This is a genomic window from Bradyrhizobium sp. AC87j1, from assembly GCF_002936975.1.
Classification (GTDB): Bacteria; Pseudomonadota; Alphaproteobacteria; order Rhizobiales; family Xanthobacteraceae; genus Bradyrhizobium; species Bradyrhizobium shewense.
This window is the reverse complement of record NZ_PTFE01000037.1, coordinates 1-57,077: the sequence shown is the minus strand read 5'-3', so window position 1 is coordinate 57,077 and position 57,077 is coordinate 1. Positions and strand designations below refer to the sequence as shown.

Sequence of the window (57,077 nt, the reverse complement as noted above, 5' to 3'; positions counted from 1 at the left end):
AATCGGTTCTGGAAGATGAACGGCGCCTGACTGAGTGTCAGTATCTCGGCGTCAAGAGCTCGCGTTCAGCACGGTGACGGCACGACGGTTCTGCGACCAGCAGGAGATGTCGTTACAGACGGCGACCGGCCGCTCCTTGCCGTAGGAGATCGTGCGCATGCGGTTCGGATCGATGCCGCGCGAGGCCAGGAACGAACGCACCGACTGGGCTCTCCGGGCGCCGAGCGCGATGTTGTATTCGCGGGTGCCGCGCTCGTCGGCGTGGCCTTCGACGGTGAAGCTGTAGCGCGGATAGGTCTGCAGCCACTGCGCCTGCTTCTCCAGGGTCACGATCGCCTGCGGGGTCAGATCGGTCTGGTCGCTTTCGAAGAACACGCGGTCACCCACGTTGACGACGAAATCCTGCTGACTGCCAGGCGTTGCCGCATTGGCCATCGCATCCGTCGCAGCATTCTTGTTGGCGCAGGCGCCCATCGACAGCGCGACGGCGAGTACCGCGACCAGCTTCAATCCCTGGAGGATACGCATAGGATGTTTCATTCCGGAGCCTCCACGCTCACGTTAGTCCACTGCTGTCCGGTCTACAGGGGGTTGGTTAAGCGAACGTTCCGTCAACCTTGACGGAACCTTGCCTCAGCCGATCAAATGCCCCCAACCAGCGAAAAGCACCCGTCATGGTTAATGGGTTGTAAATGTGGCGCGAGGGTGAAGGCAAGTCGCGCCGGCCGGCAAATACGCCGGCTTTCGCCGGAATTTTGGGCCCAGGGCGTGATGCGTGGCGACGCGCGACGGGTAAAGGGTGGCGGGTAAAGGGCCGAGTCCAGACTCAAACCTGGAGCCGCATCCACGCCACCGCCGACTTTAGGCGTGTGCGGCGTCCGCCACGAGCACCGGCCGCTGCGGCACCTGGCGCTGGCCGCCGCGCCCGAACAGCATCCGCCGCTCGAAGGCAGTCGACCGCATGATCGGATAACGCTCGAACACCTTCTTGCGGAAGGTCGGGAAGTCCGCCGCCATCAGTCCGAACGGCTTGGTAAGGCCGGGAACCAGGCGGGGCTCGGCGATCGTCTCATGCAGGAACACCCGCCGGTAGAAGGCCTGATGCTCGGGACGCACGATGGCGAGGCCGAGATCGGCATTGAAATGCTCGCAGGCCATGTAAGCGAGACGCGTCGTCAGATAGGGCAATTCCGGAACCCGCTTGACCTGGTCGGGATCGGCGACGAAGCGGGTCGGGTCGATCATGACCTCGCCGCGATCGAGCCGCGGCAGCAGGATGTCGGGGAAGACATCGGCCGAGGTGGACTCGCGCCATTCCGACGTCAGCACGCTGATGCGCACCGAGCTGCAGAGCTCACCATGAAGATACACGCCGAAGGTCCACGCGTTCGGCAGCTCGTCGTAGCGGTCGGTCACCCGCGCATCGGCCGAGGGCTTGACCGCGCCTTCCCGCAGATAGGCGCGGTAGCGGAGATTGTAGATCTCCTCCTTCTCCGCGACGGTTTCCGCAAGATGATAATCGACGTCGGTCAGAAGCTCCGCTCCCCGTCCAACAGCCGAAATGACAGATCTGGCTGAGGACTGCATTCCAACTCCTTACCCACACCGACGTCGCGACATTCAAAGGCAATTCCCGCAAGACAACTTGCGCGCGCGCCACGATTTATTAACACCTTCTTAACAAGTATGCAAAGCAATCGAACGGTTAGGGTTAACCTCCGTAGCACTACGGTACCACTGCAACAGCCTGAAATGTTGGGACGTTTCGAGAAACGGACTTAAGCGAAGGAGCGCGAGCTGGCGACGTGGAGCTGGCCTTCACCGCGCCGTCCATGCGAGGCGTTGAGCAGCTGGCGCATCCGCACGGCGGGCACCGGACGGCTGAACAGATAGCCTTGCGCCTCGGAGACGGTGCCGTCGGCGCTGATCAGATCGAGCTGCTCATTGGTCTCAATGCCCTCGACCACGACGGCCATGCCGAGATCGGCGGACAGCCGCGCCACGCCGCGTAGCAGCGTCAGCGGGCGGTCGGTGTCGATGCCTTCGAGGAAGGAGCGGTCGATCTTCACCTTCTGCATCGGGAAATTGTGCAGGTAGCTGAGGCTGGAATAGCCGGTGCCGAAATCGTCGAGCGAGATGCGCACGCCGAGCGCATGCAATTGCGACAGGATGTCGTGGGTCAGCTGGGTGTTGCGCAGCAGCGAGGACTCGGTGATCTCGATCTCCAGCCGATGCGCCGGCAGGCCCGACACCTCCAGCGCGTAGCGGATTTCGCTCAGCACGTCGCGCTGGTGGAATTGCTGCGGCGAAAAGTTGACGGCGACGCTGACGCCCTCCGGCCACTTCATGCATTCCATGCAGGCGCGGCGCAGGATCCAGCGGCCGAGATCGACGATCAGGCCCATGTCCTCGGCGACCGGGATGATGTCGATCGGCGAGACCGTGCCGCGCACCGGGTGATTCCAGCGCAGCAGCGCCTCGCAGGTGGTGATCTTGCCGGACTTCAGATTGACCAGCGGCTGGTAGAACAGCTCGAATTCCTCGTTGGCGAGCGCCTTGCGCAGGTCGAGCTCGAGGATGCGGCGGGCCTCGACGGTCGCCGCCATCTCGTCGCGGAAGAAGCAGAAGGTGCCGCGGCCGTCGGCCTTGGCGCGGTACAGCGCCATGTCGGCGTTCTTGAGCAGCGTATCGGCACTGGCATCGCCCGGCGAGGTCAGCGCGATGCCGACGCTGGCGCCGATCTCGACCAAATGATTGTCGATGCGGTAGCGCTCGCTCAGCCGCTCGACGATGCGGCGGGCCAGCGCGGCGGCGTCCTCGGGCGAGGAGATGTTCTGCTGGAACACGACGAATTCGTCGCCGCCGAAACGGGCGACGAAATCTTCGGGGCGCAGCATTTCGCGCAGACGGTTGGCGACGGCGCACAGCAGCTGGTCGCCGCAGGGATGACCGAGCGTGTCGTTGACCTGCTTGAACTGGTCGAGGTCGACAAAGAGCAGCGCGGAAAGCCGCTCGGCATGATGCGAATTCTTCAGCAGCCGCTCGATCTCGTCGTGGAAGCTGACACGGTTGGGCAGCGCGGTGAGCTCGTCGTAACGGGCGAGATGGCTGATGCGTGCTTCCGCATTGGTGCGTTCGGTGATGTCTTCCAGCAGCAGCACCGTGCCGCCGCCGGTCATCGGCTGGAACGTCCAGGCCAAGGTACGGCCGCGCGAGGAATCCGGATCGGCGGTGACGATCTCGCAGATCCGCGCATGCTCGATCTCGGCCAGGATGAGGTTGCCGCTCTCCGCCGAGATCGACCCGGCGGACACGCAGGCCGCCGCGATATCGGCGGCAGTGGCGCCGCGCTTGACGAGGTCCTCGGGCAAGGCCATCAGCTCGCCGAAACGGTGGTTCATCACCGCAAGGCGGCCGTCGGCGCGGAACATGCACAGCCCGTGCGGCATGTTGTTGAGCGCGGTGTCGAACTGGCTCGCCAGCGCGGATTCGCGGAAGCTCGAGGTCAGCGCCTTGACGAAGATCGCATGCAGGCTGAGGTTGATGTTCTTGAGCCCGATGAAGAAGAACACCAGCAGGATGGCGAGACCGATGTGGTAGAAGCCGCCGTGCAGCAGCAAGGCGAGCGACATCGGACCGCAGGCCAGCGCGACGTGCCACTGGATCACCCGGGGCTGCCCGTAATTGCGGGCGGCGCCGCCCGCAGTGTAGCCGATGCCGATCGCGACACAGAGCATGTCGGCGACCGGATCGTTGTTGTTGTAGATGACGACGAAGGCCCACACACCGAGCACCGCCGCATAACTCAGCGCGCCGATCCAGTAACGCGGCTCCAGGTGCTTGGCCTCTTCGAATGACAGCACCTGGGTGCGGTTTTCATATCCGCGCATCTGGAACGCGCGCGCGGTGCCGATAGCGATCAGCAGAAAGGCGAGCGGCCACAGCCAGACATCGCCCGTCTTCAACGCAGTCATCACCGCGGCCACGGCCGCGGAGGCCGAGCCGAAGAAGATCGCCCAGAAATTCTGCACCATGGAGTTGATGAGAGCGGCGTAGAGTATCGGCTCCAGCTCGTCTCGATCACTCTGCTTCTGGTCGGCCAGTTGCATTGGCTTGTTACGCGTCCTGTTTGGCGCGTAGTCTTACCCAGCCCAGATGAAGTCTTTCTGAGGGAACATCGTTAAAGTCGAGTTGTTTTTCGGTATCAGCGAACCGATTTCCGCTTAAATATCAAGCAACTAGGCAAGCCTTGCCGGGCACAAGGTGAAGGAAGGCTTGCTTTGCGCAGAAAAGTCGAAAAAATCGGCGCGTTTTTCGACAACATCGCGCGTCTGAACGCGCGATGTTTTAGCGCTCTCTTGTCAACCCGCCGTCGAGGATAGCAGCGGCGACCATGCCGGGTCGGAGGCGAAGCCGGGCGTCGGCACCTTGAGCTCGTTGCGGCCGGAGATGTCGACGCTGTACAGCGACGGCCCGCCATTGCCGCCGGGATCGCGGAAGAACATCAGCACGCGGCCGTTCGGCGAGAAGGTCGGGCCTTCATTGTGGAAGCCGGAGGTCAATAGCCGCTCGCCGGAGCCGTCAGGCTTCATGACGCCGATCGAGAACTGCCCGCCGCCCTGCCTGGTGAAGGCGATGTAGTCGCCCTTCGGCGACCACACGGGCGTCGAATAGCTGGCGTTGGTATCGTCCTTGGAGAAGGAGATCCGCTGCGCCTGTCCGCCGCCCGCGGCCATCACATAGATCTGCGACCTGCCGCCACGATCGGACTCGAAGCAGATGCGGGTGCCGTCCGGCGAGTAAGACGGAGACGTGTCGATCGCCGGCGTGTCGGTAAGGCGCGTGGTCGAGCGCGAGCGCAGATCCATCACGAACAAGTTGGAATTGCCGCCCTGCTGCAGGCTCATGATGACGCGCTGGCCGTCCGGCGAGAAGCGCGGCGCAAAGGTCATGCCCGGGAAGTTGCCGACGATCTCGCGCTGGCCGGTCTCGATGTTGAACAGATAGACCTTCGGATCGCCCTGGCCGAACTCCATGTAGGTGATCTCTTGCGAGTTCGGCGAGAAGCGCGGCGTCAGCACGAGATCGGAGCCGCGGGTCAGGTAGCGCACATTGGCGCCGTCCTGATCCATCATCGCGAGCCGCTTGACGCGGCGCTCCTTCGGGCCGCTTTCGTCCACGAACACCACGCGGCTGTCGAAATAGCCCTTCTCGCCGGTCATCCGCTCGTAGATCTGGTCGGAGATGATGTGGGCAATGCGGCGCCAATATTCCGGCGAGGTGAAATATTGCTGGCCGGCGAGCTGCTGGCCGGAGACTACGTCCCACAAACGGAATTCGGCCTTCAGCCGTCCGTCTGACTGCCGCGTCATGCGGCCGGTGACCAGCGCCTGCGCGTTGATGGTCTTCCAGTTCTGGAATTGCGGCGCGACGTCGATGTTGCTGATGCGCTCGATGAAGGCAGCCTGGTCGATCGGGGCAAAGAGGCCCGAACGCTTCAGATTGTTGGTGATGACCTGGGTGACGCCGTTGCCGACGTCGCCGTCGGACGGCGAGCCCGGCACGAAGCCGGTGATCGCGATCGGGATCGGCTGAAACTCAGTCGGGTCGATACGAATTCGCGGCTGGGCCTGCGCGAAGGCTTGTCCGCCTCCGAGCATCGCAAGCGTCGATCCGGCCAGGGTCATGAAGCGGCGGCGGTTCATCGATCGGACGTTATTCATTGCAAAATTCTTTTGTTCGGATGTCACAACATATCTTTCAGGCCGAAAGTCATCGGAATGAGCTTCCAGCTCTCGTACTGCTGCTTCGGCATGAACGAGTAGACCTGACACTGCACGATGGCGCGCCTGGCGCTCTCCGCCACCGCCTGGGCGATCGACCGCGACGGCCCCCTCACCGCGACCACGATGGGTTCGGACGCCAGCGATCCGTCGATCTTCATGGGAATGTCGATGTCGGCTTCGTATTGGTCGGCGTCCTGCCCGTTATAGGTCGGCGTGAAGCAGCGCTTGACCGCGCCCTGGAACGCACCGCGCCAGGTCGCAATGTTGTTGGCGGCAGTGCCGGTCGCCGACCCCAGCGACGCCGAGGCGTTCAGCGCCGTTCCCGTGAGCTCGTGCCGGGTCGCGGCGCGCTTGTCGAGGTCGCGCTGGATCTGCGCAGGATCGAAGCTGCGCTCCTTGGGCTTCGGCTGCTGCTGCGGCTGCACCGCCGCAACCTTCTGCTCCACGGGCTTGGGCGGCGGCTTCTTGGTCTCCAGCTTCTTCTGCAGCTCGGCGATCGGATCTTCCTTGGCCGGATCAGGCTTCTTTTCCTGCGGCTTCGGCTCTTCCTTCGGCTTCGCCTCGGCCACGGGCTTCGGCGGCTCGGGCTTCTTCTCCACCGGCTTCTCGACCGGCTTCGGCGGCGGCTCCGGCTGCGAATTGGTCTTGATCAGCTCTTTCTTCTCGGTGACCTTGCCGACGGCGTCTTCCTCCGGCTTGGGCTCGGCGATCTTCTCGACCTTGGGCTTGGGCTCTTCCTTCTTGCCGGTCTTCTGCCCAGCCATCATCTTCGCGAGCTGATCGGTCGAGATGATGTCGATCGGGAGCGACTCTTCCGGCGCGACGTAGGCCTTGCTGCTAAAGGTGACCAGCCCCCATCCCAGCACGAGGACATGCAGGGCAATCGACGCAACGAGTGTCTTGTCGACCTTCACCTTCACGGCCTACCCCTGATCCGCTTCCGTGACGAGGGCGAGCTTCTTGAATCCGGCGCCGGACAACTGGCCCATCACCCTGGCCACCGTGCCGTAATCCGCCTTCTTGTCGGCGCGCAGATAGATGCGTTCCTCGAGCCCGCCGCGCGCGTCGGTGATCGCCTTCAGCTTGGGCACCAGCTCGTTGATCGCGATCTCTGCGTCGTTGATGAACACCTTGCCCTTGATGTCGATCGACATCTGGATCGGCTTCTGGTCGTTGTTTTCGAGGCTCTTGGCCTGGGTCTGGGGCAGGTCGAGCGGCACGCCGACCGTCAGCATCGGCGCCGACACCATGAAAATGATGAGCAGCACCAGCATCACGTCGACCATCGGCGTGACATTGATCTCGGCCACGACGGGCTTGCGCCGGCCGCGGCGGCCGCCGCCTCCGGACGAACTCGCAACGTTCATCGCCATGATCGCGTGCCCAAATTGCCCTTCACACTATACATGCCGTCCGTCAGCCCCGCTCGTCGATCTGACGCGACAGGATGGCGGAAAATTCATCAGCGAAGCCTTCCAGCCGCTGGGCCTGCCGGTTCACCTCGGAAGTGAACTTATTGTAGAAAATAGTGGCAGGAATGGCGGCGATAAGGCCGACCGCGGTCGCAAACAGCGCCTCCGCGATGCCCGGCGCGACCACCGCCAGAGAGGTATTTTTCGACGCCGCGATCGACTGGAAGCTCGACATGATGCCCCAGACGGTGCCGAACAGGCCGACGAAGGGGCCGGCGGAGCCGACGGTCGCAAGCACCAGCAGGCGGCGTTCCAGCCGCTCGACCTCGCGGGCGATCGAGACGTTCATGACCTTGTCGATGCGCATCTGCAGGCCGGCGACCGAGCGGGCCTGGTTCTCGAACGAGCGCTTCCACTCGCGCATCGCCGCCACGAAACAGGCCGCCATCGAATGCGTCGGCTTGGCCGAGAGGGTGCGATAGAGCTCCTCGATCGATTCGCCGGACCAGAACGCCTGCTCGAAACGGTCCATCGAGCGGCGGGTGCGGGCAAACAGGAAGATCTTGTCGATGGCGATCGCCCAGACCCAGACGGAGCAGGACAGAAGTCCCAGCATCACCGCTTTCACGATCCAGTGAGCCTGCCAGAACAGCGCGATCAGCGACACGTCCGCGGAAGCGGCAACCGGAAGGGCTGACTGAGCCACGTCGGCCGGATTCATAAGCAGTATCCTCTCAAGGCGATCGTTACCCGATGTGCCGGCCAGCAAATGGCTGCCGGTTCCCCAATGGCCGCGCTAGAACCGGCGCGGCCGGCAAGCCCGCTCAAAGCCTTGTCTTTCTGGGTGCAGGGGCTCGTCCAAAGCCGGCCGTCTGCATTCCCTGCCAAGATGTCAAAACTATGGGCCTTTGGCCCCGGGCCTTGACGGGCCCCGACTTCGGGCTTTGGGCGCGACTGTCCGCCCTTACCAGAGCCCGGCGTTGGTTAATGCGAGGTTACCGCAGGCGAATTTGGCTGCGGGAAAGGTAGGCGGCGCAGGCAGTTGGATCGGCTTGTGTCCCGGACACCTGGTCCGGAGGAACCAGCCCTCGCCCGAAAAATTGTCCCAAAAATTACTTTCCGCGAGGTGTTGCCATGTCCATCAACCCCAAGACGACCGCCGCGATCGGCGATCACCCGCTCCACCCCATGCTCATCCCGTTCCCGGTCGCATGCCTGGTCGGCGCGCCCATCGCCGATCTGGCCTTCATCGGAACCGGCGACAATTTCTGGGCCAGAGCCGCGATGTGGCTGATCGGGGCTGGCATCGTCATGGCGCTCGTCGCAGCCGTGGCCGGCTTTACGGACTTCTTCAGCGAGCCCCGCATCCGCCGCCTCAACGATGCCTGGTACCACATGGTCGGCAATCTGGCGGCGGTCGTGCTGGCCCTGATCAATTTCTACCTCCGTTACGCCCAAGGCGCAGAGGCTGCGATCAAGCCGTGGGGCGTGGTGCTCTCCCTGGTCGTGGTCGGCATCCTCCTGTTCACGGGATGGAAGGGCTGGGAGATGGTCTACCGTCATCACGTCGCGGTGCTGGATGCGCCGGGCCAGACCAGCTCGGAACCGGTCACGCCCCAGCATGGCGGCGAGAGCCATCGTCGCGCCGCCTGAGGCAACGGGATGTCGCCGGGGGGCAGACCTCGGCCGCCGTGCTTTCGCTGCTGATCAGGTCGCGCCTCAGCCGCATCTCATGACGTGACGGCGCCTCAGGCCGCCGAAGCGGGTTCGGGGCAGTTGGTCAGACGCGCGGGATTGCCGATTGCCGTGCAGCCGGCGGGCACGTCACTGATCACGACCGTCCCGGCGCCGATCTTGGCGAAATCGCCGATCTCGATGTCGCCGAGGATGGTTGCGCCGGCGCCGATGAAGACGCCGCGGCCGATACGCGGCGAGCGTGTCGGCAGCTCGCTGCTGCGCCCGATGCTGACGTTCTGAAGGATGGTGACCTCGTCGCCGATCACCACATTGGCGCCGATCACGATTCCGGTAGCGTGGTCGAGATACACGGACGAGCCGATGCTGGCTGCCGGATGAATGCTGACCTGCAAGAGGTTTGACGCCTCGTTCTGAAACACCAGCGCCGCATCGCGATGGTCATGACGCCAGAGCCAGTTCGAGACGCGCCAGGCTTGCAGCGCGACATAGCCCTTGAAATGCAGCAGCGGCGCCAACAGGCCGGTAATGGCAGGATCGCTATGCACGATCGCCTGCAGATCGCGGCCGGCCGCTTCGATCAATTCCGGGGCGCCACGAAAGGCGTCGATAGAAAAGGCCGTGAAGCGTGCCTGCCCGGCGGCGTTGCCGCCAAGCCTGCGGCCGATCAGATCGGCCAGAGCCGCGGCAAAATGATCATGCGCCAGCACTGCATCGGCAAGCGACTTGCCGAAGACGGGATCGGCTGCGCAGGCGCGCTGCGCCTCCGCGCGTATGTTCTGCCAGAGGCGATCATTCGTCGCGGTCGCAGCTGCCGTCAAGGCCGCCTCCGGTGCTTTGGTGCTTCCTTCACGTGTCGAATATAGGCCGCGGGCGGCCCGCGCGCCACGCGGCGTCGGCGGCACCGTGACTACCCGAGCACCATGCCGCAGCTCCCCGTGAGGCTACGAGCTTGCATGCCAGCCATCCGCGCCCATATAGTCAGTCGGATTTTCGGCTGATGCTGCTTTGGCCGGGATGACACGCAGAGCAGCTCGCTCAAGCCCCGCGGTGGTCCGCCATCCGCGGGTTTTTCGTACCCGGCAGCCCTCGGTGCTGCCGATGCAAATTCCGGATCCCCGTTACCTGAGGTCACGCTGAAACATGTTGCCCAACGCGCCCGCCGACGACCACCACGACGACGTCATGTACCCCTCCGCCATACCGTTCGTGCTGGTCCATCTCGGATGCTTTGCGGCGATCTGGTCAGGCGTCACGTGGCAGGCCGTCGCGATCTGTGGGACGCTGTATGTCGTGCGGATGTTTGCAATCGGCGCCGGCTACCACCGCTATTTCTCCCATCGGGCTTTCGCCACCGGCCGCGTGTTTCAGTTCATCCTGGCCTGCCTTGCGCAAAGCACCGCGCAAAAGAGCGTGTTGTGGTGGGCGGCCAAGCATCGACATCATCATCTGCATTCCGACACCGAGCTGGATGTGCATTCGCCGCGTCAGCGCGGTTTCCTGTACAGTCATCTAGGCTGGATCTTTTACCGGGAGCACGACGGCACTGATCTCGTGAAAGTCGGCGATCTCACTGTCTTTCCTGAGCTGATGTGGCTGCATCGGCTGGAGCTGCTGCCGGCCTTTGTGCTTGCGGCGCTCTGCTTCCTGGCGGCGGGGTGGTCGGGTCTGATCGTCGGCTTCCTGTGGAGCACGGTGCTGGTCTATCACGCGACCTTCTGCATCAACTCGCTCGCCCATGTGCACGGACGCAAGCGCTACGTGACGGGCGACGATTCCCGCAACAACTGGCTGCTGGCGCTGCTCACTATGGGCGAGGGCTGGCACAACAATCACCACGCCTATCAGAGCAGCGTGCGACAGGGCTTTTACTGGTGGGAGATCGACGTCACCTATTACGTGCTGAAGGTGTTGTCCTGGTTCGGAATCGTCTGGAACATGAAGGCGCCGCCTGAACAGGTGCTGCGCAACGAGCAGCCGCTGGGCGCCCGCGTCATCAATCGGGCCGCCCGCGAGCTTGCCGGGCGGTTCGACGCGCCGAAGCTTGCACATGCGATCTCTTCGGCGCTGCACCGCGCCGACCCGACCCAGCTGCAGCTGCCGACGCTGCACGACATCCTCAACCGCGCGCATGACGGCGTCGACGCGCTGACACACCTGCATCTGCCGAAGATACCGACCCGCGAGGAGTTTCTCGCCGAGGCCAAGGCGATGTTCGCACGAACGCGATCGCTCAACGAGATCGTGGATCACGCCTACGAACACTTCCTGGCTTCGGTTCACGCGCAGCTCGCCACCGCGCGTTGAAGCTGGCGGTCATGCGATGCAGCCCGGCGCGAGTCATGGCGCCGGGACGCCTCTGTCGCGCGCGCGGCAGGTGAAAGAATCGCGCCGATCCCTAGAGTTCGATCTTCAACCGTTTTGCCGTCTGCGGTCCGACCTGTCCGTCGACAATGAGTCCTTTGGTCGCCTGAAACGCTGCGACCGCCGCCACCGTCAGGTCATTATATTCACCGTCGATCGGCCCCGGATTGAATCCCAGCTCTTTCAAAGCGCGTTGAATGTCCCGAATGACGGACGCCTTCATGTTCGGCTGCCCAAGCGCATACAGCAGGCTCGGCTCAGCCAGGTCGAGTGCTCCACCCGCCGCCCCATACGTAAAGTTCGGCAGCAGGACGCCGGTATCCCAATTCCGGCCCGACACCTTGCCGCGACGAACGCCATAGGCGGTGCCCATCGCCTCCACGGTGCCGCCCTCGCCGTCACAAACGACGATGTGCCCCATCATGCCCGGTCCGGGCGGGTAGCGCAGAAGAATGCCTCCCACTGTTGAAGCTGCCTGCCGCCACGGCACGCGCTTTCCAAGTTTTTGTGAATCGCTCTTCCAGGCGCCGGTATAGGCCTCAACCGTCGCAGGATTGCCGTTGTTGTCGACGCATCCGTACAGGAATCCACCGACCTGCCACACCAACCAGGACATGAACTCCGCGCAGTCCCATGGACCGTGCCAGTTCTTGTTGTTCTTGGGAACGCAGACATTGACGTATTTCTCGCCGATGCGGGACTCGGCCAGCTTCAGCATCTTTTCGCCGTCGGTCATGCTCAATCCCTTCTGCGTAATGAAACTTGCTAAAATTCGGCCCTCAATAATCGAGACATCTATTTGCGAAGCTCCGGCGAACTTCGCGCGTCAAAGGCGCCACGCTCTTAGGGGCGCTCTGAAGCCGTCCGGGAATTCAGGCGGAGATTCAACGCCGCCTGCGTCACCACGCCTGCATTTCCATCGACAGGGATCTTGGCGTGGTTTTGAAACCACTCGACCGCCTGCGCGGTGGCGGGACCATATCGTCCATCCACGACAAGCGCCGGCTCAGCCCCGAGATCGTTCAGGGCCTCCTGAAGCTCGCGCGTTTCATCCGACGTGGTTGCGGCTTTCCAGGCCACCTGGTTCGCGCCGCTCTTGCCTATTGCGCTCCACACGACCTCGAAGAGCTCCGTGCGACCGCTCAGGCCGTTGTAGCCACCGTTGATGAGCCGCGTGATTGTGCGGATATCGTTCCGATCCGCATACGCGTTCAGGCCTCCCTCATTCCATTCGTGAAGGGCGGGAAGCAGAGCCGCTTCGGGTGAGACAATCAGATCCGGGTTATTGTAGAAGTCCACGCCTGCGAGTTTGCCCATGCGCAGGTAGTTGGCGCCGCCAGTCGTCTGCAACAGGCCGCCGCCGCGATATTTGTATCCGTCTCCGGGCTTGGTATTGCCGAGCTCCTTCGCCTTCTTCGGATTACTCAGTCCGTAGACGCGCTCGGCCAAGGCACGATCATTGTTGAGATATTGATCGACCTCGTCGGGCCGGATGGCCGCGCTATGATGGCCGATGCCGAAAATCTCGAGAAGTCGCGCCGTGGTTTTGTATTTGAGGCTCTCGAACAGAACCGTACCACGGCCGGTTTCATATAGCGCCTGAGCGAGGAAGTGCGCGATGCGAAGCGGAGTGTTGATCTTGAAGCGGTCGAAGATTTCGTCGCCGTCTTCAAAAGCCTTGAGGTAATTGGGATAGCAGCGAGGGGCTACCTTCCGAACGATCGTTACGATCCGCACGAAAATACTCCCTAATATTCAGCCAAATATCATCGATTGAAAAACGTCCCAAGATTATGCACAACACCCTTTGGTTGCAAGAGGAGATTCGATTTTCCGGACAGGCCACATCGCCGCGACCTGGCGGCATTCGCTGCAACGTCCGGTCTAGTGACTGTCAGTTGCTACCGCGATAAATTGCAACCTGCATCTCGCGACAGGGTTAGGCGCGGCACGACGAGCAATGCGAGCAACGATGACGGCCGAAGCCGGCCGATGCCTGCTCTCGCGCACGCGAGAGATCGAAGCAGATCCCAAAAACCAAACCGCCCGCCTGCGGGTTGCGCAGACGGGCGGCTCGGGGCCATCAGGACTTTGGGGGCATGCGCCTGAAGGCTTTGAGAGGTGTCAGCCTTGAAGGTCAGCCCTGCTGCTGGTCGGTCGGCGGCGGGGTCGGACGCGTCTTGTGCTGCGCCATGAACTCGTCGAACTCTTCCTTGTCCTTGGCGTGACGCAGACGGTCGAGGAAGTTCTTGAACTCGACCTGCTCCTCCTCGAGCCGCTGCAGCGTTTCAGAGCGGTACTCGTCGAAGGCGCGGTTGCCGGAGGACGGGGGGCCGAAGCCAAAGCCGAAGCCGCGGCGCTCCATGCGGCCGCGCATGCGGTCCATCTTGTACTGCATCTTTTCCATCTTGTTCTGCCAGCGATCTTGGTGGCTCCAGCACGACATTCTTCTGCTCCCGAGTGTGAAAAAGAGAAGGGCAAGTCCGATCGGCCACCAGATGATGAAGCCGAGGATGGTCACGGCGATCCAGCCGGGATGCCAGGGCGTATCGAGCATGCGGGGACGTTCGTACTGTTGGTATTGGTCCGAAGGGCCGCGCCAGCGATTAACGTCAGCGGTGTAGGCCATTTCCCATCTCCATCACGGCACCAGCGCCGTTGTGAATGTAAATAACATTTACATAGCTAGACCATCCCGCGATTTTGTCAAGCTGGCCGCCAGACACGCCCGCGTGATTATTTGCGTAATTTTATTTCGGCTTGCCCCAAGGACCACTTGGAGTGCCGCCGGGCGGCACGCCTGAACCGGAGGGCGCCTCCGGCGGCACCGGCGGCGGCTCGGCGCCCTTGCCTGCAGGACGGCGGTCGGTCGGGAAGCCGAGACCGCGCAGATAGATCAGCACCTCGGCCTCGAGAAGTTCGTCCGGCGACATCGGCAGTTTTCGTCGCGCGGCGTCCCCCCGGGAGAACAGCGAAGCCACGCCGTGCGCCATCGACCAGATGTGCAGCGCCATCATCATCGCCGGCGGCCGCGCCGTACCCGGCGGCGTCAGCGCCGCGAGCCGCTCGGCTGCAGCGCGAATGATGTTGAAGGCGCGTTCGCTGGCGGCCTGAAGGGCGGGATTGGCGTCGACCGGCACGCCCGATTCGAACATCGCGTTGTAGAACGCGGGCTCCTCACGGGCGAAGGCGAGATAGGCTTTGCCGACGCGCTCGAACGCGGTGACCGTGTCGGGACGCCCGTCGTCCCAGGCCGCGGTCAGGCGCTGCTCGAACTGCTCGAAGCCGCGCTGGGCAATCGAGGACAACAGCTCGTCACGGTCGCGGAAATGCCGATAGGGCGCCGCTGCGCTGACGCCGGCCATGCGTGCGGCATCGGCGAAGGTGAAGCCAGCCGCGCCCTTCTCGGCGATCAGCCCGAGAGCGGCCTGCAACAGGGCTTCCTTCAGATTTCCGTGGTGATAGCCGCGCTCGGCGCGGCGCTGCTCCTTGCGCCAGCTCATGTGAACGATCTTTACATGAGCCGGCGGTGAAGGTCACTAGCAGGAATCGAGCGTGATTAACCCCGTACTTTCACGGGCGATGCCGGGCCTGAGCGACGGCATCGCACCCGGAATTGGGCTCGTCCGCAGCTACATCTGCGGAATCGGCAGCACGGGCATGACCTCGATCGCCTCGCCCGGGAAGATCGCAAAATGCGGATGGTTCTCGAACAATTTTGCAGCTTCCTCCTGCGAGGCGGCCCGCACCACCGTGAAGCCGGTCAGCGCATTGCTGATCTCGGCAATGCCGCGTCCGTCGATCCGGCGGGTCTTGCCGAGCGGGCCGCCCATCTCCACGATGACGTCCTTGTGCTTCTCGACCCAGCCGTGCCAGGCGGCCATGCCCTCGCGCTCTTTTGCCTTCCGTTCAGCCTCGGGCATCGCATGCCAGGCCTTCATCTTTTCGCCGCTCATGCTGCCGAGATAGACGGCGAGGAATTTATGTTCGGTGCTCATCGGTTCTCTCCCTTGTTGATCGAATGATGACAGCCGCGAATTTTTCCGCGGCCGCTGTGGCTAGTTCTTCAGATCGTCGAAGCCGGCGGCGGCCGCCTGCACGTCAGGCGGAAAGTCGGCCATTTCCTGCACCTGGCGGATCTCGATGATTTCGTTCAGCGAGGCCGGACACTTCTTCGCCCAGGCAATCGCCTCGGCGCGCGAGGCAACCTCGATCATCCAATAGCCGCCAAGGACCTCCTTGGCTTCAGTGAATGGGCCGTCGGTCACGACAGGCTCGCCAGTCGCAAACGAAACCCGCGCCCCCATCGACGGCGGATGCAGGCCATCGAGCGTGATCAGCACGCCCGCGTCCTTCAGCGCCTCGTTGTAGCGCATCATCGCCGCGACGCGCTCGGGATCGAGCTGGACGTCCGGCGGCGCGGCCTCGTAGCCGAGCGGGATCATCAACATCATGAATCGCATGGGTCCGTATCCTGGCTTCTGCGGTGGTTCCGGGATGCGCCGTGAGGCGCAGGCCCGCTCGCCTTCAAGACGAACGAACCCTCACGGAACCGACACGCCCGCGGAAATAATCTGGAGGGGCCCGGCCCTAGCGCGGCTGCGGCAGGAAACGACCATCCTGCCGGGCAGCGCCGAAATAGACATCGATGCGCCGGACCTTGCCGCTTGCGAAGGTGAAGAACTCCGTGTTGCGAAAACTCCTGCCATCTGTCGCAAGGCAGAGATAAGTAACGAAGGCTTCCTCACCCCGGACGAAGATGCGCTCGATGTCATGCCGTGCGATCCAGCCGCTGTCGCTCCAGCAGCGTTCGAAATAGGTCGCCTTGTCGAGGTCGTCGTCGAACGGGCTGGTGAAGTGGAAATCGTCGGCCAGTGCGTCGGCGACCCGCTGCCGGTCGTTGGCGAGATAGGCGGCGAAGAGGTCTCGGATCAGGCGTTCGCGGTCGTCAGACATTGCGGGTCTCCGCAGCGAGCATCTTGTTAAAGACGGTTCGCCCTCGACCGCGCGGACACCGCCATGCGAGGCGACGCGAAAAAAATCTCGGCTGCGCCCCCCCGTACAAGTACGGCTCCGCATTGTGAACTCCACCGTGCATATAAACCAAGAGCAGCTGTCAGTTGAAGTAGTTGGCTACTGCTCGTGAAATCGCGGAGCTCGTCGCGGCGTGTTCCAGAATTTACCGATGCTCAAGGATAGCATGCAACTTTCAGCTCAGGGGAAACGGTATGGCGATCCTGTCGGATCGCGTCCGAGCATTGCGGGGCTTACGTGTTCAATTTCCTGAGCAAGAAGGTTAGACACGCCATCGCGGAGGTCGAGGCGCTCGACCGGTCGCAAGCCGTGATCGAATTCGGTCTCGACGGCACCATCCTCGACGCCAACGAAAACCTTCTCAAGATGAGCGGGTACACGCTTGCCGAGATCAAGGGAAAGCATCACAGCATCTTCGTCAGCCCGGCCGAGCGCGAGAGCGCTCGCTACCGCGATTTTTGGGCCAGCCTGAACCGCGGCGAGTTCCAGACCACGCAATACCGGCGCTACGGCAAGAACGGCAAGGAGGTCTGGGTCCACGCCTCCTACGCGCCGCTGCGCGACGAGAGCGGCAAGGTGGTCAGCTTCATCAAGTTCGCCACCGACATCACGGCCTACAAGATGAGGGCCATGGAGGAGGCCGGTAAGCTCGCCGCGATCAGCCGTGCGCAGGCCTTGATCGAGTTCAACATGGACGGCACCATCGTCACCGCCAATGAGAACTTCCTCAATGCGATGGACTACTCGCTCGACGAGATCAAGGGCAAGCACCACAGCATGTTCGTGACGCCGGAGGATCGCGCGAGCTCGGCCTATTCCGATTTCTGGGCGCGGCTGAACCGCGGCCAGTTCGAGGCGGCCGAATACAAGCGGCTCGGCAAGGGGGCTAAGGAAATCTGGATCCTCGCGACCTATAACCCGATCCTCGACGAGATGGGCAGGCCGCTCAAGGTGGTGAAGTTTGCCACCGACGTCACTGCGCAGAAGATGAAGGCGGCCGACAATGACGGCCAGCTCGCCGCGATCCAGAAGTCGCAGGCCGTGATCGAGTTCAACATGGACGGCACGATCCGCACGGCCAACGAGAATTTCCTGAAGGCGATGGGCTATTCGCTGGCCGAGATCAAGGGCCAGCACCATTCCATGTTCGTCGAGCCGAACAAGAATTCGGCCGCCTACCGCCAGTTCTGGGAAGCACTCAATCGCGGCGAATACCAGGCTGCCGAATACAAGCGCATCGCCAAGGGGGGCCGCGAGATCTGGATCCAGGCGTCCTACAACCCGATCTTCGATCTCAACGGCAAGCCGTACAAGGTGGTGAAATACGCCACCGACATCACCGCGCAGGCGATCGGCCGCAAGAAGGCCGACAACGCGCGCGGGATGATCGAGGCGGTCGCCGCCGGCAGCGAGCAGATGAGCGCATCGATCCGCGAAATCTCCGAGACCATGACGAAGTCGCGCGAGACCTCCAAGGTCGCGACCACAAGGGTCGAGTCCGCCGACCTCCAGGCCCAGAAGCTGACGGCCGCCGCACAGGCCATGAGCGGGATCGTCGAGATGATCTCGGGCATCACCAGCCAGATCAATCTGCTCGCGCTCAACGCCACGATTGAATCGGCCCGCGCCGGCGAAGCGGGACGCGGCTTTGCGGTGGTCGCCTCCGAGGTGAAGAACCTCGCGAGCCAGGCCAAGCAGGCGACCGACACGATCACGTCCGAAATCGACGCGCTGAACACCATCTCCGGCGACGTCGCGAGCTCCCTGACCGCGATCAAGGCCGCGATCGCAGGCGTCAACGAGTTCATCGCCTCCACCGCAGCCGCGGTCGAGGAGCAGAGCATCGTGACCGCGGACATGTCGGCCAACATGCAGCGTGCCTCGGCGGAACTGGCGTAAGGACGACTCCCCCTCCATGTTCGTCATCCTTCGAGGGCCGCGAAGAAGCGGCCGCCTCAGGTGACGGATTTGGCATTTTGCCAGCTGTACGCAGCCCTCGCCTGCCCCTTCCTCGTCAGCACAAAAGCGCAGTAAAAGGAGCCAGCACTCCTGCGCCCATATGCTACTCGAGGACAAATCTCCATGCCGCAAGCCCCGCAAAAAATCGCCCTCGTCACCGGAGCCGCCCGCGGCATCGGGCTTGCGACCGCGAAGAAGTTCCTGGCCGAGGGTTGGCGCGTGGCGCTGCTCGACATCGAGGGCGAGTTGCTCGGCCGGGCGGTCGCCGAAATCGACCAAAGCGAGGCGACGCTGGCGCGGACCTGCGACGTCTCGGACGCCGCCGCGGTGAGCGATGCAATGGAGGCGGTCGAGCGCCGGTTCGGCCGATTGGATGCACTGGTCAACAATGCCGGCATCGCGGTGTTCGCACCGCTGATGGAGACGTCCGAGACCGATTGGCGCCGCGTGCTCGAGGTCAATCTCACCGGCCCGTTCCTCTGCACCAAGGCCGCGGTTCCCTTGATGCGCGAAGGCCATGGCGGCGCCATCGTCAACATCACCTCGATCTCGGCGGTGCGCGCCTCGACGCTGCGCTCGGCCTACGGCACCAGCAAGGCCGGGCTCGCGCACCTGACCAAGCAGCTCGCTGTCGAACTCGCCTCCCTCAACATCCGCGTCAACGCGGTCGCGCCGGGACCGGTCGACACGGCGATGGCGAAGCAGGTGCACACGAAGGAGATCCGCGCCGACTATCACGACGCCATTCCGCTCAACCGCTACGGCCTGGAGGAGGAGCTTGCGGAAGCGATCTACTTCCTGTGCTCGGCAAATGCGAGCTACATCACCGGCCAAATTTTGGCCGTCGATGGCGGCTTCGATGCGGCAGGTATCGGCCTGCCCACGCTGCGCGGCCAGCGCCGCAACGGATAGGTCCGGAAATTGTAGGGTGGATTAGCACTGCCGCTGCGCAGGCCGCTGGGCGTAACCCACCCTACGGAACCGATTTAGGTGGAGACTTCATGCGACGCATCTCTTTGCTCAACGCCCTGATGCTTGCATTCGCGCTGCTCGCCACCGCGCCCGCGTCCGCTGAAATCCGCATCATCCAGTCTCCGGGCGGACAGGTCGGGCCGTTCCTCGATTTGTTCGAGAAGGTGCGCGAGAGCGGCGAGCGCGTGGTGATCGATGGTCCCTGCCTGTCTGCCTGCACCCTGGTGCTGAGCATCGTGCCGGGCGAGCGCATCTGCGTCACCAAGCGCGCCGTGCTCGGCTTCCATGCGGCACGCTCGGTCGACCGCCGCGGGCGCTTTTATGCCGAGCCGGAAGCATCGGTCGCGGTGCTTGCCGCCTATCCCGGCCCAGTGCGCGACTGGATCAGCCGCCGTGGCGGCCTCACCTCGCGGCTACTCTTGCTCAAGGGGCGCGATCTCGCCGCGATCTATCCGCGCTGCCGCTGACGAATGTGGCAGCCGCCACGCATGTGACGTGAATGAGTTCTGTGAACCGCGTCGCGTCACATCAAAGGCATCTGGCTTGGCCGGCCCGAGGCCACACGGCAGGTTCCCTGTGCTCGCACCCAATGTGCGCACCGGGGTCTCCACGCCATCACGCTTTGGCTGCCGTCAGTAAAGAGTCTGGATCACCGGCCCCAGCTTCATGCTGACGCAGATAAGCATCCCCCACAGGGCAAAATTGATCTGTAGCGCCGCCGCCATCGGTCGCTCCCCTTCCAAGTGACGTCCACCCCAGCTTTTTAGATTTTGTGAGTCACCAATAGCGATTCTGACGTGCAGATTACAGCCCAATATTGCGTCAATTGTTGTGCGATGCAGTCCGCATGGTTTCACGAAGCGGCCTCAGTGCTCCCGCAAAGTGATGCGAATCGTGCGTTCATTGCTCGGCCACGCCGGCCAACCGTTTGCCTTAAGTTCCATTTGACCGACGCGATGCAAGTTTCCCGTGCGGAAGCTTGCGCACTGCGCATCGAACTTTGGGTCCGGCATGATACGACGCGGCTTCATCTTGCTTACTTTCTGCACAGCGCTGCTTGGATGTGCAGACGCACCGGCGCAGGAGCGCCGCCCGATCGCATGGGATGGCCTCGGCCAGGACCCCAACAAAGGCTCGAATCGCCCACATGTCGCAAAGCGGCGCGCGACGAACCCCGCGCCCGCGGCAGCTGATCCCAATCAGGAACGGGAACGAGTGCTCGGCACCTTGCGGCCATACTCGGAGGCGTGGTGGGCGATCCATGACGAGATCGAAGCCGAGAACGACAAGCGGCTCGGCACCAAGCTCGTGATCTGCCCTCGCTGCGTTCAGTCGCCGCAGCAAAGCGAGGACGCGACCGGATCGATCCGTTGAGCGAGCTCACGACCGATCCGGGTATGACGCGCGATAAATCCAGGCGTCCCCTCTCCCGCAACACTGGAGAGAGGGGATCGCGACTCAATTGATCATGCAGGCGGTCGCGCCTGTCACATCCCTTCGGCCGGGCAGTTCACCATCCAGGGAATGCCGAACTTGTCGACGCACATGCCAAAGCCCTTGGCCCAGAACGTCTTGCTGAACGGCATGGTGACGCTGCCGCCCTCGGCGAGCGCGTTGAACTTACGCTCGCCATCTGCGGGATCCTTGACGGTGAGCGAGATCGAGAAGCCCTGCGGCTTGTGAAAGTGCTCGGCCGGCGCATCGGAGGCCATCAATACGCTGCCGTCGGGCAACGACATCCGCGCATGCATGATCATCTTCTCGCGGCCGGGCGCGGCGGGCATGTCCGGCGGCGCGTCCGATGACCGCATCATGGCGTCGATCTTGCCGCCCAGGACCTTGGCGTAGAAGTTGAACGCAGCTTCGCAGGTGTCCTGATAGAACAGATAAGCGTTGAGCATCGTTTCTCTCCTCTTCGTTTGCAGTGAGGCTTATTGCTTCTCGGTCAGCTTCTTCAGGCTGGCGAGGCCGGCATCGAAATCCTTGCCGATCATGCTGTCCATGTTGATGAACACCTGCATGATCTTGGACATGAACGGAGCCGGACCGTACATCGCCCATGTGACCAGAGTGGCATCGCCTTGCGGCACAAAGGTGAACTCGGCGGTGTTGTGACCTTCGAACGGCCGCTCGAAATCGAGCTTGATGCGAAGCTTGGACGGCCCGGTCGCCTCGAGGATCTCCATGCGGCCGGCGCCGACATTGTTGTTGCCGTCCCAGGCATAGGTCGCGCCCTTGCCTCCCTCAGATCCACCGAAGGTGCGCTTCATGGCGGGATCGCGGGTCTCATAGGGCGACCAGTTGGTCCAGCGGCGGAAATCGGCGACCTGCGGATAGATCGCACCGGCCGTCGCCTTCACCGCGAGGCTTCGCTCGACGCGGAAGGTGTCAGGCTTTGTCAGGGCGAAGGCAAGGACGCCCACAAGTGCGGCGGCGAGCAGGATGGCAATAATGGCAACGGCTTTCAGCATGAGGAGCTCCGTGGATACGGGCTTAGGACGAACGGGAATGGCGGAGGCCGACAATTGACGACGAAATTATTCTGCCGTCATTCCGGGGCACCCGAAGGGTGAACTATGGTGCGCTATTGCGCACCTGAGGTCTGGTCCTTCGGACCATCCCGGAATGACGCGTGCGGCGTCACTTCACTTTCGCGCCCTGCCGCGCGCCGGACTTCGGCTGGCTGTCCCGGATCAGGCGATCGATGTGCATGCGGATGTGGGCCGCCTCTGCGGACGTGTTGGCAAGTGCGATGGCGCGGTCGAAGGCGACACGCGCCTCGTCGTTGCGGCCGAGCTGCATCAGGAAGGCGCCGCGCACGCCGTAGAAATGGAAGTAGTTGGCGAGCTTCGGCGCAAGCGGCTCGATCAGATCGAGCGCGGCTTGCGGCCCTTGCACCTTCGAGACCGCGACCGCGCGGTTGAGCGTCACCACGGGAGACGGCTGCACAACTTCAAGCGCGCCATAGAGCAGGTCGATCTGCGCCCAGTCGGTCTCCTCCGGCGTCGACGCGCGGGCATGCAATGCAGCGATCGCGGCCTGGATCTGATAGGGCCCGCTGCGGCGGTGGCGCATCGCCTTGTCGATCAGCGCCAGCCCTTCCGCGATCATGGTGCCGTTCCACAGCGAGCGGTCCTGGTCGTCCAGCAGGATCAGCGAGCCATCCGCGGCAAAGCGCGCGGCACTGCGCGCATGCTGCAGCAAGATGAGCGCCGTGAGCCCCATGATCTCCGGCTCGCTCGGAAACAGCCTGAGCAGCAGGCGCCCCAGCCGGATCGCCTCCTCGCAGAGTGGCTTGCGTATCTCCGCGGTGTCGCCGCTCGCCGAATAGCCCTCGTTGAAGATCAGGTAAATCATCGCCGCGACACCGGCGAGCCGCTCGGAGCGCTCGATTGCGCCGGGCGCTTCGAACGGCGTCCCGGCTTCGGCGACCTTCGCCTTGGCGCGGGTGATGCGCTGCTCCATCGCCGCGTCCGACACCAGGAAGGCGCGCGCGATCTGCTTCACGGTAAGCCCCGACACGATGCGCAACGCCAGCGCGATCTGCTGCGTCGCCGGCAATTGCGGATGGCAGCAGATGAACATCAACCGCAGGATGTCGTCGCGGTAGTGCGAGCCGTCCAGCCGTTCGGCCAGCGCGCCTTCGGCGTCGTCGAGATCGGAGATCGCCTGATCGTCCTCCGGCAGCGGCTGCTGCTTGCGGGTCCGGCGCACCTCGTCGATGGCGGCATTGCGGCCGACCATGATCAGCCAGGCCGCAGGATCGCGCGGCGGCCCGTTCTGCGGCCAGGTCTTGAGCGCGCGCAGGGAGGCGTTCTGGAACGCCTCCTCGGCGGTGTCGAGATCGCGGAAATAACGCAGCAGCGCGCCGACCGCCTGGGGTCGCGCCGAGGTCAGCGCGGTCTCGATCCAGCCGGTGTCGGTCTCGCTCACGTCAAATTTCCTCCGGGCCGGAACACGCCGACGGGACGCACCTCATAGGCGCCGCCGGGATTGGCAGCGCCAAGGTCGCGCGCGACGTCGAGCGCCTCATCGAGATTCTTGCAGTCGACGATGTAGAAGCCGAGCAGCTGCTCCTTGGTCTCGGCATAGGGGCCGTCCAGCACCAGCGGCGGATCTTCCTTGCGCAAGGTCGCAGCTGCCGTGGTCGGCAGCAGCCGCGCGACCGGCCCGAGCCGGCCCTGCTGGGTGAGCTTCTCCTGCACCACGGCGAGCTTCTTCATCACGGCCTCGTCCTGCTCCTTGCTCCAGGAGCCGACGAAGTCCTCATCGTGATAGCAAAGGATGGCATAAAGCATAGGCGACACTTTCCTCGTCTGTTCTAAAGACGCGCCAATATGCCCCGCCCCGACAGGACTGCGGAAAAAATTTGCAAGAAAAATCCGGCAGATCGTGCCAAGGAGGGCCTTCGTAAGCGGAACCCGACGAGGCACTTCGAATGACCAAGGGCACACTGGCCGTCCTGATCAACAGCACGCAGCAGAACTGGTTGCCGGAGCGCTGGAAGGCCCGGTTTGATGCTGTCTGCGGCGGCCGCCGTGTGGTGCTGCTGCCGGATCCCACGCTCGATCCCGCCGAGGTGCACTATGCCACGGTGTGGAAGCCGGTGCCCGGCGATCTCGGCGCCTTCCCCAATCTGCGGGCGATCTTCAATCTCGGCGCCGGCGTCGATGCGCTGATGGCGGACAAGAGCCTGCCAAATGTGCCGCTGGTCCGGGTCGCGGTGCCTGACCTCACCAACCGCATGACTGAATATGTCGTGCTGCATGTGCTGATGCACCACCGCCAGGAGCTTTATTTGCGAGACTCGCAGCGGGCAAAACGCTGGGAGCCGAAATATCAATGGCCGGCGAGCGCGGTCACGGTTGGGATCATGGGGCTTGGCACGTTAGGAGCGGATGCGGCCGACGTGCTGCGCCGGCTCGGCTTCCGCGTCGCCGGCTGGAGCCGCAGCCCGCGCACGATCGACGGCGTCGAATGCTTCCATGGCACCGCCGGCATGGATGCCTTCCTGCGCAAGACCGACATCCTGGTCTGCCTGCTGCCGCTGACGCCCGACACGCACGGCATCCTCAACCGCGACGTCTTCACCAAGCTCAACCGCAACAGCCCGCTCGGCGCGCCGGTGCTGATCAATGCCGGCCGCGGGGGCCTGCAGAACGAGGCCGACATCCTCGCCTGCCTCGATGAAGGCACGCTGGGCGCCGCCTCGCTCGATGTCTTCGTGCAGGAGCCGCAGCCGGCGGACAGCCGGTTCTGGACCCATCCCAAGGTGGTGCTGACGCCCCACAACGCAGCCGACACCGACGCGGACGCGATCTCGGCCTATGTCGCCGAGCAGATCGCACGGTTCGAGGCCGGCGGCGCGCTGGAGAACGTGGTGGACCGGGCCAGGGGTTATTGAGGCTCTCGGGATTTTGCGAACGCTGGCGCCTCATGTTCAGTGTCGTCCCCGCCTAGTGCGCAATTGCGCACGGGCGCGGGGATCCATACCGCGTGATCTCTCGATCGCAAACAGAAGCGGTACCGAACGACGAGTCTTCGGCAAACTCCTCCCTGGGGTTATGGGTCCCCGCCTTCGCGGGGACGACGCCTTTGTTTTGGCGGATGGCTTCCCCTCCCCCACAACCACCGCGCTCCGCCGGTATCCCGTTCACCCTCTCTTAGCGAGAAGTTGATAAGCGTTGTTAACCAACGCTCAAACAACGAGTCGGACATGCGCGCGAGCCTCGGCCTCAGGATGCGGATCACGGTTGCCCTCGCGGTGACGGCGGCGGCAACCGCCCTGTTTGCGGTGCTCGGGGCGATGTGGATCATCGCGGGGATCATCGACCGCGCCGACCAGCGCGAGCTGCACAGCCATTATGATGCCCTTCAGTCGCGCATCGCCGAGGAATCGCACCGGGCCGCCGCCATGAGCACGGTCGTGGCCGCGATGCCGGCGACGCAGGATGCGATGGCCAAGCAGGACCGCAACGCCCTGATAGCCCTGTTCGGGCCGGTCTTTGCCGCGACCAAATCGGAATACGGTGTCGAGCAATTCCAGTTCCATGTGGCGCCAGCGACCTCGTTCCTGCGCGTGCACCAGCCCGCCAAGTTCGGCGACGACCTCAGCGGATTCCGCAAGACCGTCGTCGTCGCCAACCAAGATCGCAAGGTCGTGGTCGGCCTCGAAGGCGGCGTCGCCGGGCTCGGCATCCGCGGCGTGGTGCCGATCGCGCAAGGGGCTAAGCATCTCGGCTCGGTCGAATTCGGCCTGACCTTCGGCCAGTCCTTCCTCGACGATTTCAAGACCAACCGCCATGTCGACGTCGCCTTCCACCTCGCCGACGGCTCGGGCTTCAAGCTGTTCGGCGGCACGCTGAAGGGCAAGAGCTTCTTCGACGCGGCCGATTACGGCCGCGCTACCACAGGCAACTTCACGGTGAAGCGGGCCAAGCTCGACAACACGCCGGTGGCAGCGCTGCTCGGCCCGATCAAGGATTTTTCCGGAAAGCCGCTCGGCGCCGTCGAGTTGGTGATGGACAATGCCGATTACGAGGCCTCGGCCGACCGCGCCTGGATGCTCGCGATCGCGATCGCCGCGATCGGGCTCTTGCTTGCCGCCATCGTCGGCTATCTCATCGCCCGCAGCATCTCGCGTCCGATCCTCTCCATCACGTCCGTCATGCGTGAGCTCGCAGACGGCCGGACCGACGTCACCATCCCCGCCAGCAAGGCGAACGACGAAGTCGGGGCGATGGTGAAGGCGGTCGCGGTGTTCCGCGACAACGCCGTCAATTTTGGCAAGCTTCAGGCCGAGCAGCTGGAGGCCAAGGCGCAGTCCGAAGCGGAGAAGCGGCGCGCCTTCGCCGCCCTTGCCGACAATTTCGAGGCCAGCATCCGCGACGTCGTCACCACGGTGTCCTCAGCTGCGGTCGAGATGGAGCATACGGCGCGGTCGATGTCGGCCATCGTCGAGCAGTCCCGACAGCAAACCGGCGCCGTGTCGTCCGCCTCGGCGCTTGCCTCTGAAAACGTGCAGACCGTCGCGGCAGCGGCCGAGGAACTGTCTTCCTCAATGACGGAGATCAGCCGTCGTCTGGCTCATGCGACCGAGGTGGTCGGCAAGGCCGCCAGCGACGGACGGCAGTCGAATGCGCGTGTGCAGAGCCTGGCTGAGGCTGCGCAGAAGATCGGCGACGTCGTCTCCTTCATCAACGGCATCGCGGGCCAGACCAACCTGCTGGCGCTGAACGCGACGATCGAAGCGGCGCGCGCGGGCGAAGCCGGCCGCGGCTTTGCCGTGGTCGCTTCCGAGGTCAAGGCACTGGCGACGCAGACGGCGAAGGCGACCGAGGAGATCGGGGCGCAGGTCAACGCGGTGCAGGGCGAGACATCAGGCGCTGTGGACGGCATCCAGTCGATCTGCGCGACGATCCAGCAGGTCGACGAAATCTCCGCCGCGATCGCCGCAGCCGTCGGCCAGCAGGGCACGGCGACGCAGGAGATCGCACAGAACGTCCAGCAGGCGGCCGCCCGCACCGGCGAGGTCTCACAGAACATCTCCGGTGTCACTGCCGGCATCGCCGCAACGGGCACGGCGGCGGAGGAAGTGCTGGGTTCGGCGATCGAGCTGTCGAAGCAGTCGCAGCGGCTGCGGGACGAGGTGGATCGCTTCCTCGCGCAGATCCGGGCTGCGTAACTGGACGAGGACCAGCGCGGCCAATTCGGTGTCGTCCCCGCGAACGCGGGGACCCATACCGCGTGATCGCTCGATAGCGCTCTGTTCTAGTACCGAAGACCCCTCAGCTCCGAATCTTCGCCAAACCCCTCCCTGGGGTTGGGTCCCGGATCTTCGCTCCGCTTCGCTGCGCTTGTCCGGGACGACAGCTAGGGCTTGGTCCCCACCATCACATCAATCGCGCCCTTCACGATCGCCTCCAGCTCCTTGCGCGCCACGCGCGCGCGGGAGCGGATGGCGATGGTGTGGACTGTGGCTGATGCGACCTGTGCCAGCACGACCGGATCGGCGCTCTCCGGCAGCTCGCCGTTCTCCTTGGCGCGACGGAAGCAGTTTGCAAAAGCCTTGTCGAGCTCGGTGAGACCGTCGAGCACCATGGCGCGAATCTCGGGATCGCCAACGGCCTCTGACGCCGCGGTCACCACCGTAAAGCAGCCGCGCGGACCGGTCTCGCCCGAGAGATAGATGTTCAGCGCGGAGGCGAAGATGCGTTCCAGCCGCTGACGCACCGGCATTTCCTCGCGGAAGATCGCGGCCATCGAAGCCCGCGCTTCCTCGCGGTAGCGCTGATAGCTCTTGATGTAGAGCTCGCGCTTGTCGCCGAAGGCGCCGTAAAGGCTCGGGCGATTCATGCCGGTGGCCTCGCTGAGATCGTCGAGCGAAGTCGCGGCAAAACCCTGCTTTCGGAACAGGTCGAGCGCCTTGCCGAGTGCAACGTCGGGCTCGTAGGCGCGCGGACGGCCGCGGCGCTTAGGTTGGCCGCGGCCCTCGGGTTCATTGGCAGCAGCTGGCGGCTTCGATTTTTGTACCATTTCGCAAATAATCCTTGACCGACCCCATATTATGCAAGATGGTACAAAAATCAATCTGGCCAGGTTGAGCGAAATCTCAGGAATTGCCCAAGGAGGCTACAGATGGATCTCTATTTCTCGCCGCTCGCCTGTTCGATGGCAACCCGCGTCGCGCTGTATGAAGCCGGTGCCGAGGCGAAATATCTCGAGGTCGACCCGCCGACCAAGACCGTGCTGAGCGACGGCTCCGACTTCCGCGCCGTCAATCCGATCGGCCTGGTGCCGACGCTGCGCACCGACGAGGGCGTGGTTCTGACCGAGAACGCGGCAATCCTGCAATACGTCGCCGACCGCTTCCCGCAATCCGGGCTCGGCGCCGCGGCAGGCATCGATCGCACGCGTCTGCATCAATGGCTATGCTTCATCGGCACCGAACTTCATAAGGGCCTCTTCATCCCGCTGCTCGACCGCAAGGCGCCGCAGGAGACCAAGGCCTATGCCCTCGAGAAGAACCTGTCGCGGCTCGACTATCTCGACAACTACCTGAAGGGGCGCGACTTCCTGCTCGATCATTTCAGCGTCGCCGACGCCTATCTGGTCACGGTCATCAACTGGACCATGGCGACGCCGCCGATCGAGCTCGCGAAATGGCCGAACGTGAAGGCCTATTACGAGCGCCTGCGCCAGCGGCCGTCAGTTGCGAAGGCGGTTGCGGAAGAGTTCGAGCTGTACAAGGCCGAGCTCGCGCGCAAGAAGGCGGCGGCGTAGGCCGAACTGAACACCCCTTCGCTCTTGCTCGCGCAAGACGTCGTCCCGGTCGACAAGCCGGGACAACGTTTGGCGCGCCTCTCTCGTGTCCCGGACGCGCTGCAGCGTTCTTACGCTGCTGCGCAGAGCCGGGACCCAGATGGCCGCACATTCCGCTGATGCATTGGCCCCGGCTCTGCAGCGCACTGCAACCATCGACGCTTCGCATCGCCGGGCGCGTTTCGCTGCGTCCGGGGCATGAGACCGTTGTTTGGCGATAGTTCGTAGGATGGGTAGAGCGAAGCGAAACCCATCAACGCTTGTTCCACGTTGAAACATGATGGGTTTCGCAAGGGCTCCACCCATCCTACGACATCGTTTCATCTGCACATACCTTCGCGTTCTCGCGGCTTGTTTCGCCCGAGCTTTGCTGATCTCTTCCGCCCTCTCGAAAGCAAGGGCGCAGGGAAGGCCGGGCGCCGGCTGGCACCCGAAGTCCCGCGTGTGCGAAAAGAAGCGCGCACGGGGTGGACGACAGGTGATGCCGGTCGCCCGGCCTTCCCTGCGCGATGGTTTTCACGGTGTCCTTCGTGCTCTCCTCGGGGAGCGATGCACTATTGCCCCCGTCGCCTTGCGGGAATAATCGATGCGCGCGCCGGTTGGCCGCCACATCTCCGCAGGACTTGACGCACAGACCCCGGGCGTCAGGACCACACGACTTCTTCGTCCGCGCACATCCTCGCTGGGTTCTCCACGGCTGGCGTGCGCTCGCCGTCGAGGCCATTCGAAGATGCTGTCAGCGCCGTGTCGTATCGCGCCTGCCGCTGCTCACGGTCTCCCGCCCTGCAGCCACCATTCGCGCCGACGCCGTCGGCCACCGCATCCCGGCCCGCGTCCCGTGACGATCGCGAAACGCCCCTTGTGGCGGGCGGGATGCTTCAGCTTGTACGGCAAAACCGAACTTCTGTAAATTCGAATATTTTTGTAAGGAGCTATCGACCCAGCGTTGGCGTGTTTTGGCCGTCGGACACCACAACGGATGGTAGGTGGGAGAGCCGGGCGGCCTGGCTGGGAGCTATTGAAAAAGTCGGCGACGAGACGTTGATTACCCGTACAGCACCCGCGGTAAAATCGTGACGATGCCGGGCCAGAGCGTCAGCAGCAGCACGAAGCCAACCATGATCATGAGATAGGGCAACGTGACACGCGCGATGTAGCCGAGGCCGTCCTCGGTGAGGCCCTGGATGACGAACAGGTTGAAGCCCACGGGCGGCGTGATCTGCGCCATCTCGACCGCGAGCACGAGGAAGATTCCGAACCAGATCTCGTCGAATCCCGCCCCCTTCACGATGGGCAGCACGATCGGCAAAGTCATCACGATCATCGAGAAGCCGTCGAGGAAGCAGCCGAGGATCAGGTAGAAGACGACCAGCACCACGATCAGCATGAAGGGCGACAGGCCGAGCCCCTTGACGAAGGCGGCCACGGCTTGAGGGATGCCGAGGAAGGCCGCGGCATTACCGAGGATCGAGGCGCCGAGCACGATCAGCGCGATCATCGAGCAGGTCACGACCGAGCCGATCAGCACGTCGCGCATCACCTGCTGCGACATCGAGCCCTGCGCCCAGGCGACCAGCGCCGCGCCGAGCACGCCGACGGCGGCGGCTTCCGACGGCGTCGCGAGCCCGCCATACATCGAGCCGAGCACGCAGGCGATCAGGAACAGCGCCGGCGCGAGGTCCTTCAGCGCGGCGAAGCGCTCGCTCCAGGGCACCTGCGAAAGCTTCGCTTCCGTTTCCGGCACCATCGCGGGCTTGAGGCTCGTATGCAGCATCACCCAGCCCATGAAGGTGGCGGCGAGCAGCAGGCCGGGCAGCACGCCGGCGGTGAACAGCTTCAGGATCGAGACGTCGCCGAGCACACCGTAGATAATCATGATGTTGGACGGCGGGATCAGGAAGCCGAGCGTGCCGGCGCCGGCGAGCGAGCCGATCGCGATGTCGCGCGAATAGCCGCGGCGCAGCAGCTCGTTGAGCGACATGCGGCCGATCACCTGCGTGGTCGCGGCCGACGAACCGGAGATCGCCGCGAAGATGGTGCAGCCGATCACGTTGACATGCAGAAGCCGGCCCGGCAGAAGCCCGGCCCAGGGCGCCAGCCCCTGAAACAGCGAGCGCGACAGGCGGGTGCGAAACAGCAGCTCGCCCATCAGGATGAACAGCGGAAGCGCCAGCAGTTCCTGCGTGGTCAGGATGTTCCAGGCGTACTGCGGCAACAGCTTGTCGAGCGGGATCGAGCGGAACATCGCGAGCAGAAGCGTCGCGGTGAGCGCGAGAGTGAGGCCAATCCACACGCCGCAGGCCAGCAGCGCAAACAGGATCGCGAACAGGGCGACAACTTCGATGGTCATGCGATCTTGAATCCGGGTGCGGGCGCTGCGGTCATTCGACGGGAGAGGCTTTCATGCGATGATCCTCCAGCGGCAGACCGATCACGGCCTGGATCGCGCGTGCCAGGAATTGCAGCGTGAGCAGCAGCATGCCGAAGGTGACGACGGCCTCCGGAAACCACAGCGGGGTATCGCTCGAGGTCGAGACCTGGCCGCGCGTATACGCGGCAAAGGCGAACTTCGCCATGGCTGAGGTCAGGAACGCCATGAAGGCGAAGCCGGCGGCCGCCGAGAGAATCTCGAGCGCGCGCTGCACCGGCACTGGTGCATTCTTGAGCAACAGCACGACGCGGATGTGGCCGCCGACGCGCAGGGTCATGGCGGCGCCGAAGGTGAAGGACGCCGCCATCAGATAAGACGAGTACTCCCAGGCAATCGAGATCGTCGGCGGGAAGAACGACAGGAAATTCGAGAGGAAGCGCGTTGCGACCTCGCACAGCATCAGCAGCGTCAGCGTCAGGAGACAACCGCCGCCGATCCAGCCGTCGAGGCGGCCGAGCCGGTCGATGCCGTCGAGCAGGATACGCAGCGGCGCGGGCGCCGCTGCGTTGAGGCTTTGCGGTGCTTCGGACGAAACGCTCACCACCACTCCGCCCTCAGCCGCGCTTCATTTCAGCGAGATAGGACCGTACCGGCTTGTCCGCAGCCGGAACGCGCTTGATGAAGGCATCCAGCTGCGGCGCCGTCTTGGCGCGAATGTCCGTCATCATCGCGTCCGAGACCGGCACCACCTCCATGCCGCCCTCCTTGAGGCGGTTGAGGCTGTCGACGTCGGCCTTGAGCGAGTTGGCCCAGAAGCCGGGCTCCATCTTCGCCGCGATATCCGCGACGAGCTTCTGCTGATCGGCGCCGAGCGCCTTCCAGGAATCCAGATTGACGGTGAGCATCTGCGACGACCAGACGTGGTTGGTCGGGTAGACGTATTTCAGGAATTCCCAGAACTTGCCGTCGACGCCCGATACCGACGAGGTGGAGACGCCGGCCACCGCGCCGGAGGCGAGCGCGGGAATCGTTTCGCCCCAGGGGATCATCACGGCGGCCATGCCGACCGCATTCAGCATATCGACCGCATTCTTGTCGGGCACGCGGATCTTGATGTTCTTCAGACCCTCGACGTCGGCGACTTTTGCCTTGAGGTGCAGATACTGCGTCGGCCAGGGCACAATGTAGAGGATCTTCTGGTTGTTGCGTGCAGCGATCTTCTCGTATTCGGGCCGCACATATTTGTGCAGGACCTTCAACTCGTCCACGGAGCCGCAGAGGAACGGGATGCTCTCGACGCCCATGAAGGGCTCGTCGCCGACCTGCTGGATGTTGAGAACGTCGGCGAGCGGCACCAGGCCGTCGCGCACGGCGCGCAAATGCTCGGGTCCCTTGAAGCCGAGCTGGCCACCGGCCTTCACGGTGATCGCGACCGAGCCGCCGGTCTGCTTCTTCACCTCCTCGGCGAAGGCCATCGCATTCTGAGTGTGGAAATTGCCGTCGGGCCAGACCGTCGACATGTCCCAGCTTGTCGTCGCTGCCCGGGCGCGGGTCGAGATGTGGCCGGCGGCGAGCAGCGTCGCTGCGCCCGCGGTGAAGTTCCGTCGCGTGATCATTGCTCCCCCTCCGTTTACAAGCGCACTGACTTCAGCGCGCGTACCCATAAATTGCAGCCGCATTGTCCGAAGATACGAGGCCGCTTTCGATGTCGTCCTTGACCGCCGCGCGATCGCGCGTCGTGGGAGCACCGATGCCGGCGCCGCCGGGCGTCAGCACGACAAGCCGGTCGTCCGGCGGCACCTGCTGAAATCCTTTTCCACGCAGCTTTTTTCCAGACTTGAGGCCGACATAGCCGGCCTCGCCGTTCTTGCCGCCATCGCGCCCGCGCGGCGGATGATCGATGCGGTCGAACGCCGCCAGGATGTCGAAGGGCGCATCGACGCCGCTGCCGACCTCGATGATCTGGCCGAGGCCGCCGCGGGTGCGCCCTGCCCCGCCGGAATCCGGACGCAGCTCCTTGCGCCAGAAGATCAAAGGCGTCTGCGTCTCCGCGATCTCGACCGGCGTGCCGCGCACGCCGCTAGGATAGGCGGTGGCCGACAGCCCATCCTTGCCGAAGCGCGCACCGGTGCCGCCATTGGAGGTCACCGCCATCGAGAATCCGTAGTTGCCGCCGACGCCGGAGCGGGTCTGGCCGCGGACGTTGAGATTCCACAGGCACGAGGTGCCTTCCGCGGGCACGCGCTCGGGAATGATCTGACGCAGGCAGCCGAACACGACGTCGGGCAGCATCTGGCCGATGATGTGGCGCGAGGCGACCGGCGCGGGCTTGGGTGCATTGAGGATCGCGCCTGCGGGTGCCGACACCGTCAGCGGCGACAGCGAGCCGGCATTGTTCGGGATCTGCGACGCCACGACGCAGCCGAGGCCGAACACGGTATAGGCGGTGGTGTAGGACAAGGGCACGTTAATGCCGAACTTCGAGGCCGCGGAGGTGCCGTCGAAATCGACATGGATGCCCGCATCCGAGATCGTCAGCGTCGCCGCCAGCGTCACCGGGGCATCATAGCCGTCGACCACCATCGTGTTGCGCCAGCTGCCCTTCGGCAGCTTTGCGATTTCGGCGAGAACCGCCTCGCGGGAGCGGTCGCAGATGTAATCGCCGAGCTCATCGAGCGTGTCGATGCCGAACTCGGTCATCATCTCGACCAGTCGCTCGCAACCGACGTCGTTGCAGCCCGCGAGCGAATAGGTGTCGCCTTCGGTATCGATCGGCAGCCGCGTGTTGGTGCGGATCATCGCCATCAGCGTCTCGTTGACGACGCCCTGGTCGATCAGCTTCAGCATGGGGATGTAGAGCCCCTCCATGAACACGTCGGTGGCGTCAGGCCCGAAGCCGATGCCGCCGATGTCCATCAGATGGCTGGTGCAGGAGAACAGCGCGACCGGCTTGCCGTCCTTGAAGCAGGGCGTGGTGACGACGAAGTCGTTGAGATGACCGGTGCCCATCCAGGGATCGTTGGTGATGTAGGCATCGCCCTCCTTCATCGTCTCGATCGGGAAGTGGTTGATGAAGTGCTTGACCGATTCCGCCATCGAATTGACGTGACCGGGCGTGCCCGTCACCGCCTGCGCCAGCATCCGCCCCTTGAGGTCGAACACGCCAGCCGAGAGGTCGCCGCATTCGCGCACGATCGGGCTGAAGGCGGTGCGGAGCAGCACCTGGGCCTGCTCCTCGACCACGGCGATCAGCCGGTGCCACATGATCTGAAGGTCGATCAGGCTCGCGCCACTTGCCTTGCTCATGATCAAGCCGCCTTTCGTTCCATGACGATGCTGCCGGCACCGTCGATATGGGCGTCAAAACTGGTGGAGACGAAGGTGGAGGTCTCGTCCTCCGCGATCACGGCCGGGCCTGCGATGGTCGCCCCCGGCGCCATGTCCTCGCGGCGATAGAGCGGGATCTCGATCACCTCGCCGGCGCGGCCGTCGAAGAATTTGCGGCTGCCGATAGCCTTGCCGGCAGGCTTGCGTGTGACGGCGGCAACGGTGGACGGATTGCGCGCCTCGGTGGTCGCAAGCACCGACCAGCTCAACACCTCGATGGCAGCGCCCGGAATCGGCCGCTCGAACATCGCGGAATAGTCCGCCTCGAACTTCTGGCGCAGGCCGGCGAGATCGGCCCCCGTCAGCCGCCGGTTCGGCAGCTCGACCGAGATCTCATGGCCCTGGCCGACATAGCGCATGAAGGCGGCACGTCGCTCGCGCACCGGCGCACCGGCAGCGCCAGGCTCGACCAGCGCGCGCGCCTCGGTCACCATCTCCTGCAGGAGATCCGACACAGCTTCAGTGTCGAAATCATCGAGCCGGACATGTCGGCTGCGCACGAGCTCATAGGCGATCGGTGCCGCGAGGAAACCGACGGCCGAGCCGACGCCGGCATTGGAGGGCACGATCACGCGGGAAACGCCGATCTTCTCGGCAACGCGCGCCGCATGCAACGGCGCGGCGCCGCCAAAGGCGATCAGCGTGTGCTGGCCGACAATCTCGCCGCGCTCGACCGCATGGACACGCGCCGCACTTGCCATGTTCTCGCAGACGACCTCGTGCACGGCATAGGCCGCAGTCTCTGCCGACAAGCCGAGCGGCTCGCCGACATCACGCAGCAGCGCCTGCTTCGACAGCTCCGGGTCAAGCTTGATGGTGCCGGCTGCGAACGCATCGGGATCGATCATGCCGAGCGCTACGTCCGCATCGGTCACGGCCGGACGCTGGCCGCCGCGGCCATAGCAGGCCGGGCCCGGCTCGGACGACGCACTCTCGGGCCCGACGGTGACGCGCTTCATCGCGTCGACATGGGCGATCGAGCCGCCGCCGGCGCCGATCTCGACCATCTCGATCACGGGAATGCGCACCGGCAGGCCGGAGCCTTTAAGGAAACGTGCGGCGCGATCGACCTCGAACACGCGCGAGGTCTCGGGTTGATATTTTTCGATCAGGCAGATCTTTGCCGTGGTGCCGCCCATGTCGAAGGACAACACCTTGCTCTCGCCAAGACGCGCCGCGATCTGGGCCGCGAAGATCGCGCCGCCGGCAGGCCCGGATTCGACGAGACGCACCGGAAAGCGCCGTGCCGTCTCGATCGAAGTGACGCCACCACCTGACGTGACGAGATAAATGGCGCCGCGGAACTGCTCGACCTGCAAGGCGTCGGCCATGCGGGCGAGATAACCGTCGATCAGGGGTTGCACATAGGCGTTGGCGACCGCTGTCGATGTGCGCTCATACTCGCGAATCTCCGGGCAAACGGCCGAAGACACGGTCACGGAGATGCCCGGCATCTCCTCGGCCAGGATCGCGGCCGCACGTCGCTCGTGCTCGGGGTTGGCGTAGGAGTGCAGGAAGGCGATCGCGACGCTCTGGACACCCAGCTCACGCAATTTCGGCGCGAGTGCACGCACCGCCGCTTCGTCGAGCGCGAGACGGACGGCGCCGTGGGCGTCGACGCGCTCGGGCACGGTGAAACGCAGGCTGCGCGGCGCCAGCGGCCTCGGCTTGTCGATTCCGAGATCATATTGATCATAGCGGCTCTCGGTGCCGATATCGAGCACGTCGCGAAAGCCTTCGGTCGCGATCAGGGCCGTCTTGGCACCGCGGCGCTCGATGATGGCGTTGGTCGCCAGCGTGGTGCCGTGAATGAAGACGTCGATGTCGCTGATATGCGCGCGCGCGTCTGCGAGAATGAGACGCATGCCGTCCAGCACGGCCTGTTCGGGACGCTGCGGCGTCGTCAGCAGCTTGCGCGTCTTGCGATCCAAACCCACGTCCAGCACGATGTCGGTGAACGTGCCACCGATATCGACGGCAAGCCGCACCTCGGCTCCCTCAAGCATTCCAAATTCTCCGCGCTGATCGTCAAGTCTGAGGTCGAAAGCGCAGCAATTTCCATGCCATGGACGACAAGGACAACGCCGCGCCCGGCCATTCTGCTTGGCACCTATGCAATAGGCAAGCTGAGTTCGCCGCCCGCGCGATCAGAGCAGGAATGCAAGCGCCGCCTCGCACCGCTCCCCGACCTTCAGCGTCAGGAGATCGTCGGCGCGGGTGCGGCCGAGATTGACCGCCGCAATCGGAATATTGCGCTGCGCGGCAGCCTGTACGAAGCGGAATCCGGAATAGACCATCAGCGAGGAGCCGACGACGAGCATGGCGTCGGCCTGCGCCAGATGATCCTGCGCGGTGGCGACGATGTCGCGGGGCACGTTCTCGCCGAAGAACACGACGTCGGGCTTGAGGATGCCGCCGCAGGCTTCGCAAGGGGGCACGTGGAAAGACGAAAAATCCTCGTGCTCCAGATCAGCGTCGCCATCGGGTGCATCGGCCGCATCGAGCGTCAGCCACGCCGCATTCGCCCGACCAAGCGCATGCTGAAACTCATCGCGCGGCGTCTTGCGGCCGCAGCCCATGCAGCGAACCAGATCGAGCCGGCCGTGCAGGTCGATCACCTGGCGGTGGCCGGCGGACTGATGCAGCCGGTCGACGTTCTGGGTCAGCAGCATCCCGCACCGGCCGTTCGCCTCGAGCCGGGCCAGCGCACGATGCGCATCGTTCGGGCGAGCCTGGCCGAACCGCCGCCAGCCGATCAGGCTGCGCGCCCAATAGCGCCGCCGCGTATGCTCGTCCGACATGAAGGACTGGAAGTTGACCGGTTGGGTCCGCTTCCAGTCGCCATTGCTGTCGCGATAATCGGGAATGCCCGAATTGGTGCTGCAGCCGGCACCGGTCAGCACGAACAGCTTTTCGTGCCGGCCGACGAAATCCTGGAGCGGGGAGCTTGCCCGTGGAGCGTTTACCATTGCGCAGATGTAGTCTGCGCGGGCCGGTTTTGCCAGATCATCGCAGTCCGCGGCGCATCGCGACCCGGATGGACGGCTATCGCGGGGACCGGCGGCCGGTGAGATCGAGCGGACGCACTTTCTCTTGTCCGGCAATGCGGGCGGCTTGCTGCAGCGTCAGTCGGAATTCATCCCGCTTCTCGTGCACCGAGGCTATCGCATTCCCGACCGCAACTCCGAGGCCGACCAGTGCCGCTTCCGAAAGCTGCAGGCTTGCCTCGATGGTTTCCGGCACCGCATCGGTTGCGCCGATCGCATAGAGGTGGCGGGCATGGTCGGCGTCCCGCGCACGTGAAACGATCAGCACATCCGGCCGCACCGCCCGGATCCGCTCGACGACAGCATCGATCGCCGGCCGCGACTGGATGGTAATGATCACACCGGTCGTCTGCATCAGGCCGCAAGCTTCGAGGAAACCGAGCTCTGTCGCGTCACCAAAATAGACCTTGTGACCGTCGCGGCGGTCGCGCGCCACGGCGACGGCCTCGTGATCGACCGCGATGTAGTTCAGGCCGTGGCTGGTGAGCAGCGAACAGACGACTTTTCCAACGCGGCCGTAGCCGACCACGATGGCCTGCGCCCGATCGCCGGGCGGCCGAACCGCCAGTTCGGGATCGGGCGAGCGCTCAGGACCCAGCTTCGCGGCCAATCGTCGTCCGAGCGCGCCCAAAAGCGGCGTCAAGGCCATCGTTACGGCGGTGACAGCGACGGCAAAGCTCGACACGCGCGGCTCGATCAGACCGCCGGCCGCCGCCATTCCGATGCTGACGAACGCGAATTCGCCGACGGGACCGAGCAGGAAGCCGATCTCGATCGCCGTCGCCCAGGAGAGCTTGAAGAGCCGGCCGAGGAGGATGAGCACGATCGCCTTGCCGACGAGAATGCCGATGACCGCGGCCAGCAACCAACCAGGCTCGCGCATGAACACGCGGAAGTCGATGGCCATGCCGACGGTGAAGAAGAAGATGCCCAGCAGCAGGCCCTTGAACGGCTCGACGGTGGCCTCAATGGCCTTACCATACTCCGTTTCCGCCAGCATCAGTCCCGCAACGAATGCTCCGAGCGCCATCGACAGGCCTGCCTGGTGGGCGGCAATCCCTGCGCCGACGATGACGAACAAGGTCGCGGCAACAAACAGCTCCGTCGAATGGGTGCCTGCAACCATCTGGAACAGCGGCCGCATCAGCAGCCGCCCGAGCAGAGTGAGGACAGCGACGGCCAGCGCGGCCTTCAGGATTGCGCTGGAGATGTGCGCCAGGACGGAGCCGTCACTCCCGGCGCCGAGCACCGAGACGAAAACCAGAATGGGAACGACTGCGAGGTCCTGGGCCAGCAGCACCGAGAAGGTCGCGCGACCGGCAGTGGTCGCAAGTCGTTTCTCAGTGGACAAAAGCTCGAGCACGATCGCCGTCGAGGACAGCGCAAGGCTCGCGCCCAGGATGACGGCCGTATCCGAGCTCTGCCCGGAGAGAAGCGTCACGCCGAAAATCATGGCGGACGTCGCCAGCACCTGCAGGCCGCCAAGCCCGAACACCAGGCGTCGCATCGTGACGAGCCGCCTGAAAGACAGTTCGAGCCCAATCAGGAACAGCAGGAAGACGATGCCGAGATTGGCGATACCCTCGACGTTCTGCGCGTCGGCGACGGTGACCCAGTACAGGAGCGGGAGCTGCTGAACGAGCGAGCCGAGCCCGAGCGGACCGAGAATGGCGCCGGCGCCGAGATAGCCCAGCACGGGATTGATGCCCCAATGGCGGACAATCGGCACCACGACACCGGCCGTGCCGAGGACCACCAGCGCGTCGCTGTAGGCATTGATGTTGATGGTTGTGGTCACGAGCCCTTCATGTGTCGACGCTTGCCAATAGCGGCAGCGTCGTCCACGGTCGATAGCACACGGCGCCGCAGACCCCTACCCGGCCGAACCGCCATCCTCACAGTCCCAAACTGAGGTCAACTCGCCCAGTTCTCGCGAAACTCGGGGAATAGCGTCATGCCTCCGCAGGCGTAGAGGGTCTGCCCCGTGATGTAGCTCGCATCGTCCGAGGCGAGGAAGGCGAATACGGCGGCGATCTCCTCCGGCGTGCCGACACGCCCCATCGGAATGTGGCTGGTGACGACGCCGCGCTTTTCGGGATCGCCAGTCCAGGCCGCGTTGATCGGCGTGTCGATCGCGCCAGGCCCGACCGCGTTGACGCGAATGCCGCGGCCGGCGAACTCCAGCGCCAGCGTGCGCGTCAGATTGGCCATGCCACCCTTGCTGATCGAATACGCGAGATAGCCGGGTTTCGGGATGATCTGGTGCACGCTGGAGCAGTTGATGATGGAGCCCCCTCCTCCGCGCGCCACGAGATGCGCGAGCGCCTTCTGGGCGCAGAGCACGGCACCGTTCAGGTTGACGTCGATGATCCGGCGATAGGTCTCGATGTCGAGCGCCTCGCTCGGCGACTCCCGCTGGAAACCGGCATTGTTGACAAGACAATCGAGGCGTTTCCAGCGCGCCAGAATCGTCTCGAACATCGCGGCGATCTCCTGTTCGTTGCCGACATCGGCCTTGACGATGAAATGATCGAGCTTGCCATGGCCGCGATCGCCCGATGCCGTGCGTGCATGCGCCAGCGTCTCCTCGGCCCCTTCAGGGTGACCGAAATAATTGATGGCGACGGTCGCGCCCTCTTGCGCGAGCCGGATGGCGACGGCGCGGCCGATGCCCTGCGAGGCGCCGGTCACCAGGGCGTATTGGCCAACGAGGCGCGAGGGAAAGGAGGTCGAGCGATCGGTTTGCGGCATGGGTTCTCTCCGGGATGTCTCATCATCGACGGACGGCGGGTTTTGTTCCATCCCTTTCGTGCATCGCTGGGATTCATTCCGCGCGGCGCGCGAGTGGCGAGGTCAGGATCTGGTAGAGGATGATGGCGCCAAAAGTTGCGGTGCCGATCCCGCCGATCGTGAACGCGCCAAATTTGAGCGTGAGGTCGCCCGCACCGGCGGTCAGCGCCACGGCGAGGGTGATCAGGTTTGCAGGATTGGCGAAGTCGACCTTGTTCTCGACCCAGATCCGGCCGGCCATCGCCGCAATCAGCCCGAACAGCACGATCGAGAGGCCGCCGATGACGGGCCCCGGGATCGACAGGATCAGCGCGCCGAATTTCGGCGAGAAGCCAAGCAGGATCGACACGATGGCGGCGAAGGCGAACAGCAATGTCGAATAGACCTTCGTCGCCGCCATAACGCCGATATTCTCGGCATAAGTGGTGACGCCGGTGCCGCCGCCGCAGGCCGCCACGATGGTCGCAAGGCTGTCGGCGAACAGGGCGCGGCCGAGATAGGCATCCAGACTCCGGCCCGTCATGGCGCCGACGGCCTTGATGTGACCGAGGTTCTCGGCGACGAGAATGATCGCAACCGGCGCGATCAGAAAGATCGCATCGGCCTGGAATGTCGGCGTGGAAAAGCTCGGCATGCCGAGCCACGGCGCGGCCGAAAGCTGAGTGAAGTCGATCGGCTTGCCGAAACCGAGGCCGTTGGCGAACAGCAAGTACAGAAGATATCCACCGATCGCGCCGAGGATGATCGGCAGGCGGCGCCACAGGCCTGGCGCCGCAACGGCCACCACGCCGATGATCAGAACGGTCGCAAGCCCGATTCCCGTATCGAACGTGCCGGCGCTCACCGCCTTGACCGCCACGGGCGCGAGGTTGAGGCCGATCGCCGCGACCACCGCACCGGTGACGGCCGGTGGCAGCAGCCGCTCGACCCAGCCGACCCCCGACCACATCACGATGAGCGCGATCACGCCATAGAGCACTCCGGCTCCGACGATGCCGCCAAGCGCGACCGACAGATTCGGGTTCGGCCCCTGCCCGGCATAGCCGGTGGCGGCGATCACGACAGCGATGAACGCGAAGCTCGAGCCGAGATAGCTCGGCACGCGCCCGGCGACGATGACGAAGAAGATCAGCGTGCCGATGCCGGAGAACAGGACGGCGACGTTGGGATCGAAACCCATCAGCAGCGGCGCGATGATCGTCGAGCCCGACATGGCGACGCAATGCTGGAGACCGGAGACGATCGTCTGGCCCCATGACAGCCGCTCCTCCGGCATGATCACGCCCGAGGTCTTCAACGTCCAACGGGGGAAATAGATTTGCTGTTGCCGGCCGGAGCCTGAAGAAGTCGACATGTTCCCCCCAGTTGCGGTGCAGCGACCGATCTTCGTGCGAACAGACAAAAATGTGATTGTCGCTTCTGCGGCGACCATCACATGATGCAAGCCATGCAAGATCGAAATCACGCAAAATCAATGCGTTCCGGGGCCACTCTATGACACAAGTCGCGATCCAGCCAGCCATCCGTCGCCGGCAACAGCCCTGGTACAAGATCCTCTACGTGCAGGTGCTGATCGCGATCGCGCTCGGCGTACTCATCGGCTATTTCTACCCCGATCTCGGCAAGGCCTTGAAGCCGCTCGGCGACGGCTTCATCGCGCTGATCAAGATGATGATCGCGCCGGTGATCTTCTGCACTGTGGTGCACGGCATCTCCTCGATGGGCGACCTCAAGCGCGTCGGCCGATTCGGGCTGAAGTCGCTGATCTATTTCGAGACGGTCTCGACCGTCGCGCTCGCGGTCGGCCTCCTGGTCGGCGAGATTCTACAGCCCGGGCACGGCTTCAATATCGATCCCGCCACGATCGATCCGAAATCAGTGGCCACCTACGTCACCAAAGCCAAGGAAGAAGGCATCGTCGCCCATCTGATGGCGATCATCCCCGACAGCTATTTGGGCGCGATCGCGCGCGGCGATCTTTTGCAGGTGCTGCTGATCTCGATCCTGTCCGGCTTCGCCATCGCCTTCCTCGGCAAAGCCGGCGAGCCCATTGCGGACGCGATCGACAAGGCCGCGAAGATGTTCTTCGGCATCATCCGCATCATCGTGCGCGTCGCCCCGATCGGCGCCTTCGGCGCGATGGCGTTCACGGTCGGCGCCTACGGCCTCGGCTCGCTGATCAATCTCGCCGCCCTGATCGGCACGTTCTATCTCACCAGCATGCTGTTCGTGCTCGTGGTGTTAGGTGCGATCGCGCGGCTCGCCGGCTTCTCGATCCTCCGCTTCATCGCCTACATCAAGGACGAGCTGCTGATCGTGCTCGGCACGTCGTCCTCCGAGACGGTGCTGCCGCAGATGATCCAGAAGATGGAGCATCTCGGCGCCTCGCGGTCAGTGGTCGGCCTCGTGATTCCGACCGGCTACAGCTTCAACCTCGACGGCACCAACATCTACATGACGCTGGCGACGCTGTTTCTGGCGCAGGCGACCAACACGCATCTGACCATCTGGCAGGAGCTCGGCATTTTGGGCATCGCCATGATCACCTCGAAGGGTGCCTCTGGCGTGACCGGCGCGGGCTTCATCACGCTCGCAGCGACACTGTCGATCGTGCCTGATATCCCGATCCAGTCGATCGCGATCCTGGTCGGCATCGACAAGTTCATGAGCGAATGCCGAGCGCTGACCAATCTGATCGGCAACGGCGTCGCCTGCGTGGTCATCAGCATCTCCGAAGGCGAGCTCGACCGCGAGGCGCTGCATGAGACCATGGCCCATCCGCTCGAGATCGGCGAAGCGCTCGAGCCGGGCGGGAGTGCAGCATCGTAGGTTGCAAACCAGCCGGCTCAGCGCGGTTCCGACGCGGTAGTTTCCCGGAGTGGTCAATTGCTGCGGGACGCGTCACAACAGTTGCGTTGGGATCACGGATTGATACTCATTTTTTCTACCCGACGCGCTGGGGGCAGGGCGTCGGGTTTTTGAAAATCACTGCCAAATCAGGACTGCCGGGCGGGATCAGACGATCCCGCCGTGAGTGCGCAGCACCTTGGCGGCGAGGTCGAGCCGCCGCGTAACCCCGATCGCCTGCAGGAACGCTTCGTCATGACTGACGACGAGCAGCGCGCCGTCATAGGCCCTCAAGCCTGCTTCGACCGCTTCGATGGACTCGATGTCGAGGTGATTGGTCGGCTCATCCAGGATCAGCAGCGACGGCGGCGATGACCCGCCCAGCACGCAAGCGAGGCCCGCGCGAAACATTTGCCCGCCGCTGAGGCTTCCGGCTGCCTGCAAGGCGGCATCGGCGCGAAACATGAACCGCGCCAACGCGGCATGGCACTCATTCGCACCCGCCTTCGGATTGAGACGCCGAAAATTGTCCAGGATGGAGATCGAGGGATCGAGCAGGCTGACCTTCTGGTCGAACAGCGCGAAATCCGGCCTGACGCGCACAATGCCAGAAAGCGGCCGCAGCTCGCCGGCGATGAGCTTCAGCAGCGTCGTCTTGCCGGAGCCATTGGGCCCGACCAGCGCGACGCGCTCCGGACCGACGACGGCGAATGAGAGATCGCGCAAGACCGGCTGCTCCGGCCGATAGCCGGCGCTGACGCGGTCGAGCCAAAACAACTCCCTGCCCGCCGGCAGGCCCGTCGCGGGCAGCCTGACGGAGAGCGGCTGAAGAATTTCGATGCACCGGCGCGCCTCGTCGACGGCTTGAAGCGCTTCCGCGCGCTGCCGCTCGGCGATTTGCGCGGTCTTGCCGCCGGTATCCTCGCTCCGATCCTTGCGCGCCCCCGCCAGGATGCGCGGCATGTCGCCCTTGGCGCGCTTCTTCCTGCCGCCGCTGTCCTTGCGCGCTTTCTTCTCCGCGGCCTCCTGCGCCTTGCCGTCGATCTCGGATAGCCTCCTCTCGGCATGCGCGAGGTCGTGCCTGACGGCGGCGAGCTCGACGGCCTTCTGTTCGCGAAACCTGCTCCAATTGCCGCCGTATCGCGTGGCTCCGAACGACGTCAACTCGACAATCGCATCCATCGTGTCGAGCAGGCGCCGATCGTGGCTGACGATGATTGCACCGCCGCGCCAGGCTGCGAGGAGATCGATCACGGCCTTGCGGCCGTCCTGGTCAAGATTGTTGGTTGGCTCGTCCAGCAGCAGGAAGTCCGGCTCGGCAAAGACCAATGCGGCGAGGCGAACCCGCGTGATCTGGCCGCCGGACAGCCGCTCCAGCTCGGTGTCGGGAGCGAGATCGAACCCGAGACGTGCAAGCGCAGCCTGTAAGCGTACTTCGAGAGTCCAATCGACCTCGGCGAGGTCGTCGGCCGAGGCTTCTCCCCGCTCGGCCCGGCGAAGCAGCGCGAGCTGACCTCGCGCCTCAAACAGATCGGCCACCGTCGCACCCGCAAGGAGCTGGACATCCTGACGCAGCAAACCCACCGTTCCGTTGACGACGACGCGCCCCGCCTGGGGAAGATGCTCCCCGGAGATCGACGCGAGCAACGTCGTCTTCCCGACGCCATTGCGACCGACGAGGCCGGTCCGCTCGGCGCCGAACGTCAGATCGATGTTTGAGAGAAGAGGACGGCCGTCAGGCGTGGACAGCGACAGATTCGACAGGATGATTGAAGCAGGCATGGAATTCCCCGTGAGCAAGGCGGATGGGCTTTGCGGTCGGGGTAAAATCCATGGCTGCGAAGTTCCTGGCTGATGAACTCTCTAAGTAATTCCATCGAAGGCCGAGATCAAGGTGGCCGAGAGACGACAGCGCGGCCGGCGCCGACGTCCCTCCTCGGCCTGCCGCGATCAGCCCTTGAGCGCGGTAACCACCACCTCGATCAGCGCGCTGCCGCCGAGATCGGCGACGCCGACCGTGGCGCGGGTCGGCAGATTGTCACCGAAGAATTCAGTCCAGGCCGCGTCCATCTCCTTCTTCTTGGAGAGATCCGTGACGAAGATCGAGGCGCTGACGACGCGGCTCTTGTCGGTGCCGGCTTCCTTCAGATAGCCGGCGATCTTGCCGAGGATGTTGCGGGTCTGGTCGCCCATCGAGACCGAGGTGTCGTCGGCGATGGTGCCACCGAGGAAGACGAAGCCGTTGGCCTCGACGGCCCGGTGCATGATGGGCGTACGGATGCTGCGGGTGATGCTCATGATGTCCTCATTGTTAGAGCGTGGAAGGATGGAAGCGGTCGATGCCGAGATCACCGACGCGGGTCTGGGTGCCGCCATTGACGATCAGCTCCGCCATGACGGCGCCGGCGCCGGGGCCGAGCTGAAAGCCGTGCAACGAGAAGCCGAACTGGTGATAGAGCCCCTTGTGACGGCTGCTCGGTCCGAACACGGGAATATCGTCCTTCATCTTCGCTTCGATCCCGGCCCAGGCCCGGACGATGGTGGCGCTGCGCATCACCGGAAACAGCTCGAACACGGTGCGTGCGCTGGTCGCGAGGCTCTTCCAGTCCAGCACCGTCTCGTTGCGATCCTGATAGGGCGTTGCCAGATGGCCGCCGCCGATCAGCACGGTGCCGTTGGAGAATTGCTTGAAGGAGAGCTTACGCCCACGCAGGATCACGACGGGGTCGATGAAGTGCGGCACGCGCGAGGTGATCATCAGCATCGGCGCCACGGTCTCGACGGGAACGGGCTCGCCGAGCGCGGCCGCGATCTTGCCGGCCCAGGCGCCGGCAGCGTTGACCAGCACCGGCGCGGCAAAGGTTTCAGTGCCGACGTCGACATGCCAGAGCCCATCGCTGTACCGGATGTTGCTGGCGGCCACGCCTTCACGCACTGTGGCGCCGAGTCGCTCGGCCTTGCGCCGGAACGCCGTCGTCGTCTGCGCCGGATTGGCCGCGCCGTCACGGCGCGAAACCACGCCGCCGGGACAAGTCTCGGCAACCGCGGGCACCAGCCGGCGCAATTCAGTCGCGTCGATCAGCTCTTCGTGGGTGAAGCCGAGCGCATTGAGTTCGGCCACACGCGCGCGGCAGACCGCGAGCTCCTCCTCATTCTCGGCAACCAGCACCTGGCCGTGGCTCTCGAAACTGCAATCGTCGTCGAGGAGATCCTTGATCTTCTCCCAGATTCCCATCGAGCGGATCGAGAGCGGAATTTCGGGGATGTGCCGCGCGAGCTGGCGGACGCCGCCGGCATTGACGCCGGAGGCGTGGCGTCCGGCATAATCCTTCTCGATCAACACCGGTTGAAGGCCGGCGAGGCACAGATGCAACGCGGTAGAGCATCCGTGGATGCCGCCGCCGACGACGATCGCATCCACGCATCTCGTCATCCGCGCACCACCGCCTTGATATCGGCCTCGCTCTTCGGAACGGCCGCGAGCTCGGCGAGCGTGATCGGCTTCACCGGCGCGCGCAGCCGGTAATAGCCGGTCTCCTGCGGAGTCTTGCCGCGCGCCTGCGCCATCAGCTCGGTGACGGTGAGACCGCAGAGCCGGCCCTGGCATGGGCCCATGCCGGTGCGGCGATAGGCCTTGAGCTGGTTCGGACCGGTCGCGCCGATCGCAACGGAATCGAGAACGTCCTTTGCCGTGACCTCTTCGCAGCGACAGACGATGGTATCGCCGGAGGGTATCCGGAACTGCGGCGCTGGGCGGAACAGCGTGTCGAGGAAGACGCGGCCACGCTCGGCCTTGGCAAGATCGGCACGCAACGCTGCCATCGACGGAAGTTTTGCGGCGGCCGCGGGTGCCAACGCTTCGACTGCCGCGCGCGCCGCGATGCGGCCGCGCACCACGGCTGCATTGGCACCACCGATACCGGCGCCGTCGCCGGCGATCGCAATGCCGGCGACCGACGAATTGCCGCTCGCGTCGAGCACTGGCGACCAGCACAGTTGCAGATCGTCCCAGCGATGCTCGACGTCAGCGGACATTGCGAGGTTGACGTTGGGCACGACGCCCTGATGCAGCAGCAGCAGATCGGCGGGAATGGTTTCGCGCTTGCTGCCGGCGACATAGCTGACGCTGGCGAGCTGGCCGTCGCCGGCCGCCGAGAGCTCCGTGACGCCGGAGACGACCTGCACCCTAGCCTTCACCTCGCGCATCATCGCGAGGCCCTTGGTGAAATAGGGCGAGGTCAGGAACGCGAAGGCGTGCGGAAGCGCCGCGAAGTAATTGCCGCGCTCGGTGGTGTCGAGGATGCGATCGATGCGGCCGCCGAGGCGCAGGATCTGCGCGGCGAGCAGCCAGAGCAGCGGCCCCTGCCCTGCGATCACCGTACGACCATCCGGCACCAGCGCCGATGATTTCAGCATGGTCTGCGCCGCGCCCGCGGTCATCACGCCCGGCAGCGTCCAGCCGGGAATCGGAAACGGCCGCTCCAGTGCGCCGGTCGCAAGGATCACACGCTGCGCCTTGACGAAGGCGGACGCGCCGCCGACCGAGACGGCGATCTCGAGGTTGCGGTCGAGGCTCCAGACTGTGGCACGATGGATGACCTCGGCGCTGGTCGCACGCAGCGACTTCACGAGATCGGCACCGACCCAATAATCAGCGCCGAGCTGATTGCGATCGGTTACCGGCGTGGACGCGATGGCGCGGAACACCTGGCCGCCCGGGCCGATGTTCTCGTCGAGCAGCAACGTTGAGAGGCCGGCTTCGGCCGATGTCGCAGCGGCGGCAAGGCCCGCCGGTCCGGCGCCGATCACCACGACATCATAGGTTTCGCGCTTGGGAGCCACAGTCATTTTCCGATCTCCCGCTTGCCCTTCTGAATCTCGATCTGCATGCCCTCGGCGACAGGCACGAGGCAGCCTTGGCGGTTGCCGACGCCGTCGATGGTGACGAGGCAGTCGAAGCACACGCCCATCATGCAATAGGGCAGACGCGGCGCGCCGCTCACGGCGGTGGAACGCCGTGCGTCGCGGCCGGAGGCCAGTAGCGCGGCCGAGACGGTGTCACCCTGGCGCGCCGCGACGGCAACGCCGTCGACGAATATCTCGACCTGCGGTCGCTTGTCCTGTTCGGATCGTCTAAACATGGGGATGCCTTTAGGCTCCTTCAGAAATCTCTAATAGCCGCTGTTGTTCGCAGCGCCTGCCTCGCCGAACCGGTTGGCGGAGAACGCACCGACCAGCTCCGGCTCGAGCGCGCCTTGTGCGACCATGCGCGCGATCTCGAAGGCGTGGTTGGAGGCCAGCGTTACGCCGGAATGGCAGCAGGCGACAAAGGCGCCGGGATGCGTCTTCGACTGGTCGTAGATCGGAAAGCCGTCCTGCGGCATGACGCGGATGCCGGCCCAGCTCCTGACCACGTTGAGCCGCGACAGATGCGGGAACATGCGCTGGGCGCGATCGGTCATCACGGCGCTGATCGAATGTTTCAGCGCCCGATCATCGAGCTCGTCTTCCTTGCTGTCGCCGATCATCACCGTACCCTCGTCGGTCTGGCGGATGGTGGTCAGCGGATGCGGCAGGAATGGCATGGTGCGCTCGGTCACCACGATCTGGCCGCGGGTCGGGCCCATCGGCGCGTAGAGGCCGACCATCGGCGCGAGCATCTGATTGGCATTGCCGGCGGCAAGCACGATCTTGGCCGCGCGCAGCTCGCCCTTCGGCGTGGTCAGGCGAAACTCGCCGCCGCTCTTGCTGATCGCCGAGACCGGCCGCTCCGGAAGATAGTCGATGCCGAACGCCCTGAAGCCGGTGTGGAAGGCGCGGAAGGTGCGCAGCGAATTGACGTGGCCGTCGAGCGGGCAATAGCTGCCGCCTGAGACCTCCGGCCCGATCAGCGGCAGCGACTTCTTCACCTCGGATGCGGAGAGCATCTCCATCTTGTAGTCGGCAGCACCGGCCTGATTGTGCATGCGCTTGACCAGCTCGGTACGCTGGCCGAACTCCTCTTCACCAAGGGTGAGATGAAAACCGCCATTCTGCTGAAGCGAGACATCAAGGCCGGTCTGTTGCTTCAGCTCGGAAGCAAGCCGAGCCCACGCCTGCGACGCCTGCACGGTCCACACCGTATAGGCTGGCATGCCGAGTCCCTTGCTCTGGACCCAGACCAGCGCAAAGTTCGCACGCGAGGCGCGCTTGGTGATGTCGCCTTCGTCGAGCACGGCGACCTTCTTGCCGAGCCGGCCGAGGCCCCAGGCAATTGCGGAGCCGAGCAACCCGCCGCCGACGACGGCGACGTCATAGTCGTTGGACATCAGTTCTCCTATCGCCCCGTGTCGCCACCCTTGCCGGCGAGCACGCGGTCGAGCCCGTAGAAGCGGTCGAGCAGAATGAGGGCGGTCATGGTAATCGCGATCACGCAGGCCGAGACCGACGTCACCAGCGGATCGATGTTGTCCTGGATATAGAGGAACATGCGCACCGGCAGCGTCTCGGTGCCGGGTGCTGCAAGGAAGACGGTCATGGTGAGATCGTCGAAGGACTGGATGAAGGCGAGCGCCCAGCCGCTGATGACGCCGGGCAGGATCAACGGCAAGGTCACGCGGCGAAACAGCGTCCAGCCGCCGGCGCCGAGCGAGACCGCGGCTATCTCGACCGTGCGGTCCATGCCTGTCGCGGCCGCAAGCGTCAGCCGCAGCGCGAACGGAAACACGATGATGACATGCGCGATGATCAGCGCGGCAAAACTGCCGCCGAGGCCGGCCGAGGTGAAGAAGCGCAGGAAAGCGATGCCGAGCACGACATGCGGGATCATCAGCGGCGAGAGGAACAGCGCGGCCAGCGCATCGCGGCCGCGGAATCGATAGCGCGCGATCGCCAGTGCCGCCGGCACTGCGAACAGGAGCGCCACGAACGATGACAGCGCGCCGAGGCCAAGGCTGACCCAGAAGGCGTGGATGAATTCGGGATAGTTCGCGATCGTCCTGAGCCAGCGCAGCGAAAAGCCGTTGGTCGGCAGCGACAGGAAGCCCTCGGGCGTGAAAGCGACGAGACAGACCACCAGGATCGGCGCCACCATGACGATGACGAAGAAGGTATGGAAGATCAGCGCCAGCGGGCCGTTCCGTCTCATCGGAACACCTCCGCGTAGCGCCGCTCGATCAGCGCGTTGCTGCCGACGACGATCAGCACCAGCGCGACCAGTAGCAGCGTCGCGACCGCCGCGCCCAGCGGCCAGTTGAGCGTGTTGAGGAACTCGTCATAGGCGAGCGTCGCTGCGACCTTGAGCCGGCGGCCGCCGATGATCGCGGGCGTCGCAAACGCGCTGGCCGAGAGCGAAAACACGATGATCGCACCCGACAGCACACCCGGCATGATCTGCGGCATGATGATGCGGCGTATGATAGTCGCGGGGCCGGCGCCGAGCGACATCGCGGCATTCTCGATCTGCGGATCGAGCCGCTGCAGCGCCGCCCACACCGAGAGCACCATGAACGGCATCATCACATGCGCGAGCGCGATGACCATGCCGGTCTCGGTGAACATGAAGGGAATGGGCGAGCTAATCACCCCGAGCGACATCAAGAGCTTGTTGACGAGGCCGTTGTTGCCGCCGAACAGCAGCGCCCAGCCCAGAGTGCGCGCCACCACGGAGATCAGCAGCGGCCCGAGAATGACCAGCAGGAAAAAGCTCTTCCAGCGCCCGCTCATGCGGTTGAGGATGTAGGCTTCGGGTGCCCCGAGCAGCGCGGTGAGCAGCGTGGTCAGGATCGCGATGCGAAAGGTGCGCCAGAACATCTCGGCGTAATAGGGATCGGTCGCGATCTCGTGCCAGTTCTTGAGGATGAAGACCGGCTCGATGCCCTTGTACTGGCCCCAATCGTGGAACGACAGCATCACCGTCATCGCCAGCGGAATCAGCAGCACGCCGACGAACAGCATCAGGGCAGGCGCCGTCAGCGCCCATGGCGCACGCGCGCTGCGCTCCTCGGCGGCCGCGCTCATGCGCCGGCCCTCGCGCGGACGCTCATATCCTCGGGCCGCCAGGTCAGGCGAACCGTCTCGCCTTCGGCCGGCTGCGCCTTGCCGTCATTCTGGCGGATCACAATCGCCGGACCGCATTCGCTGTCGCATTGGAACAGCCAGTAATTGCCCTGGAAGATGCGCGTGACGATTTTTGCGCTGAGGCCGGCATCGCCGAAGCCGATTCTTTCAGGGCGAATGCTGACGGTGACGGCACCGCTGAGGCCCGCCGGGGCCGGCGCACTCCAGGAGCCCGCCGTCACCCGCGCTGACGTGGCGCTCCGATCGACCGCCGCGGCGAAATCGTTGGTCTTGCCCAGGAATTGCGAGACGAAGGCCGAGGCCGGCTTCTCGTAGGTCTCCTGCGGCGTCCCGATCTGCTCGATCTTGCCCTGGCTCATCACCACGATGCGGTCAGACAGCGACATCGCCTCGTTCTGGTCATGAGTGACGAGGATCGTGGTGGTGCCGATGGTGCGCTGAATCTGACGCAGCTCGATCTGCATCTCCTCGCGCAGCTTGGCGTCAAGGTTTGACAGCGGCTCGTCGAGCAGCAGCACGCTCGGCTTGATCACCAGTGCGCGGGCGAGTGCCACGCGCTGCTGCTGGCCGCCGGACATGCGGCGGGGATGGCGGTCCTCAAAGCCGGCAAGGCCGACCATCGCGAGCGCGGCACGAACGCGTTCGGCCCTTTCAGTGCGCGGCACGTTGCGCATCTCGAGACCGAACGCGACGTTCTCTGCCGCCGTCATGTGCGGAAACAGCGCGTAGCTCTGGAACACGATGCCAAGGCCACGCTTGGCCGGATGGATCGCGGTCAGATCCTTGTCCTCCAGGCGGATGGCGCCGCGGGTGGGATCGAGGAAACCCGCGATCATCTGCAGGGTCGTGGTCTTGCCGCAGCCGGAGGGGCCGAGGAAGGAGATGAACTCCCCCTTCCCCACGGCGAGACTGAAGTCGTCGACCACAGTCTGCGCCCCGAATTGCTTGGCGACCCGATCGAGCTCGAGATAGGCCATACGCTGTCTCCGCTGCGACGATCAGATCAACGCTCGACCTCGCGATTCCAGCGCTTGGTCCACTCCTCGCGCTTCTCGTTGATGACGGTCCAGTCCGGATTATAGAGCTTGGCCGCACGCTCGCCGATCGGCGCCATCTTGCCGAGCTCCGGCGGGATCACCAGCGACTTCAGCACCGGGCCGTAGCCGTAATCCTTCAGCATCACGAGCTGGATCTTGGGGTCGAGCAGCATCTTGACGAAGCTTGACGCCAGCGGCGAAGCGTTGGGCTTGGTGATCGGACACGCCGTCGTCAGCAGCGTCGCGGCTCCTTCCTTCGGGTAGATGAAGTCGACGGGGAAGCCGGTGTTGGCAAAGCTCTGCACGCGACCGGTGCCCCACACCGCGATCACGGCCTGGCCGGACTGGAACAGCTCGGTCATCTTGCCCGGCGACGGCTCGTAGGCGAGCACGTTCGGATTGATCTGTTCCTTGAAGATCTTGAAACCGGAATCGACATTGGTCTCGCCGCCGCCGTTCATCTTCGACAGCATCACCAGCGCTTCGAGACCGTAGGTGTTGTTGATCGGCGGGATCACCAGCTGCTTTGCGTATTTCGTGTCCTTCAGGTCATTCCACGAGGTCGGCGGCGCCCAGCCTTTCTCCTTGAACACCTTGGTATTGTACATCAGCCCGGTCGCGACGATGCCGATCGCGACGGCGCGATCGTCCTTGAAGCGCGCGGTGTCGTAGAGATCGGCCGGCAGTCCCTCGAGCTTGCCGCAGAAGCCAAGCTGGATCGCCTGGTACATCGGGCCGTCATCGACGATGGCGACGTCGATCTGCTGGTTGCCCTTCTGCGCCTGGAGTTTTGCCAGCGTGTCGGTGGAATTGCCGGCGACGTATTCGACCTTGACGCCGTTCTCCTTCTCGAAGGCCGGGATCACCTCGTCGCGGATCGTCTTCTCGAACGAGCCGCCATAGCCGGCGACGTAGAGCGTCTTTTGCTGGGCCGAAGCGACTGAGGTGGCGGCAATGAGCGCTGCGATGCTGACCGCGGTCAGAAGGCGAAAAGTCTTCATGTGGACCGATCTCCATACCGGAATGAGGTGACGTGCCGACGAGTCTCGCTGGCTGAAGCCCCTTCCGCATTTCCTTCCGCGCAATCCCGTCTCCAAGCAGGCTCCGGCGCCCATTCGGCGGGTTTTGGCGCGATCTGGAGGCTTGAACCCCTCCAATCTGCCGAAAAAGCGGGCTGTCTCCAGTCCTGATGAAAAAGATCGCAACCTATACTTCCATCGTCCAATGAATAATGGCAACCTCTGTATGCCTAAATGTTATGGATGGGTTTGGAATGGCGCGGATCAATTCGCGGCAGATAGAGGCCTTCCGCGCGATGATGTTGACCGGCAGCGTCACCGAGGCCGCGAAGCTGATGGTGGTGACGCAGCCCGCTGTCAGCCGGTTGCTGCGCGATCTCCAGGCGCTCTTGAAAATGGAGCTGTTCGAGCGGCGCGGCACCGGCCTCGTGCCGACTGCCGCGGCAATGGCGCTCTACACCGAGGTCGAACGGTCCTTCGTCGGTCTCGAACGCATCACGGCTGCGGCCGAAGAAATCCGTGGCCGCCGCACCGGCTCGCTGCGCATCGCCGCGCTGCCGGCGCTGGCGAACGGCTATCTGCCACGACTTGCCGGGCATTTCCTGATGGAACGGCCCAACCTCAACCTGGCCTTCTTCGGCGTGATCTCGCCGATCGTGGTCGACTGGGTCTTGAACAATCAATGCGACATCGGCTTTGCCGAGGTGCCGATTGCCCATTCCGGCCTGCCGAGCCTGCGGCTGCCGGCGCTGGCACGTGTCGCAGTAGTGCCGACCGGACATCGCCTCGCGGAGAAGGAAGTGCTGGAGCCACGCGATTTCGAGGGTGAGACGTTCATCTCGCTGTCGGCGGGATCGTCGAGCCGGCACCTCGTCGACCAGGTGTTTCACCGCAGCGACGTCCGCCGCGTGCTCAGGGTCGAGACAACGCTATCGGAGATCATGTGCGGGATGGTGTCATCAGGGCTCGGGGTCTCGATCTGCGATCCCTTCACCGCACAGGAGTTCGCGACGCGCGGCGTCGTCGTGCGGCGCTTCCTGCCGCGCATCGACTTCGAATTCTCAGCCGTCTTCCCGGCGCAGCGCAGTCCGTCGCCGGTGGCGCTGGATCTGGTGGAGACCATGCGCAAGGCACTGATGGAGTTCGAGGGCGACGCTGGCCTCAGCCGTTGAACGCGGCCTGCGCCTCCGGCAGATCCCAGATCTTGCCGATCGCGGCGCTGCCTGCTGCGGTGATCGTGGCCTCGTCCGCGCCGAGATAGCGGCCGGCATCGATCAGCATGCGGCCATCGACGATCACCTGATCGATATTGGCGCGGTTGGCGAGCGCGATCAGCGCGCGGCGGGGATCGAACAGCGGCTGGAGATGCGGATGGGTGAGATCGACCACGGTCAGATCGGCGGTCGCGCCCGGCTCGATCCGGCCGAGATCAGGCCGCCTGATGACGTCGGCGGCGACAGTCGTGTTCGCTTCAATCAGCTCGGGCGAATTGGCGACATCGGCGCGCTGCGACGTCGTCTTGGAGATCAGCGACGCCGCATTGAGCTCACCGAGCAGGTCCATGTTGTAACCGTCGGTGCCGACCACGGTGCGCACGCCATGCTCGGCGAACCGGCTGAAGGCCGCGGTGACGCCGGCGCGCGCGAACACGCGCGGGCAATTCAGAACGGTCATGCCGCGCGCGGCCATCAGCTTGAGATCGTCGTCGCTGCTGAACATGCAATGCGCCGCCATCAAATCGGGCGCGAGCAGGCCGAGCCAGTCCAGATATTGCGCCGGCGTGCGCCCGCCATAGCGCTTGCCGATGGTCTCGACTTCGGCGCGGCTCTGCGCCATATGCGTCGTGATGGGCACGCCGAGCTCGCGCGCCCGCACGGCGCAGGCCTTCAAGAGGTCGGGACCGCAAGTGTCAGTCGCATGCGGGCTCATGGCGAGGCCGATGCGGCCGTCGCCCCGATTGTTCCAGCGCTGGTAGAGCGAATCCCACGCCGCCATGTCGGCGGCGCCGTCATCGCCGGAATATTGCACTACGCCGTCGGCGCCGGCCTTGGCATCAGACGTCGAGAACAGATAGGGCGCCCCATAAAAGCGAATGCCCATCTCCTCGGCGGCGTCGAACATTTCAGGGATCGAATTGCGGAACGGCTCCATCACCGTGGTGGCGCCGCCCTTGAGAAGCTGGAGGATGCCGAGCCGCGCCACGGCGAGACGTTCTTCCGCCGACAAGATATCGGCGCCGCGCTTGGTCAGCGGCAGCAGCACCGTGTAGACGATGCTCTGGTTGTTCTTGCGGCCGTTGCCGTCCTCGGTGTGGCTGCGTGCCACCGCCTCGCTGAAGCAGTGATTGTGCAGGTTGAGGAGACCCGGCAGCACGAAGCGGCCGGGGCGGTCGTAGACTTCGTCCGCGCGCGGCCTGTCGCGCGTGACCGCGGCGATCCTCTTGCCTTCGACCAAGACCCAATGGTCGCGCAGCACATCCTGCGCGCCGTCTTTGCGTGACAGCACATAGCTGCCGAAGATTGCGATGGTGCTCATGCGGGGCGCACGTTCCAGAAGACGGCCGTGCCGTCGAGAATACCGGTGATGGCTTTGCGATAGGCGGTCGGCTGCTTGTACAGGCCGATCGGGATGTAGGGAATTTCCTCGAACGCGACCGCCTGGACCTGGCGGCAGATGCGCTGCTGCTCGGCGAGCTCGGAAGCGGCCAGCCACTGGCTGCGCAAGGCCCCCATCTTCTCGCTCGCATACCAGCCGGCGACCTTGCCTTCGCCGCGGATGTTGGTGTTGCCGGCCGGGTTGAGCCAGTCGATGCCCTGCCAGTTGCCGACCGCCGCGCTCCAGCCGCCCTGCCCGATCGGGTCCTTCTTGAGCTGGCGCTGCAACACGACGGCAAAATCGAGCCCGGCATATTCGACGTTCATGCCGGCCTTGCGCAAGCTATCGACCGCGATCTCGCCGAGCGGCTTCTGCGCCAGCGAATTGGTGGGCACGAGCACCACGATCTTCTCGCCATTGTAGCCGGCAGCTTTCAGGTCGGCCTTGACCTTGGCGTAGTCGCGCGGACCGCGGAACACGTCGAGCCCGACCTCGCTCGCCATCGGCGTGCCGGGCGCAAAGTAACCGATCGGCGAAACCTGAAAAGCGGGATCGACACCGGCGACCGCCGTCATGAACGCGGACTGATCGATCGCACCGAGCAGTGCGCGGCGGACGGCGGGATTGTCGAACGGCGGCTGCAGGTGATTGAGGCGCAGCATGCAGGCGTAACCTCTGGGATCGAGGATGCGCGTCTCGATGTCACCGGCGGCCTTGATCACCGGCAACAGATCGTGCGGCGTGGTCTCCTGCCAGTCCTGCTCGCCGGTCTGCAGCGCGGCAACGCCGGTGCCCGCATCGGGCGTGGTGGTCCAGACCACGCGGTCGTAGTGCACGATCTTCGGCCCCGCGGTCCAATCCGGCTTGCCGTCCGTGCGCGGCTGATAGCGCTCGAACTTGGCGTAGGCATTGCGCGCCCCCTGCACGCGCTCGTCGGCGAGGTAACGGAATGGCCCGCTGCCGATCACCTCGGTCAGCGGTTTGAACGGATCCTGGCTCGACAGCCGCTCCGGCATCATGAAGCAGGCATTGATCGCGGCCTTGCCGAGCGCCTGCGGCAGCAGCGGGAACGGACGCTTGAGACGAAAGCGGATGGTGCGGTCGTCGGCGGCGGACAGCTCGTCGGTCGCCTCCATCAGCTCGCCGCCAAAGCCGTCGCGCGCGGCCCAGCGGCGGATGCTGGCGACGCAGTCGCGCGCGAGCACGCGCTCGCCATCGTGCCAGAACAGGCCGTCGCGCAAGCTGAGGTCCCATTGCAGCCCATCACCGGAGATGACGTGGCCCGACAGCATCTGCGGCGAGACCTGGAGCGAGGCACTCATGCCATAGAGCGTGTCGTAGACCATGAAGCCGTGGTTCCGCGACACCTGCGCGGTCGAATAG

52 protein-coding genes are annotated in these 57,077 nt (G+C 64.4%); 11 read left to right on the top strand and 41 right to left on the bottom strand.

What is annotated here, in order from left to right; translation table 11 throughout:
- Positions 1-51: 51 nt before the first annotated feature.
- The 7 genes from pal to tolQ form a co-directional block, all read right to left on the bottom strand.
- Complete coding sequence (gene pal, locus CV770_RS20190) at positions 52-540, bottom strand: peptidoglycan-associated lipoprotein Pal (protein ID WP_018317777.1); 489 nt, start codon at positions 538-540, stop codon at positions 52-54.
- A gap of 321 nt (positions 541-861) precedes the next feature.
- On the bottom strand, positions 862-1,587 hold the full coding sequence (locus tag CV770_RS20185) for an N-acyl amino acid synthase FeeM domain-containing protein (protein ID WP_018317776.1): 726 nt from the start codon (positions 1,585-1,587) through the stop codon (positions 862-864).
- Positions 1,588-1,778: 191 nt separating this feature from the next.
- On the bottom strand, positions 1,779-4,109 hold the full coding sequence (locus CV770_RS20180) for a putative bifunctional diguanylate cyclase/phosphodiesterase (protein WP_104463550.1): 2,331 nt from the start codon (positions 4,107-4,109) through the stop codon (positions 1,779-1,781).
- 252 nt (positions 4,110-4,361) lie between these two features.
- On the bottom strand, positions 4,362-5,705 hold the full coding sequence (tolB, locus tag CV770_RS20175) for a Tol-Pal system beta propeller repeat protein TolB (RefSeq protein WP_201759938.1): 1,344 nt from the start codon (positions 5,703-5,705) through the stop codon (positions 4,362-4,364).
- Positions 5,706-5,746: 41 nt separating this feature from the next.
- Entirely contained in the window at positions 5,747-6,706 is a 960-nt protein-coding gene (tolA, locus tag CV770_RS20170; protein WP_091956427.1) for a cell envelope integrity protein TolA, read from the bottom strand.
- A 3-nt stretch (positions 6,707-6,709) separates the two neighbouring features.
- A complete protein-coding gene (gene tolR, locus CV770_RS20165) occupies positions 6,710-7,159 on the bottom strand; it encodes a protein TolR (protein ID WP_018317772.1) in 450 nt (149 codons plus the stop codon).
- 43 nt (positions 7,160-7,202) lie between these two features.
- Positions 7,203-7,919, bottom strand: coding sequence for a protein TolQ (gene tolQ / locus CV770_RS20160; protein WP_018317771.1), 717 nt, complete (start codon positions 7,917-7,919; stop codon positions 7,203-7,205).
- A gap of 413 nt (positions 7,920-8,332) precedes the next feature.
- Between tolQ and CV770_RS20155 the strand changes: the two genes are divergently transcribed.
- The gene (locus CV770_RS20155; protein WP_104463548.1) at positions 8,333-8,851 is read left to right on the top strand and encodes a DUF2231 domain-containing protein; all 519 of its coding nucleotides are present in this window, start codon (positions 8,333-8,335) and stop codon (positions 8,849-8,851) included.
- A gap of 95 nt (positions 8,852-8,946) precedes the next feature.
- Here the strand turns inward: CV770_RS20155 and CV770_RS20150 are convergent, their stop codons facing one another.
- Positions 8,947-9,714 carry a serine acetyltransferase domain-containing protein gene (locus CV770_RS20150; protein ID WP_104463559.1) on the bottom strand — a complete coding sequence of 256 codons (768 nt, stop codon included), beginning with the start codon at positions 9,712-9,714 and terminating at the stop codon, positions 8,947-8,949.
- A 322-nt stretch (positions 9,715-10,036) separates the two neighbouring features.
- On the opposite strand from CV770_RS20150, the gene CV770_RS20145 reads away from it, so the two are divergent.
- On the top strand, positions 10,037-11,200 hold the full coding sequence (locus CV770_RS20145; RefSeq protein WP_091956425.1) for an acyl-CoA desaturase: 1,164 nt from the start codon (positions 10,037-10,039) through the stop codon (positions 11,198-11,200).
- A 91-nt stretch (positions 11,201-11,291) separates the two neighbouring features.
- Here CV770_RS20145 and CV770_RS20140 read toward each other — a convergent pair whose 3' ends face one another.
- The 7 genes from CV770_RS20140 to CV770_RS20110 all read right to left on the bottom strand — a co-directional run bounded on the left by CV770_RS20140 (position 11,292) and on the right by CV770_RS20110 (position 16,213).
- Positions 11,292-11,993, bottom strand: a complete 702-nt coding sequence (locus CV770_RS20140) for a peptidoglycan-binding domain-containing protein (protein WP_091956424.1) — start codon at positions 11,991-11,993, stop codon at positions 11,292-11,294.
- A 107-nt stretch (positions 11,994-12,100) separates the two neighbouring features.
- A complete protein-coding gene (locus tag CV770_RS20135) occupies positions 12,101-12,994 on the bottom strand; it encodes a peptidoglycan-binding protein (protein WP_104463547.1) in 894 nt (297 codons plus the stop codon).
- 400 nt (positions 12,995-13,394) lie between these two features.
- Positions 13,395-13,886, bottom strand: a complete 492-nt coding sequence (locus CV770_RS20130; protein WP_104463546.1) for a DUF2852 domain-containing protein — start codon at positions 13,884-13,886, stop codon at positions 13,395-13,397.
- Between the two features lie 121 nt (positions 13,887-14,007).
- Complete coding sequence (locus CV770_RS20125; protein WP_104463545.1) at positions 14,008-14,760, bottom strand: TetR/AcrR family transcriptional regulator; 753 nt, start codon at positions 14,758-14,760, stop codon at positions 14,008-14,010.
- Positions 14,761-14,889: 129 nt separating this feature from the next.
- Positions 14,890-15,255, bottom strand: coding sequence for a YciI family protein (locus CV770_RS20120; protein ID WP_091956421.1), 366 nt, complete (start codon positions 15,253-15,255; stop codon positions 14,890-14,892).
- Positions 15,256-15,315: 60 nt separating this feature from the next.
- On the bottom strand, positions 15,316-15,720 hold the full coding sequence (locus CV770_RS20115; RefSeq protein ID WP_104463544.1) for a YciI family protein: 405 nt from the start codon (positions 15,718-15,720) through the stop codon (positions 15,316-15,318).
- 127 nt (positions 15,721-15,847) lie between these two features.
- Positions 15,848-16,213, bottom strand: a complete 366-nt coding sequence (locus CV770_RS20110; protein ID WP_104463543.1) for a nuclear transport factor 2 family protein — start codon at positions 16,211-16,213, stop codon at positions 15,848-15,850.
- Positions 16,214-16,528: 315 nt separating this feature from the next.
- Between CV770_RS20110 and CV770_RS20105 the strand changes: the two genes are divergently transcribed.
- From CV770_RS20105 to CV770_RS20090, 4 genes are all read left to right on the top strand, one after another.
- On the top strand, positions 16,529-18,190 hold the full coding sequence (locus CV770_RS20105; RefSeq protein ID WP_104463542.1) for a methyl-accepting chemotaxis protein: 1,662 nt from the start codon (positions 16,529-16,531) through the stop codon (positions 18,188-18,190).
- Between the two features lie 183 nt (positions 18,191-18,373).
- A complete protein-coding gene (locus CV770_RS20100) occupies positions 18,374-19,162 on the top strand; it encodes an SDR family NAD(P)-dependent oxidoreductase (RefSeq protein WP_104463541.1) in 789 nt (262 codons plus the stop codon).
- An 89-nt stretch (positions 19,163-19,251) separates the two neighbouring features.
- Entirely contained in the window at positions 19,252-19,689 is a 438-nt protein-coding gene (locus tag CV770_RS20095) for a hypothetical protein (protein WP_018317756.1), read from the top strand.
- A 544-nt stretch (positions 19,690-20,233) separates the two neighbouring features.
- A complete protein-coding gene (locus tag CV770_RS20090) occupies positions 20,234-20,596 on the top strand; it encodes a hypothetical protein (protein WP_104463540.1) in 363 nt (120 codons plus the stop codon).
- A 113-nt stretch (positions 20,597-20,709) separates the two neighbouring features.
- Here the strand turns inward: CV770_RS20090 and CV770_RS20085 are convergent, their stop codons facing one another.
- The 4 genes from CV770_RS20085 to CV770_RS20070 all read right to left on the bottom strand — a co-directional run bounded on the left by CV770_RS20085 (position 20,710) and on the right by CV770_RS20070 (position 23,520).
- Positions 20,710-21,123, bottom strand: a complete 414-nt coding sequence (locus tag CV770_RS20085; protein WP_091956415.1) for a VOC family protein — start codon at positions 21,121-21,123, stop codon at positions 20,710-20,712.
- Positions 21,124-21,153: 30 nt separating this feature from the next.
- Entirely contained in the window at positions 21,154-21,693 is a 540-nt protein-coding gene (locus CV770_RS20080; protein ID WP_091956414.1) for an SRPBCC family protein, read from the bottom strand.
- A gap of 169 nt (positions 21,694-21,862) precedes the next feature.
- Positions 21,863-23,155 (bottom strand): RNA polymerase sigma factor, encoded by a 1,293-nt coding sequence (locus tag CV770_RS20075; protein WP_104463539.1) that lies wholly within the window; start codon positions 23,153-23,155, stop codon positions 21,863-21,865.
- Complete coding sequence (locus tag CV770_RS20070) at positions 23,152-23,520, bottom strand: YciI family protein (protein ID WP_028140339.1); 369 nt, start codon at positions 23,518-23,520, stop codon at positions 23,152-23,154. Before CV770_RS20070 ends, CV770_RS20075 begins: the two co-directional genes overlap by 4 nt.
- 140 nt (positions 23,521-23,660) lie before the next feature.
- On the opposite strand from CV770_RS20070, the gene CV770_RS20065 reads away from it, so the two are divergent.
- Both CV770_RS20065 and CV770_RS20060 read left to right on the top strand, forming a co-directional pair.
- Positions 23,661-24,626 (top strand): 2-hydroxyacid dehydrogenase, encoded by a 966-nt coding sequence (locus CV770_RS20065; RefSeq protein WP_104463538.1) that lies wholly within the window; start codon positions 23,661-23,663, stop codon positions 24,624-24,626.
- Between the two features lie 312 nt (positions 24,627-24,938).
- Complete coding sequence (locus CV770_RS20060; RefSeq protein WP_161500009.1) at positions 24,939-26,906, top strand: methyl-accepting chemotaxis protein; 1,968 nt, start codon at positions 24,939-24,941, stop codon at positions 26,904-26,906.
- A 188-nt stretch (positions 26,907-27,094) separates the two neighbouring features.
- Here CV770_RS20060 and CV770_RS20055 read toward each other — a convergent pair whose 3' ends face one another.
- The gene (locus tag CV770_RS20055; protein ID WP_104463537.1) at positions 27,095-27,757 is read right to left on the bottom strand and encodes a TetR/AcrR family transcriptional regulator; all 663 of its coding nucleotides are present in this window, start codon (positions 27,755-27,757) and stop codon (positions 27,095-27,097) included.
- 102 nt (positions 27,758-27,859) lie between these two features.
- Here CV770_RS20055 and CV770_RS20050 point away from each other — a divergent pair, with 102 nt between their 5' ends.
- Positions 27,860-28,504 (top strand): glutathione binding-like protein, encoded by a 645-nt coding sequence (locus CV770_RS20050; RefSeq protein ID WP_091956410.1) that lies wholly within the window; start codon positions 27,860-27,862, stop codon positions 28,502-28,504.
- 1,084 nt (positions 28,505-29,588) lie between these two features.
- Here the strand turns inward: CV770_RS20050 and CV770_RS20040 are convergent.
- The 9 genes from CV770_RS20040 to CV770_RS20000 all read right to left on the bottom strand — a co-directional run bounded on the left by CV770_RS20040 (position 29,589) and on the right by CV770_RS20000 (position 41,492).
- Complete coding sequence (locus CV770_RS20040; protein ID WP_091956409.1) at positions 29,589-30,893, bottom strand: TRAP transporter large permease; 1,305 nt, start codon at positions 30,891-30,893, stop codon at positions 29,589-29,591.
- Between the two features lie 31 nt (positions 30,894-30,924).
- A complete protein-coding gene (locus CV770_RS20035) occupies positions 30,925-31,518 on the bottom strand; it encodes a TRAP transporter small permease subunit (RefSeq protein ID WP_104463558.1) in 594 nt (197 codons plus the stop codon).
- Between the two features lie 10 nt (positions 31,519-31,528).
- Positions 31,529-32,530 carry a TRAP transporter substrate-binding protein gene (locus tag CV770_RS20030; protein WP_104463536.1) on the bottom strand — a complete coding sequence of 334 codons (1,002 nt, stop codon included), beginning with the start codon at positions 32,528-32,530 and terminating at the stop codon, positions 31,529-31,531.
- A 31-nt stretch (positions 32,531-32,561) separates the two neighbouring features.
- A complete protein-coding gene (locus tag CV770_RS20025) occupies positions 32,562-34,220 on the bottom strand; it encodes a hydantoinase B/oxoprolinase family protein (protein ID WP_104463535.1) in 1,659 nt (552 codons plus the stop codon).
- 2 nt (positions 34,221-34,222) lie between these two features.
- Positions 34,223-36,307: a hydantoinase/oxoprolinase family protein gene (locus tag CV770_RS20020; RefSeq protein WP_091956406.1), complete on the bottom strand. Its 2,085-nt coding sequence runs from the start codon at positions 36,305-36,307 to the stop codon at positions 34,223-34,225.
- A gap of 141 nt (positions 36,308-36,448) precedes the next feature.
- Positions 36,449-37,270 carry an NAD-dependent protein deacetylase gene (locus CV770_RS20015; RefSeq protein ID WP_104463534.1) on the bottom strand — a complete coding sequence of 274 codons (822 nt, stop codon included), beginning with the start codon at positions 37,268-37,270 and terminating at the stop codon, positions 36,449-36,451.
- Between the two features lie 76 nt (positions 37,271-37,346).
- Positions 37,347-39,146: a cation:proton antiporter domain-containing protein gene (locus CV770_RS20010; RefSeq protein ID WP_091956404.1), complete on the bottom strand. Its 1,800-nt coding sequence runs from the start codon at positions 39,144-39,146 to the stop codon at positions 37,347-37,349.
- Between the two features lie 116 nt (positions 39,147-39,262).
- A complete protein-coding gene (locus CV770_RS20005; RefSeq protein WP_104463533.1) occupies positions 39,263-40,099 on the bottom strand; it encodes an SDR family oxidoreductase in 837 nt (278 codons plus the stop codon).
- A gap of 73 nt (positions 40,100-40,172) precedes the next feature.
- Entirely contained in the window at positions 40,173-41,492 is a 1,320-nt protein-coding gene (locus tag CV770_RS20000; RefSeq protein WP_104463532.1) for a solute carrier family 23 protein, read from the bottom strand.
- Positions 41,493-41,632: 140 nt separating this feature from the next.
- Between CV770_RS20000 and CV770_RS19995 the strand changes: the two genes are divergently transcribed.
- Positions 41,633-42,967, top strand: a complete 1,335-nt coding sequence (locus CV770_RS19995) for a dicarboxylate/amino acid:cation symporter (RefSeq protein ID WP_104463531.1) — start codon at positions 41,633-41,635, stop codon at positions 42,965-42,967.
- Positions 42,968-43,153: 186 nt separating this feature from the next.
- Here CV770_RS19995 and CV770_RS19990 read toward each other — a convergent pair whose 3' ends face one another.
- The 10 genes from CV770_RS19990 to CV770_RS19945 all read right to left on the bottom strand — a co-directional run bounded on the left by CV770_RS19990 (position 43,154) and on the right by CV770_RS19945 (position 53,081).
- A complete protein-coding gene (locus CV770_RS19990) occupies positions 43,154-44,767 on the bottom strand; it encodes an ABC-F family ATP-binding cassette domain-containing protein (RefSeq protein ID WP_104463530.1) in 1,614 nt (537 codons plus the stop codon).
- A 168-nt stretch (positions 44,768-44,935) separates the two neighbouring features.
- Positions 44,936-45,283 (bottom strand): RidA family protein, encoded by a 348-nt coding sequence (locus tag CV770_RS19985; protein ID WP_027545617.1) that lies wholly within the window; start codon positions 45,281-45,283, stop codon positions 44,936-44,938.
- A gap of 13 nt (positions 45,284-45,296) precedes the next feature.
- On the bottom strand, positions 45,297-46,418 hold the full coding sequence (locus CV770_RS19980) for an NAD(P)/FAD-dependent oxidoreductase (protein WP_104463529.1): 1,122 nt from the start codon (positions 46,416-46,418) through the stop codon (positions 45,297-45,299).
- The gene (locus CV770_RS19975; protein WP_104463528.1) at positions 46,415-47,833 is read right to left on the bottom strand and encodes an FAD/NAD(P)-dependent oxidoreductase; all 1,419 of its coding nucleotides are present in this window, start codon (positions 47,831-47,833) and stop codon (positions 46,415-46,417) included. The genes CV770_RS19980 and CV770_RS19975 overlap by 4 nt, the downstream gene beginning before the upstream one ends.
- Positions 47,830-48,126: a (2Fe-2S)-binding protein gene (locus CV770_RS19970; RefSeq protein ID WP_028140357.1), complete on the bottom strand. Its 297-nt coding sequence runs from the start codon at positions 48,124-48,126 to the stop codon at positions 47,830-47,832. The genes CV770_RS19975 and CV770_RS19970 overlap by 4 nt, the downstream gene beginning before the upstream one ends.
- A gap of 30 nt (positions 48,127-48,156) precedes the next feature.
- Positions 48,157-49,293, bottom strand: a complete 1,137-nt coding sequence (locus tag CV770_RS19965; RefSeq protein ID WP_104463527.1) for an NAD(P)/FAD-dependent oxidoreductase — start codon at positions 49,291-49,293, stop codon at positions 48,157-48,159.
- 8 nt (positions 49,294-49,301) lie between these two features.
- On the bottom strand, positions 49,302-50,111 hold the full coding sequence (locus CV770_RS19960) for an ABC transporter permease (protein WP_104463526.1): 810 nt from the start codon (positions 50,109-50,111) through the stop codon (positions 49,302-49,304).
- Positions 50,108-50,983 carry an ABC transporter permease gene (locus tag CV770_RS19955; RefSeq protein WP_104463525.1) on the bottom strand — a complete coding sequence of 292 codons (876 nt, stop codon included), beginning with the start codon at positions 50,981-50,983 and terminating at the stop codon, positions 50,108-50,110. Before CV770_RS19955 ends, CV770_RS19960 begins: the two co-directional genes overlap by 4 nt.
- A complete protein-coding gene (locus tag CV770_RS19950) occupies positions 50,980-52,020 on the bottom strand; it encodes an ABC transporter ATP-binding protein (RefSeq protein WP_104463524.1) in 1,041 nt (346 codons plus the stop codon). Before CV770_RS19950 ends, CV770_RS19955 begins: the two co-directional genes overlap by 4 nt.
- A gap of 26 nt (positions 52,021-52,046) precedes the next feature.
- Positions 52,047-53,081, bottom strand: coding sequence for an ABC transporter substrate-binding protein (locus tag CV770_RS19945; RefSeq protein ID WP_104463523.1), 1,035 nt, complete (start codon positions 53,079-53,081; stop codon positions 52,047-52,049).
- A 272-nt stretch (positions 53,082-53,353) separates the two neighbouring features.
- On the opposite strand from CV770_RS19945, the gene CV770_RS19940 reads away from it, so the two are divergent.
- The gene (locus CV770_RS19940; RefSeq protein WP_104463522.1) at positions 53,354-54,271 is read left to right on the top strand and encodes a LysR substrate-binding domain-containing protein; all 918 of its coding nucleotides are present in this window, start codon (positions 53,354-53,356) and stop codon (positions 54,269-54,271) included.
- Here the strand turns inward: CV770_RS19940 and CV770_RS19935 are convergent.
- The gene (locus tag CV770_RS19935; protein WP_104463521.1) at positions 54,261-55,634 is read right to left on the bottom strand and encodes an amidohydrolase family protein; all 1,374 of its coding nucleotides are present in this window, start codon (positions 55,632-55,634) and stop codon (positions 54,261-54,263) included. The two genes, CV770_RS19940 and CV770_RS19935, sit on opposite strands and share 11 nt — an antisense overlap.
- On the bottom strand, positions 55,631-57,077 hold a 1,447-nt coding region (locus CV770_RS19930), incomplete at its 5' end, for an ABC transporter substrate-binding protein (RefSeq protein ID WP_104463520.1). The genes CV770_RS19930 and CV770_RS19935, both read right to left, overlap by 4 nt.

What these genes read in the sequence shown, in the direction of transcription:
- pal (WP_018317777.1), bottom strand. Translation starts at nt 540, where the DNA reads ATGAAACATCCTATGCGTATCCTCCAGGGATTGAAGCTGGTCGCGGTA.
- CV770_RS20185 (WP_018317776.1), bottom strand. Translation starts at nt 1,587, where the DNA reads ATGCAGTCCTCAGCCAGATCTGTCATTTCGGCTGTTGGACGGGGAGCG.
- CV770_RS20180 (WP_104463550.1), bottom strand. Translation starts at nt 4,109, where the DNA reads ATGCAACTGGCCGACCAGAAGCAGAGTGATCGAGACGAGCTGGAGCCG.
- tolB (WP_201759938.1), bottom strand. Translation starts at nt 5,705, where the DNA reads ATGAACCGCCGCCGCTTCATGACCCTGGCCGGATCGACGCTTGCGATG.
- tolR (WP_018317772.1), bottom strand. Translation starts at nt 7,159, where the DNA reads ATGGCGATGAACGTTGCGAGTTCGTCCGGAGGCGGCGGCCGCCGCGGC.
- tolQ (WP_018317771.1), bottom strand. Translation starts at nt 7,919, where the DNA reads ATGAATCCGGCCGACGTGGCTCAGTCAGCCCTTCCGGTTGCCGCTTCC.
- CV770_RS20155 (WP_104463548.1), top strand. Translation starts at nt 8,333, where the DNA reads ATGTCCATCAACCCCAAGACGACCGCCGCGATCGGCGATCACCCGCTC.
- CV770_RS20145 (WP_091956425.1), top strand. Translation starts at nt 10,037, where the DNA reads ATGTTGCCCAACGCGCCCGCCGACGACCACCACGACGACGTCATGTAC.
- CV770_RS20140 (WP_091956424.1), bottom strand. Translation starts at nt 11,993, where the DNA reads ATGACCGACGGCGAAAAGATGCTGAAGCTGGCCGAGTCCCGCATCGGC.
- CV770_RS20130 (WP_104463546.1), bottom strand. Translation starts at nt 13,886, where the DNA reads ATGGCCTACACCGCTGACGTTAATCGCTGGCGCGGCCCTTCGGACCAA.
- CV770_RS20125 (WP_104463545.1), bottom strand. Translation starts at nt 14,760, where the DNA reads ATGAGCTGGCGCAAGGAGCAGCGCCGCGCCGAGCGCGGCTATCACCAC.
- CV770_RS20120 (WP_091956421.1), bottom strand. Translation starts at nt 15,255, where the DNA reads ATGAGCACCGAACATAAATTCCTCGCCGTCTATCTCGGCAGCATGAGC.
- CV770_RS20115 (WP_104463544.1), bottom strand. Translation starts at nt 15,720, where the DNA reads ATGCGATTCATGATGTTGATGATCCCGCTCGGCTACGAGGCCGCGCCG.
- CV770_RS20110 (WP_104463543.1), bottom strand. Translation starts at nt 16,213, where the DNA reads ATGTCTGACGACCGCGAACGCCTGATCCGAGACCTCTTCGCCGCCTAT.
- CV770_RS20100 (WP_104463541.1), top strand. Translation starts at nt 18,374, where the DNA reads ATGCCGCAAGCCCCGCAAAAAATCGCCCTCGTCACCGGAGCCGCCCGC.
- CV770_RS20095 (WP_018317756.1), top strand. Translation starts at nt 19,252, where the DNA reads ATGCGACGCATCTCTTTGCTCAACGCCCTGATGCTTGCATTCGCGCTG.
- CV770_RS20090 (WP_104463540.1), top strand. Translation starts at nt 20,234, where the DNA reads ATGATACGACGCGGCTTCATCTTGCTTACTTTCTGCACAGCGCTGCTT.
- CV770_RS20085 (WP_091956415.1), bottom strand. Translation starts at nt 21,123, where the DNA reads ATGCTCAACGCTTATCTGTTCTATCAGGACACCTGCGAAGCTGCGTTC.
- CV770_RS20080 (WP_091956414.1), bottom strand. Translation starts at nt 21,693, where the DNA reads ATGCTGAAAGCCGTTGCCATTATTGCCATCCTGCTCGCCGCCGCACTT.
- CV770_RS20070 (WP_028140339.1), bottom strand. Translation starts at nt 23,520, where the DNA reads ATGCTTTATGCCATCCTTTGCTATCACGATGAGGACTTCGTCGGCTCC.
- CV770_RS20065 (WP_104463538.1), top strand. Translation starts at nt 23,661, where the DNA reads ATGACCAAGGGCACACTGGCCGTCCTGATCAACAGCACGCAGCAGAAC.
- CV770_RS20060 (WP_161500009.1), top strand. Translation starts at nt 24,939, where the DNA reads ATGCGCGCGAGCCTCGGCCTCAGGATGCGGATCACGGTTGCCCTCGCG.
- CV770_RS20055 (WP_104463537.1), bottom strand. Translation starts at nt 27,757, where the DNA reads ATGGTACAAAAATCGAAGCCGCCAGCTGCTGCCAATGAACCCGAGGGC.
- CV770_RS20050 (WP_091956410.1), top strand. Translation starts at nt 27,860, where the DNA reads ATGGATCTCTATTTCTCGCCGCTCGCCTGTTCGATGGCAACCCGCGTC.
- CV770_RS20040 (WP_091956409.1), bottom strand. Translation starts at nt 30,893, where the DNA reads ATGACCATCGAAGTTGTCGCCCTGTTCGCGATCCTGTTTGCGCTGCTG.
- CV770_RS20030 (WP_104463536.1), bottom strand. Translation starts at nt 32,530, where the DNA reads ATGATCACGCGACGGAACTTCACCGCGGGCGCAGCGACGCTGCTCGCC.
- CV770_RS20025 (WP_104463535.1), bottom strand. Translation starts at nt 34,220, where the DNA reads ATGAGCAAGGCAAGTGGCGCGAGCCTGATCGACCTTCAGATCATGTGG.
- CV770_RS20020 (WP_091956406.1), bottom strand. Translation starts at nt 36,307, where the DNA reads ATGCTTGAGGGAGCCGAGGTGCGGCTTGCCGTCGATATCGGTGGCACG.
- CV770_RS20015 (WP_104463534.1), bottom strand. Translation starts at nt 37,270, where the DNA reads ATGGTAAACGCTCCACGGGCAAGCTCCCCGCTCCAGGATTTCGTCGGC.
- CV770_RS20005 (WP_104463533.1), bottom strand. Translation starts at nt 40,099, where the DNA reads ATGCCGCAAACCGATCGCTCGACCTCCTTTCCCTCGCGCCTCGTTGGC.
- CV770_RS20000 (WP_104463532.1), bottom strand. Translation starts at nt 41,492, where the DNA reads ATGTCGACTTCTTCAGGCTCCGGCCGGCAACAGCAAATCTATTTCCCC.
- CV770_RS19995 (WP_104463531.1), top strand. Translation starts at nt 41,633, where the DNA reads ATGACACAAGTCGCGATCCAGCCAGCCATCCGTCGCCGGCAACAGCCC.
- CV770_RS19990 (WP_104463530.1), bottom strand. Translation starts at nt 44,767, where the DNA reads ATGCCTGCTTCAATCATCCTGTCGAATCTGTCGCTGTCCACGCCTGAC.
- CV770_RS19985 (WP_027545617.1), bottom strand. Translation starts at nt 45,283, where the DNA reads ATGAGCATCACCCGCAGCATCCGTACGCCCATCATGCACCGGGCCGTC.
- CV770_RS19980 (WP_104463529.1), bottom strand. Translation starts at nt 46,418, where the DNA reads ATGACGAGATGCGTGGATGCGATCGTCGTCGGCGGCGGCATCCACGGA.
- CV770_RS19975 (WP_104463528.1), bottom strand. Translation starts at nt 47,833, where the DNA reads ATGACTGTGGCTCCCAAGCGCGAAACCTATGATGTCGTGGTGATCGGC.
- CV770_RS19970 (WP_028140357.1), bottom strand. Translation starts at nt 48,126, where the DNA reads ATGTTTAGACGATCCGAACAGGACAAGCGACCGCAGGTCGAGATATTC.
- CV770_RS19965 (WP_104463527.1), bottom strand. Translation starts at nt 49,293, where the DNA reads ATGTCCAACGACTATGACGTCGCCGTCGTCGGCGGCGGGTTGCTCGGC.
- CV770_RS19960 (WP_104463526.1), bottom strand. Translation starts at nt 50,111, where the DNA reads ATGAGACGGAACGGCCCGCTGGCGCTGATCTTCCATACCTTCTTCGTC.
- CV770_RS19955 (WP_104463525.1), bottom strand. Translation starts at nt 50,983, where the DNA reads ATGAGCGCGGCCGCCGAGGAGCGCAGCGCGCGTGCGCCATGGGCGCTG.
- CV770_RS19950 (WP_104463524.1), bottom strand. Translation starts at nt 52,020, where the DNA reads ATGGCCTATCTCGAGCTCGATCGGGTCGCCAAGCAATTCGGGGCGCAG.
- CV770_RS19945 (WP_104463523.1), bottom strand. Translation starts at nt 53,081, where the DNA reads ATGAAGACTTTTCGCCTTCTGACCGCGGTCAGCATCGCAGCGCTCATT.
- CV770_RS19940 (WP_104463522.1), top strand. Translation starts at nt 53,354, where the DNA reads ATGGCGCGGATCAATTCGCGGCAGATAGAGGCCTTCCGCGCGATGATG.
- CV770_RS19935 (WP_104463521.1), bottom strand. Translation starts at nt 55,634, where the DNA reads ATGAGCACCATCGCAATCTTCGGCAGCTATGTGCTGTCACGCAAAGAC.